This is a genomic window from Kocuria sp. 2SI, assembly GCF_005502825.1.
GTDB classification, from domain to species: Bacteria; Actinomycetota; Actinomycetes; order Actinomycetales; family Micrococcaceae; genus Kocuria; species Kocuria palustris.
Genome location: NZ_SCNB01000003.1, coordinates 57,672 through 113,830 on the forward strand (window position 1 = coordinate 57,672; position 56,159 = coordinate 113,830).

The 56,159-nt window shown below is 72.3% G+C and carries 50 protein-coding genes, 1 tRNA gene and 1 pseudogene (2 of these 52 cut by a window edge); 25 read left to right on the forward strand and 27 right to left on the reverse strand.

Annotation, left to right across the window (positions count from 1 at the left end):
- The 5 genes from topA to FFS25_RS02545 form a co-directional block, all read right to left on the reverse strand.
- On the reverse strand, positions 1–77 hold the beginning of the coding sequence (topA, locus tag FFS25_RS02525) for a type I DNA topoisomerase (RefSeq protein ID WP_137801805.1). Its footprint begins 2,731 nt before the window's first position; only the first 77 of its 2,808 coding nucleotides appear in the window; it begins with the start codon at positions 75–77; the stop codon falls past the left edge of the window.
- A 257-nt stretch (positions 78–334) separates the two neighbouring features.
- Positions 335–775, reverse strand: coding sequence for a pyridoxamine 5'-phosphate oxidase family protein (locus FFS25_RS02530; RefSeq protein WP_249933736.1), 441 nt, complete (start codon positions 773–775; stop codon positions 335–337).
- A gap of 44 nt (positions 776–819) precedes the next feature.
- Positions 820–2,541, reverse strand: a complete 1,722-nt coding sequence (locus FFS25_RS02535; protein ID WP_137801807.1) for a DUF7059 domain-containing protein — start codon at positions 2,539–2,541, stop codon at positions 820–822.
- Complete coding sequence (gene trhO, locus FFS25_RS02540; protein ID WP_137801808.1) at positions 2,538–3,554, reverse strand: oxygen-dependent tRNA uridine(34) hydroxylase TrhO; 1,017 nt, start codon at positions 3,552–3,554, stop codon at positions 2,538–2,540. Before trhO ends, FFS25_RS02535 begins: the two co-directional genes overlap by 4 nt.
- 39 nt (positions 3,555–3,593) lie before the next feature.
- Positions 3,594–4,046 carry a pyridoxamine 5'-phosphate oxidase family protein gene (locus FFS25_RS02545; protein ID WP_137801809.1) on the reverse strand — a complete coding sequence of 151 codons (453 nt, stop codon included), beginning with the start codon at positions 4,044–4,046 and terminating at the stop codon, positions 3,594–3,596.
- Between the two features lie 155 nt (positions 4,047–4,201).
- Between FFS25_RS02545 and FFS25_RS02550 the strand changes: the two genes are divergently transcribed.
- A complete protein-coding gene (locus FFS25_RS02550; RefSeq protein WP_137801810.1) occupies positions 4,202–6,583 on the forward strand; it encodes a DEAD/DEAH box helicase in 2,382 nt (793 codons plus the stop codon).
- A gap of 102 nt (positions 6,584–6,685) precedes the next feature.
- Positions 6,686–7,399: a PIG-L deacetylase family protein gene (locus tag FFS25_RS02555; RefSeq protein WP_137801811.1), complete on the forward strand. Its 714-nt coding sequence runs from the start codon at positions 6,686–6,688 to the stop codon at positions 7,397–7,399.
- Positions 7,400–7,487: 88 nt separating this feature from the next.
- On the opposite strand, the gene FFS25_RS02560 is transcribed toward FFS25_RS02555, so the two are convergent.
- The 7 genes from FFS25_RS02560 to ssd form a co-directional block, all read right to left on the reverse strand.
- A complete protein-coding gene (locus FFS25_RS02560) occupies positions 7,488–7,934 on the reverse strand; it encodes an Rv3654c family TadE-like protein (RefSeq protein ID WP_006213781.1) in 447 nt (148 codons plus the stop codon).
- A complete protein-coding gene (locus FFS25_RS02565; protein WP_006213782.1) occupies positions 7,924–8,340 on the reverse strand; it encodes a TadE family type IV pilus minor pilin in 417 nt (138 codons plus the stop codon). Before FFS25_RS02565 ends, FFS25_RS02560 begins: the two co-directional genes overlap by 11 nt.
- Positions 8,341–8,453: 113 nt before the next feature.
- Positions 8,454–8,714, reverse strand: coding sequence for a DUF4244 domain-containing protein (locus tag FFS25_RS02570; protein ID WP_006213783.1), 261 nt, complete (start codon positions 8,712–8,714; stop codon positions 8,454–8,456).
- A gap of 102 nt (positions 8,715–8,816) precedes the next feature.
- On the reverse strand, positions 8,817–9,434 hold the full coding sequence (locus FFS25_RS02575; protein ID WP_137801812.1) for a type II secretion system F family protein: 618 nt from the start codon (positions 9,432–9,434) through the stop codon (positions 8,817–8,819).
- Positions 9,431–10,255 (reverse strand): type II secretion system F family protein, encoded by an 825-nt coding sequence (locus tag FFS25_RS02580; protein ID WP_249933737.1) that lies wholly within the window; start codon positions 10,253–10,255, stop codon positions 9,431–9,433. The genes FFS25_RS02575 and FFS25_RS02580 overlap by 4 nt, the downstream gene beginning before the upstream one ends.
- A complete protein-coding gene (locus FFS25_RS02585; protein WP_137801813.1) occupies positions 10,252–11,460 on the reverse strand; it encodes a TadA family conjugal transfer-associated ATPase in 1,209 nt (402 codons plus the stop codon). Before FFS25_RS02585 ends, FFS25_RS02580 begins: the two co-directional genes overlap by 4 nt.
- Positions 11,457–12,902, reverse strand: a complete 1,446-nt coding sequence (gene ssd, locus FFS25_RS02590) for a septum site-determining protein Ssd (protein ID WP_171004073.1) — start codon at positions 12,900–12,902, stop codon at positions 11,457–11,459. The genes FFS25_RS02585 and ssd overlap by 4 nt, the downstream gene beginning before the upstream one ends.
- Before the next feature lie 163 nt (positions 12,903–13,065).
- Here ssd and FFS25_RS02595 point away from each other — a divergent pair, with 163 nt between their 5' ends.
- Entirely contained in the window at positions 13,066–14,904 is a 1,839-nt protein-coding gene (locus tag FFS25_RS02595) for a bifunctional 3'-5' exonuclease/DNA polymerase (RefSeq protein ID WP_058871869.1), read from the forward strand.
- Between the two features lie 12 nt (positions 14,905–14,916).
- On the opposite strand, the gene FFS25_RS02600 is transcribed toward FFS25_RS02595, so the two are convergent.
- Complete coding sequence (locus FFS25_RS02600; protein ID WP_058871870.1) at positions 14,917–15,696, reverse strand: NUDIX hydrolase; 780 nt, start codon at positions 15,694–15,696, stop codon at positions 14,917–14,919.
- Positions 15,693–16,655, reverse strand: a complete 963-nt coding sequence (nth, locus tag FFS25_RS02605; protein ID WP_249933738.1) for an endonuclease III — start codon at positions 16,653–16,655, stop codon at positions 15,693–15,695. The genes FFS25_RS02600 and nth overlap by 4 nt, the downstream gene beginning before the upstream one ends.
- 126 nt (positions 16,656–16,781) lie before the next feature.
- Here nth and acs point away from each other — a divergent pair, with 126 nt between their 5' ends.
- Positions 16,782–18,731 carry an acetate--CoA ligase gene (gene acs, locus FFS25_RS02610; RefSeq protein ID WP_058871871.1) on the forward strand — a complete coding sequence of 650 codons (1,950 nt, stop codon included), beginning with the start codon at positions 16,782–16,784 and terminating at the stop codon, positions 18,729–18,731.
- A 98-nt stretch (positions 18,732–18,829) separates the two neighbouring features.
- On the opposite strand, the gene FFS25_RS02615 is transcribed toward acs, so the two are convergent.
- Entirely contained in the window at positions 18,830–20,026 is a 1,197-nt protein-coding gene (locus FFS25_RS02615) for a MarP family serine protease (RefSeq protein ID WP_137801815.1), read from the reverse strand.
- Between the two features lie 191 nt (positions 20,027–20,217).
- On the opposite strand from FFS25_RS02615, the gene FFS25_RS02620 reads away from it, so the two are divergent.
- Positions 20,218–20,895 carry a Crp/Fnr family transcriptional regulator gene (locus FFS25_RS02620; protein ID WP_006213795.1) on the forward strand — a complete coding sequence of 226 codons (678 nt, stop codon included), beginning with the start codon at positions 20,218–20,220 and terminating at the stop codon, positions 20,893–20,895.
- A 178-nt stretch (positions 20,896–21,073) separates the two neighbouring features.
- Here FFS25_RS02620 and FFS25_RS02625 read toward each other — a convergent pair whose 3' ends face one another.
- From FFS25_RS02625 to FFS25_RS02635, 3 genes are read right to left on the reverse strand one after another with little or no spacing between them, the layout of a single operon-like run.
- The gene (locus FFS25_RS02625; RefSeq protein ID WP_137801816.1) at positions 21,074–22,132 is read right to left on the reverse strand and encodes an NUDIX hydrolase; all 1,059 of its coding nucleotides are present in this window, start codon (positions 22,130–22,132) and stop codon (positions 21,074–21,076) included.
- Positions 22,116–22,604, reverse strand: a complete 489-nt coding sequence (locus tag FFS25_RS02630) for a RidA family protein (protein ID WP_137801817.1) — start codon at positions 22,602–22,604, stop codon at positions 22,116–22,118. The genes FFS25_RS02625 and FFS25_RS02630 overlap by 17 nt, the downstream gene beginning before the upstream one ends.
- 2 nt (positions 22,605–22,606) lie before the next feature.
- Entirely contained in the window at positions 22,607–22,804 is a 198-nt protein-coding gene (locus FFS25_RS02635; protein WP_006213800.1) for a DUF4177 domain-containing protein, read from the reverse strand.
- A gap of 86 nt (positions 22,805–22,890) precedes the next feature.
- On the opposite strand from FFS25_RS02635, the gene FFS25_RS02640 reads away from it, so the two are divergent.
- Both FFS25_RS02640 and FFS25_RS02645 read left to right on the forward strand, forming a co-directional pair.
- The gene (locus tag FFS25_RS02640; RefSeq protein WP_137801818.1) at positions 22,891–25,212 is read left to right on the forward strand and encodes a transglycosylase domain-containing protein; all 2,322 of its coding nucleotides are present in this window, start codon (positions 22,891–22,893) and stop codon (positions 25,210–25,212) included.
- A gap of 4 nt (positions 25,213–25,216) precedes the next feature.
- Positions 25,217–26,176: a metallophosphoesterase gene (locus tag FFS25_RS02645; protein ID WP_249933739.1), complete on the forward strand. Its 960-nt coding sequence runs from the start codon at positions 25,217–25,219 to the stop codon at positions 26,174–26,176.
- Between the two features lie 104 nt (positions 26,177–26,280).
- Here FFS25_RS02645 and FFS25_RS02650 read toward each other — a convergent pair whose 3' ends face one another.
- Together FFS25_RS02650 and FFS25_RS02655 are read right to left on the reverse strand one after the other, a co-directional pair.
- Positions 26,281–28,245 carry a bifunctional sugar phosphate isomerase/epimerase/4-hydroxyphenylpyruvate dioxygenase family protein gene (locus FFS25_RS02650; protein WP_137801819.1) on the reverse strand — a complete coding sequence of 655 codons (1,965 nt, stop codon included), beginning with the start codon at positions 28,243–28,245 and terminating at the stop codon, positions 26,281–26,283.
- Positions 28,242–29,669, reverse strand: a complete 1,428-nt coding sequence (locus tag FFS25_RS02655; RefSeq protein ID WP_137801820.1) for an MFS transporter — start codon at positions 29,667–29,669, stop codon at positions 28,242–28,244. Before FFS25_RS02655 ends, FFS25_RS02650 begins: the two co-directional genes overlap by 4 nt.
- A 171-nt stretch (positions 29,670–29,840) precedes the next feature.
- On the opposite strand from FFS25_RS02655, the gene FFS25_RS02660 reads away from it, so the two are divergent.
- The 7 genes and pseudogenes from FFS25_RS02660 to FFS25_RS02685 all read left to right on the forward strand — a co-directional run bounded on the left by FFS25_RS02660 (position 29,841) and on the right by FFS25_RS02685 (position 36,052).
- A complete protein-coding gene (locus FFS25_RS02660) occupies positions 29,841–30,611 on the forward strand; it encodes an IclR family transcriptional regulator (RefSeq protein WP_249933740.1) in 771 nt (256 codons plus the stop codon).
- Positions 30,612–30,687: 76 nt separating this feature from the next.
- Complete coding sequence (gene aroQ / locus FFS25_RS02665) at positions 30,688–31,143, forward strand: type II 3-dehydroquinate dehydratase (RefSeq protein ID WP_137801822.1); 456 nt, start codon at positions 30,688–30,690, stop codon at positions 31,141–31,143.
- Positions 31,140–32,000: a shikimate dehydrogenase gene (locus tag FFS25_RS02670; RefSeq protein WP_137801823.1), complete on the forward strand. Its 861-nt coding sequence runs from the start codon at positions 31,140–31,142 to the stop codon at positions 31,998–32,000. The genes aroQ and FFS25_RS02670 overlap by 4 nt, the downstream gene beginning before the upstream one ends.
- 88 nt (positions 32,001–32,088) lie before the next feature.
- Positions 32,089–32,165 (forward strand) — tRNA-Pro (locus FFS25_RS02675).
- Positions 32,166–32,364: 199 nt separating this feature from the next.
- Positions 32,365–33,759: pseudogene (locus FFS25_RS02680) on the forward strand (cation:proton antiporter); the annotation flags it as partial.
- A 91-nt stretch (positions 33,760–33,850) separates the two neighbouring features.
- On the forward strand, positions 33,851–34,225 hold the full coding sequence (locus tag FFS25_RS13985; RefSeq protein ID WP_349654406.1) for a UBP-type zinc finger domain-containing protein: 375 nt from the start codon (positions 33,851–33,853) through the stop codon (positions 34,223–34,225).
- An 81-nt stretch (positions 34,226–34,306) separates the two neighbouring features.
- Positions 34,307–36,052 (forward strand): NAD(P)/FAD-dependent oxidoreductase, encoded by a 1,746-nt coding sequence (locus FFS25_RS02685; protein WP_137801824.1) that lies wholly within the window; start codon positions 34,307–34,309, stop codon positions 36,050–36,052.
- 392 nt (positions 36,053–36,444) lie between these two features.
- On the opposite strand, the gene purD is transcribed toward FFS25_RS02685, so the two are convergent.
- Complete coding sequence (purD, locus tag FFS25_RS02690; RefSeq protein WP_137801825.1) at positions 36,445–38,802, reverse strand: phosphoribosylamine--glycine ligase; 2,358 nt, start codon at positions 38,800–38,802, stop codon at positions 36,445–36,447.
- Between the two features lie 64 nt (positions 38,803–38,866).
- On the opposite strand from purD, the gene FFS25_RS02695 reads away from it, so the two are divergent.
- From FFS25_RS02695 to purM, 5 genes are all read left to right on the forward strand, one after another.
- Positions 38,867–39,913 carry an asparaginase gene (locus tag FFS25_RS02695; RefSeq protein WP_137801826.1) on the forward strand — a complete coding sequence of 349 codons (1,047 nt, stop codon included), beginning with the start codon at positions 38,867–38,869 and terminating at the stop codon, positions 39,911–39,913.
- Complete coding sequence (locus FFS25_RS02700) at positions 39,913–40,275, forward strand: sterol carrier family protein (protein ID WP_006213814.1); 363 nt, start codon at positions 39,913–39,915, stop codon at positions 40,273–40,275. The genes FFS25_RS02695 and FFS25_RS02700 overlap by 1 nt, the downstream gene beginning before the upstream one ends.
- Before the next feature lie 69 nt (positions 40,276–40,344).
- The gene (locus tag FFS25_RS02705) at positions 40,345–40,713 is read left to right on the forward strand and encodes a hypothetical protein (RefSeq protein WP_137801827.1); all 369 of its coding nucleotides are present in this window, start codon (positions 40,345–40,347) and stop codon (positions 40,711–40,713) included.
- 4 nt (positions 40,714–40,717) lie between these two features.
- The gene (gene purF, locus FFS25_RS02710) at positions 40,718–42,397 is read left to right on the forward strand and encodes an amidophosphoribosyltransferase (RefSeq protein ID WP_006213816.1); all 1,680 of its coding nucleotides are present in this window, start codon (positions 40,718–40,720) and stop codon (positions 42,395–42,397) included.
- A gap of 59 nt (positions 42,398–42,456) precedes the next feature.
- A complete protein-coding gene (gene purM, locus FFS25_RS02715) occupies positions 42,457–43,620 on the forward strand; it encodes a phosphoribosylformylglycinamidine cyclo-ligase (protein WP_137801828.1) in 1,164 nt (387 codons plus the stop codon).
- A gap of 210 nt (positions 43,621–43,830) precedes the next feature.
- Here purM and FFS25_RS02720 read toward each other — a convergent pair whose 3' ends face one another.
- Positions 43,831–44,046: a DUF3073 domain-containing protein gene (locus FFS25_RS02720; protein ID WP_137801829.1), complete on the reverse strand. Its 216-nt coding sequence runs from the start codon at positions 44,044–44,046 to the stop codon at positions 43,831–43,833.
- Between the two features lie 202 nt (positions 44,047–44,248).
- Positions 44,249–46,849 (reverse strand): ATP-dependent chaperone ClpB, encoded by a 2,601-nt coding sequence (clpB, locus tag FFS25_RS02725; protein ID WP_137801830.1) that lies wholly within the window; start codon positions 46,847–46,849, stop codon positions 44,249–44,251.
- Positions 46,850–47,030: 181 nt separating this feature from the next.
- On the opposite strand from clpB, the gene FFS25_RS02730 reads away from it, so the two are divergent.
- Both FFS25_RS02730 and FFS25_RS02735 read left to right on the forward strand, forming a co-directional pair.
- On the forward strand, positions 47,031–47,498 hold the full coding sequence (locus FFS25_RS02730; RefSeq protein WP_171004074.1) for a hotdog fold domain-containing protein: 468 nt from the start codon (positions 47,031–47,033) through the stop codon (positions 47,496–47,498).
- A gap of 92 nt (positions 47,499–47,590) precedes the next feature.
- Complete coding sequence (locus tag FFS25_RS02735; protein WP_137801832.1) at positions 47,591–48,208, forward strand: GNAT family N-acetyltransferase; 618 nt, start codon at positions 47,591–47,593, stop codon at positions 48,206–48,208.
- On the opposite strand, the gene FFS25_RS02740 is transcribed toward FFS25_RS02735, so the two are convergent.
- Both FFS25_RS02740 and FFS25_RS02745 read right to left on the reverse strand, forming a co-directional pair.
- On the reverse strand, positions 48,192–48,842 hold the full coding sequence (locus tag FFS25_RS02740) for a CDP-alcohol phosphatidyltransferase family protein (protein WP_137801833.1): 651 nt from the start codon (positions 48,840–48,842) through the stop codon (positions 48,192–48,194). The two genes, FFS25_RS02735 and FFS25_RS02740, sit on opposite strands and share 17 nt — an antisense overlap.
- Positions 48,843–48,882: 40 nt before the next feature.
- Positions 48,883–49,437 (reverse strand): hypothetical protein, encoded by a 555-nt coding sequence (locus FFS25_RS02745; RefSeq protein ID WP_137801834.1) that lies wholly within the window; start codon positions 49,435–49,437, stop codon positions 48,883–48,885.
- A gap of 146 nt (positions 49,438–49,583) precedes the next feature.
- Between FFS25_RS02745 and FFS25_RS02750 the strand changes: the two genes are divergently transcribed.
- The 3 genes from FFS25_RS02750 (at position 49,584) to FFS25_RS13670 (ending at position 53,083) form a co-directional block, all read left to right on the forward strand.
- On the forward strand, positions 49,584–50,636 hold the full coding sequence (locus FFS25_RS02750) for a cation diffusion facilitator family transporter (protein ID WP_137801835.1): 1,053 nt from the start codon (positions 49,584–49,586) through the stop codon (positions 50,634–50,636).
- 91 nt (positions 50,637–50,727) lie between these two features.
- Positions 50,728–51,600, forward strand: coding sequence for a VanW family protein (locus FFS25_RS02755; RefSeq protein WP_137801836.1), 873 nt, complete (start codon positions 50,728–50,730; stop codon positions 51,598–51,600).
- Between the two features lie 10 nt (positions 51,601–51,610).
- Positions 51,611–53,083, forward strand: a complete 1,473-nt coding sequence (locus FFS25_RS13670) for an HAD family hydrolase (RefSeq protein ID WP_249933741.1) — start codon at positions 51,611–51,613, stop codon at positions 53,081–53,083.
- Positions 53,084–53,255: 172 nt separating this feature from the next.
- On the opposite strand, the gene FFS25_RS02765 is transcribed toward FFS25_RS13670, so the two are convergent.
- Positions 53,256–54,986 (reverse strand): DEAD/DEAH box helicase, encoded by a 1,731-nt coding sequence (locus FFS25_RS02765; protein ID WP_058870755.1) that lies wholly within the window; start codon positions 54,984–54,986, stop codon positions 53,256–53,258.
- Positions 54,987–55,476: 490 nt separating this feature from the next.
- On the opposite strand from FFS25_RS02765, the gene FFS25_RS02770 reads away from it, so the two are divergent.
- Positions 55,477–55,878: a hypothetical protein gene (locus tag FFS25_RS02770; protein ID WP_006213830.1), complete on the forward strand. Its 402-nt coding sequence runs from the start codon at positions 55,477–55,479 to the stop codon at positions 55,876–55,878.
- A 121-nt stretch (positions 55,879–55,999) separates the two neighbouring features.
- On the opposite strand, the gene FFS25_RS02775 is transcribed toward FFS25_RS02770, so the two are convergent.
- Positions 56,000–56,159 carry the end of a D-hexose-6-phosphate mutarotase gene (locus FFS25_RS02775; protein ID WP_058870756.1) on the reverse strand. 677 nt of this gene lie beyond the right edge of the window, so the window shows 160 of its 837 coding nt (coding positions 678–837); its start codon lies off the right edge, out of view; it ends in the stop codon at positions 56,000–56,002.

Below are 56,159 nucleotides of genomic sequence, written 5' to 3' on the forward strand. Positions count from 1 at the left end.
CCCGCGATGGTCTTCACCTTCGAGGGGGACTCGACGATGAGCAGGCTCCTGCCTGATCCCGGGTTCTTCTGGGCCACGGTCGCTCCTAGGGGATGGGGACACCCCGGCCATCCTCCGCGCCGGAAGCGCGGGAGCCGGGAGGCTGCGGTGGACGAGCGCTCGCCCGTCCGATCGCCCCCACCATATAGCCGCCGCCGGACAGCCCCCGACACACGGGGTCGCGCCCGGTCCTCCGGGCCGGCGCCGTCCGCGGATCCGGCCGCTCCCTCAGCAGACGACAACGGCCCGAGGGGATCCCCTCGGGCCGTGCAGGTGGAGCAGAGGCGCTGCGGCGTCAGTCCTGGCCGTCGTCCTCGGAGTCGTCCGCGGGTCCGACAGGGAAGGAGCGGCCGTGGATCTGATCGGGCTCGATCACCACGAAGACCGGCTTGAAGCTGCGCACCCAGGTGCGCAGTCCCAGCGATTCGGCGAGCTCGCGCTCCTGCGCGTCGTCCACGCGGCGAGCCCGGCCCTGCAGCACGACCGAGGAGACGCGCAGCCTGTCCTCGTCCCGGTGATCGGCCTCGAAGGCGACCTGGTCGTTGACGGTCAGAGCGGCGAGCTTTGAGCCCGGAGCCGTGCGGAACCACAGCTTCTTGCCGTGGACCACGAAGTTGACGGGGAAGATGTCGACGAAGCCGCCGGCCTGCACGGCCAGGCGTCCGAAGGGCTCGTCGTCGAGCAGCTGCCACATCTCATCACGGGTCAGGTCGCGGTACGGGTTCTCTGCAGTCATGCCTGCCATCCTCCCACCTCGGAAGCCGAGGCGGTAGGCGCAGATCAGGCCCGGACGGCCCCGGCGCGGTCCTCGGCGGCGGCATCCTCGGCAGCCGGCTCCAGGAAGCCGTCGACCAGCAGGCTGCGGGTCTGCGCCAGCAGATCCAGCGCCTCCTGCGAACGCTGCCCGGCGGGAGCCTCCCACCCCAGCAGCATGCCCAGGGCCTCGACGATCTGCCCGACGCTGAGCTCGCCGTCGCAGGCGCCCATCAGTCCGGCAGCTGCCGAGGTCAGGACCGCCGTGCGCTGCAGGCCGGCGCCCTGCCGGACGAGGATGACGGCCGGGTCCTCGGCTCCCGGGCGCCCGTGGCGCTCCTCGGTGACGTGCTCGGGCACCTCCAGGTGCAGCTCCTCCCAGGCCGAGCCCAGGCGCTCCAGCTCGAGCTCCCTCCGCACGGCCTCTGCAAGCACGCCGCCGACCGGCTGCTGAACCGGGTGGCCGATGTGCTCGAGCCTGCGGCGGACGGGGCTCGTGCGCCCGGCTGCGGGGCGATCCAAGCGCACCCACCCGAAGCCGACGCCGGCGACCCCGCGGGCCTCGAAGTCGTCCAGGTACGCCGCGTAGGCCTTCTCCCACCGCTGCTGCTCGAGGTGCTCGGAGGCATCGCGCAGCCAGGTCTCGGCGTAGGCCTGCGGGGACTCGATCTCGCGCTGGATGACCCAGGCGTCCAGCTGCGCAGGGATCCAGCCCTCCACACGCCGCGACCAGGCGCGCTCCAAGCTGCCTCCGCCGCGCTCGACGTCCTCGGCCCGGATCTCCCAGTTGCCCAGCAGGTGCGCGCTGCCACCCGGGGCGAGCACGGATCCCAGATCGCCGAGCAGCTCGGCCACGAGGGCGTCGCCCTCCCTGCCGCCGTCGCGGTAGGTGTAGCGGGAGGAGGCGTCCTCGCCGGGCGTGCGCGGGGTGATGACGAACGGCGGGTTGGACACGACCAGGTCGAAGGACTCGCCCGCGACCGGCTCGAGCAGCGAGCCCTGCCGCAGCTCGATGCGCCGTTCGAGGTCCCAGGGGTCCAGGCGCAGGGCCTGGGCGTTGAGCACCAGGTTGAACCGGGCGAAGGCCAGGGCGCGCTCGGAAAGGTCGGTAGCGACCACGCGATCGACCCAGCGCAGCAGGTGGAAGCTCTGCACGCCGCAGCCGGTGCCCAGATCGAGCGCGACGGCCGCCGGGCGCGGGTCCGTGATCTGCACGAGGGTCTGCGAGGCGCCTCCGACGCCCAGCACATGGTCACGGCGCAGCGGCGCGCCCGGGCGCTGGAACGCGCTGTGGTCGGAGGCGATCCACAGGTGGAAGCCGTCGTCCGCCTGGTGGACGTCCAGGTCCACCAGGCTGCGGACCTGCCCGTGCGCGGCCTCCACCAGCCGGAGGTGCTCGAGGTCCTGAACGCGGATGCCCGGCAGGGCCGCCTCGAGATCACCGGAGCCTACGGGGCGTGCCAGCAGCAGCAGCTCGACGAGCACGGCCAGACGACGATCGGCCGACGGCGCCGTCTCCGCCGCGGCCTCGAGGCGGCGGAGGACTCGAAGCGCGGGGACCGCCTGATCGCGGGCCAGGGCCTCTGCGGCCTCCGTCCCCAGCAGCTCGGCGATCCGCTCGGCGCGGAAGCCAGCGTCCTCGAGAGCCAGCCCCAGGCGGGCCAGCAGCGCGGGGTCATCCGAGCGGGGTGCCTCTGGGACATCCGCGAAGTCGGGGGTGCGGGCGGTCTCGTGCGCTCCCGTGCTCATGCGCCCTCCTGGGTGCTGGTCGACGGATCGGTCGGGCGGGCGTCCCCGGTCTCGGGGGCCGCAGCCGGTGTGGAGGAGCTCTGCCCGGAGTCGGCCTCGGGCGGCAGAGGGGCGCCGGTGCGGGCATCCCGGCAGCCATCGGGGCAGCGCAGGCCCGGGCCGTCGCGGTGAGCGGCCCGGTGGTCCTCGCACATCAGCAGGCGACGGTGGCAGCGGGATCGGGCGCAGTTCTCGAAGCGCCGGGCGTCGGCGCCGCAGAGGTCGCACTGCCCGATCACGGCGGCGTCCTCGGAGAACTCGAGGGCCCCGCGGTCGTCGAACACGGCCAGGGAGCCCTGCCACAGCCCGGCATCGCCGCGGGCCTCGCCGTAGCGCACGATGCCGCCGTCGAGCTGGTAGACCTCGCGGAAGCCGCGGCGGCGCATCATGGCCGAGAGGAACTCGCAGCGGATCCCGCCGGTGCAGTAGGTGACCACGGGACGGTCCTTCAGGTGGTCGTAGGCCCCGGAGTCGAGCTCGGCGGCGAAGTCGCGACTGGTCTCCACGTCCGGGACCACGGCTCCCTGGAAGCGCCCGATCCGGGCCTCCCATGCGTTCCGGCCGTCGAAGAGCACCAGGTCCTCGCGCTGAGCGACCATGTCATCGAGCTGCTGCGGGCTCACGCGCATGCCGCCGTCGACCACGCCCTGCTCGTCCACGGCGACCTCGTCGGGGGCGCCGAAGCCCACGAGCTCTCGGCGCACCTTCACCGACAGCCGCGGGAAGTCCGCGGCCGAGCCGTCCGACCACTTGAGCTCGAGGTCGCGGAAGCCGGGATGGCGCCGGGTGGCCTTGGCGTACTGCTTGAGAGCGCCGACCTCCCCGCCGACCGTGCCGTTGAGACCCTGCGGGGAGACGATGATGCGCCCGCGCAGGCCCCATCGCTCGCACAGGGCCTCCTGCCACAGCGCGATCGCCTGCGGATCCGGCAGGGCGACGATCCGGTAGTGGAGCAGGATGCGTTCGACAGTCACCGCACCAGGCTAGCCGTGCAGCAGCCGGCCGTGGACGGCTCAGCCCTGCAGCGAGAAGCGCCTGCCCGTGACCTTGTACGGGTCGATCTCCACGACCTCGAGCTTCACGGTGTCCAGCCACGGGCGCAGGTCCAGGCGCTCGAAGCGCTCGAGGTCCTTCGGGTCCGTGAGCGTGCGGGCATGGCCGCGCACGATGACGGACCAGGCCTGGCCTCCAGCCACGTGATCGACCTCGAAGGCGACCTGCGAGTTCAGGGTCAGGCGCAGCAGCTTGGAGCCGCGGGCCGAGCGGAAGTAGAGCTTGCCGTCATCCGCGATGAAGTTGACCGGGGTGATCTCGATCTCGTCGCCATCGCGAGTGCCCAGGCGTCCGAAGCGGCTCTCGCCCAGCAGCTCCCAGCACTGCTCGTCGCTCAGCGGCTCGGCCGGGGCCTGATCCTGTGGGTCGTCGTGCTCCGGCATGGGGTCGGGGTGGAGGATGTCCTTGTCCATGGCCTCATGATGGCCCGCTACTGCCGACTGCGGCGAGGACTTGCCCGGGGTTTCTGCCGCGGGTCCCGCTGAGCTCGTCGTCCCCACGAGCGCGCGGCGTGCGCGCACCGGACCGGTGCGCTGACGCCGGCCTGCCGCGGTGGGACAATGCGCGGATGCACGAGCCCCATCCCCTGCTCCCGCTGCTCGGTCGCGGCGCGGACCCCGAGCAGGTGCGCCATGTCCGCGAGCTGCCGGGACGCGAGGCCGAGACCGCTGCGTGGCCGGAGACGATCCACCCCGATGTGGTGGCGGCCTACGGCGCCATGGGCATCGACAAGCCCTACGCCCATCAGGCCCGTGCCATCCGCGCGGCCGGCGAGAGCCACGTCATCGTGGCCACCGGAACGGCCTCCGGCAAATCGCTGGCCTATCAGGCGCCCGTGCTCTCCAATCTGCACCGCGGGCGGCTGGCCGCGCGCAGGGCACCGGGCAGGCTCCAGCACCCCGACGAGGCCACCGCGCTCTACCTCTCCCCCACCAAGGCCCTGGCCGCCGATCAGCTCAGCGCTCTCGAGGGGCTCATCCGCCGCGGCGGCGGGCCCGACGGCGTCGGCCTGGACGTGCGCGCGAGAACCTACGACGGCGACACACCCGTCTCCGAGCGGCGCTGGATCCGCGATCACGCCGATGCCGTGCTGTGCAATCCGGACATGCTCCATGCGGGCGTGCTGCCCAACCACCAGCAGTGGTCGCGATTCCTGCGCCGGCTGCGCTGGGTGATCGTCGACGAGGCCCACGTCTACCGCGGCGTGTTCGGCTCCCACGTGGCCGTGGTGCTGCGCCGGCTTCAGCGGGTCGCCGCGCTCTACGGCGCCGCTCCCGTGTTCATCGGCGCCTCGGCCACCTCGGCGCGGCCGCAGGACTCGTTCGCCCGGCTGATCGGGGCTCCGAGCGAGGAGGTCACCGCGATCCGCGAGGACACTTCACCCCATGGACCGGTCACGGTCGTGCTGTGGGAGCCCGAGCAGTCCGGGGCCGAGGGCGAGAACGGCGCACCCGTGCGGCGCAGCGCCGTGGTCGAGGCCGCCGAGATGCTCACCGACCTGGTGCTGCGCCAAGTCCGCACCCTGGCATTCGTGGGCTCGCGCCGCGGCTCGGAGACGATCGCGCAGATCGCCCACCGCCAGCTCGAGGAGGTCGAGCCCGGCCTGGCCCACCGCGTGGCCGCCTACCGCTCCGGCTACCTCCCCGAGGAGCGCCGCGAGATCGAGCAGCAGCTGCGCGACGGACGGCTGCTCGGGCTGTCCTCGACGTCCGCGCTCGAGCTCGGCATCGACATCGCCGGGCTCGACGCCGTGCTGGTGGCCGGCTGGCCCGGCACGCGCAGCTCGTTCTTCCAGCAGATCGGCCGCGCCGGCCGCGCCGGGCAGGACGCGCTGGCGGCGTTCATCGCCCGCGAGGACCCTCTGGACACCTATCTGGTCAACCATCACGAGGCGCTGTTCGACGATCCCCTCGAGGCCACGGTCTTCGACCCCGGCAACCCCTACGTGCTGGCTCCGCACCTGTGCGCCGCCGCCGCCGAGACGCCGCTGCGGCCCCAGGAGCTCGAGCTCTTCGGCCCCGGCGCCCCCGCGATCGTGGCGGCTCTCGAGCAGGCCGGGCGCCTGCGTCGTCGTCCCACGGGCTGGTTCTGGACCCATGCAGAGGACCCAGCGGGCATGGTCTCGATCCGCGGCGACGGCGGCGGGCCCCTGCAGATCATCGAGACGGACACCGGCCAGCTGCTCGGCTCGATCGGCACGTCCCAGGCCCATCAGCAGACCCATCCCGGGGCCGTGTACGTCCACCAGGGCAGGTCGTACCTGGTCGATGACCTGGATCTGGAGCATCACCTGGTCTCGGTGACCCGCGCCCAGCCCGACTTCTGGACCTCGGCTCGCGAGGTCACCACCGTGTCCGTGATCGAGGAGGAGCGCAGCCAGCAGTGGGGCCCGGTGACCGTGCGCTTCGGGCAGGTGCAGGTGACCTCGCAGGTCGTGTCCTTCCAGCGCAAGGCCGTGCCCGGCAACGAGGTGCTCGGCGAGGAGCCGCTCGACCTGCCTCCCACCGACCTGCGCACACGCGGGGTCTGGTTCACCGCGCCGGGATCGGAGCTGGCGGCCGCCGGCATCGAGGAGCCGGATCTGCCGGGGGCCCTGCACGCCGCCGAACACGCGATGATCGGGCTCCTGCCGCTGCTGGCCACCTGCGACCGGTGGGACGTCGGCGGGCTGTCCACCGCGCTGCACGCCGACACCGAGCTGCCCACGATCTTCGTGCACGACGGCCACCCCGGCGGCGCGGGATTCGCCGAGCGCGGCTACGACGTCGCCCGGCGGTGGCTGCAGGCCACCCGGGACGCCATCACGGCTTGCGGGTGCGAGGCCGGGTGCCCGTCGTGCGTCCAGTCGCCCAAGTGCGGCAACCGGAATCAGCCGCTGGACAAGCAGGCGGCGGTGCGGCTGCTCGACGCCCTGCTCAAGGCCGCGCCGGTGGCCGAACCGCAGGAGTGAACCGGCGCTGCGCCCCGCGATCCCTGCGAGCGCGAGACCTGGCCCCGCTGCCGGTGCCAGACTGGGAGCCCGAATCGATTCTGGAAGAGGAGCGGATGTGCCATGGAGCTGCTGCCAGATGAGGACTTCCGCCGCGTGCTGTGCGTGGTGGCCCATCCCGATGACCTCGAGTACGGGGTCTCTGCCGCCGTGGCCAGCTGGGTCGCACGCGGTGTGGAGGTCTCCTACCTGCTGCTGACCAGCGGCGAGGCCGGGATGCAGCGCGATCCCGCCGAGACCGGCCCGCTGCGCGCCCAGGAGCAGGCCCGCGCCTGCGCGGAGGTGGGCGTCACGGACCTGACGATCCTCGATCACCCCGACGGCCACCTGGAGCCCTCGCTCGAGCTGCGCCGGGACATCGCCCGGCACACCCGCCGCGTGCGCCCGGATGCGGTGGTGACCATGACCTGGGCTGACGTGGTGCCGTGGGGACTGTCCATGGCAGATCACCGCGTGGCCGGACTCGCCGCCGCTGATGCCGTGCGCGATGCCGACAACCGGTGGGTCTTCCGCGAGCTCGCCGAGCAGGAGGGCCTCGAGCCGTGGGGCGCCACGTGGCTGCTGGTCTCCGGCTCCGACGAGCCCACCCACGCCGTGGACGTCAGCGGCGAGCCCCTGGAGCGCGGGATCGCCTCGCTCGAGCAGCACCGCGAGTACCTGGCGGATCTGCCGGGCCACCCGGCCCCGCGCGAGCTGATCGCCGGAGTCACCGCGGAGGCCGGCCGCGAGCTCGGCGTGGAGGCCGCCGAGGCCTTCCGAGCCTTCCGGCTGCGCTGAGGGCCCTGACGGCGACGACCGCCGGCAGCTGCAGGCGGAGCTGTCAGGGCACCCGGCGGCTGCCCCGGGCAGGGACGCCCCGCTCGCCTCATGAGAAGGGGCTGTCCTCCGGCGCCCCTGCGCGGCTTCGGCCATGGGCCTGACCGAAGACCGACAGCGACGGCGGCAGGTCGATGCCCACCTCCACGTCGACCGTGGTGGCCTCGGGACCCACGACCGCGCAGTCGAGAACCTCCGCGCCGTTGAGCTCCGCCAGCTCGGCGGCGACCTCGCAGGGCTGCCCGATCCGCAGACCGCGGGCGGTGTCGGCGGCGGCCAGCGCCGAGAGGTCGGCGGCGTTGCCGGCGCGATGGGTCAGGATCGCGGCCTGCCCCACTCCCAGCGCCGCGATGATCAGGAAGACGGCGACCAGGGCGAGGATCAGTCCGAAGACCGTCCCCGCACCGAGGTCGGGATGATGCCGCCGATCCCACGCGGATCCGTCGGGATCGTCGCCCAGGATCCCGGGGTCGAGCCCGCCGCCCTCAGCCCACATCGACGATCACCTCCTCGCTGAACGTCGTGGCCTCGGCCGATACCTCGAGCGACTCCCAGCGCCCCAGGACCCCGGGAGCGGGAAGCCGCACGGCTGCGGTGGCCCGGTCGTCGTCGCGCTGCACGGAGACCACGGCGTCGTCGCCGGCGATGGCCTCGGCCTCCCGCTGGGCGACGGCGGCGGATTCCCCGCGGGCCATCACGCGGGCGGCGGCTCCCGCCGCCTCCTCGGCGCGCACCTGCAGCATGGCCGCGCCGCCGCAGGCAAGGAGCACGGCCAGCAGCAGGACGATCGAGGGCAGGACGATGGCGGTCTCGACGGTCACGGCGCCCTCGTCCCGGGCGCTGCTGCTGTGGCGGTGCCGTGGCCGTGTGCGGCGGGCGAGCGCTGCGCGGATGCTGTTCATGGCGATGTCCTCTCGTTCCGGTCGTCGTCGGTCGGCCCGGTGCGCGCGGCACCGGGCCGACCGGGCCAGGGCCGGGAGGATCCGCGCGCGGAGAGCGCGGATCCTCCCGGCGATCAGATGGCGAGCGCCTTCTCGACGATCTTGAGCAGCAGGTCGGAGACGGCATCGGAGGCGAGGACCGCCGCCATGACGCCTCCGAAGGCGGCGGCGGCCAAGAGGATGATGGCGTACTCCACCGTGGAGGCGCCGAGGTCCGGATCCTGTGCGCTGAGCTCTCGACCGGGCTCGACGGTCCCGGACGGCTCCAGGGCGGTGACGACCTCCTCCGACGGCTCGAGCGAGGCGGGGGCGGTGGTGCGGGTGATGACGGACATGATGTCCCTCTCTCTCATTCGGGCCCCGGGAAGGGGCTCCTGGACCGGGCGGACGGTCGTCCGACCGGGGCTTATGGGCCGCCGCGGCTGCGACGGCGTCGCTCATCCGAGCAGGTCGGGCACGAGCCCGATGAGCACCGGGACGATGCCCCAGCACACGAAGGCCGGCAGGGAGCACAGCCCCAGCGGGACCATGAGGTGCACGGACAGCCGCTCGGCCGCCGCCTCCGCCCGGCGGTGCTCCGAGCGCCGGACCTGAGCGGAGGCCGCCCGCAGGGCCGAGGCCGACGGCGCCCCGGAGACGGCCGCGAAGGTCAGCGCCGAGCGCAGGTCCTGGACCTGGGGCGGAACCTCCCCGGCTGCCGACCAGGCCTGCTGCCACGACAGCCCCAGCCCGAGCGCGGTGGCCACGCAGCGAAGCGCCCGCCCGACGGCTCCGGAGTCCGTGCCGGCCAGCACCTCCAGAGCCCTGGAGACCGGGACGCCCGACTCGAGCATCGAGGCGACGAGCTCGATGAGGACCCCGGCGGAGACGCCTGCGGCAGCCTCGGTCCCGACGGGCGCCTCCGCCTCGGCCGCCGCAGCGGCCCTCGATGCTCCGGGCAACCCGCTCGAGGGACGGCTCCTGCCGGGCAGCGGCGCGATCCCCGAGACAATCAGCGCTCCCAGGACCAGGAACGCGATCAGCGCCGCGCCGCGCAGGGTCTGCGGATCCGTCATGGCTGCCGCCTCCCCTGTGCCGCAGCAGGCGCCGCCCGGTGCCCGGAGGCGGCCTCTGCCTGGTGGACCATCCGGCGGGTCCACACCCGCCCGACGATCGTCAGGACCGCACCGAGCACGCCGGCGGTGATGCCCCAGGGTGTGGTCAGCAGCGTGCGCACCGGATCGGCGCCGATCAGCATCCCGAGCCCCAGGGCGAGCACCGGCAGCCAGGACAGGATCCGCACGGTGGCCTTGGCCCCCGCCAGGGCGGTCTCGCGGGCGGCATCGGCATCCAGGTCGGCCTCCGCGGCCTCGGCCACGCCCTCCAGCAGCGAGGCCAGAGGCGCTCCGGTGCGCTCGGAGACCTCCCAGCACCGGGCCAGATCCCGCAGCACGGAGACCCGTGTGCGCTCGAGCCGGCTGCGGCCTCGGCCCGCAGCGGCAGCCTGGGCCCGCAGCGTCTCGCCCGGACCGCGTCCGAGGGAGGCGGCTGCGGCGACGCTGCGGCTGATCCGCTCCTGAGCACGGATCGACCCGCTGGGCGCTACCGCCTGGGCGGCGGTCTGCGCGCTGACGGAGAAGACCGCCGACGGGGTCTTCCCCGCCCTGACCAGAGCGGCCAGCTGCCGGATCCAATCGACCCACTCGCCGGCCTCAGCGGCGGCATCGCGTCGGCGCAGCCGCCGAAGCAGGGACTCGATCCCGGTGGCCTCCGCCGGCACCGGTTCAGCAGCTGCGGCGCTGCCGAGGACACCGAGGTGCGCCGGCAGCTGCCGCGGGAGCCACAGCAGCACCGCGGCCCCGAGGAGCAGGGCGCAGATGGCCGCGAACGCGCTCATGAGCCGGCCTGCCCGGGACTGCGCGCGGCCAGCGCCGCGAACTCCGACCAGCCTGGGCCGAAGGATGGGCCCTGCGGCGTCTGCTCGAAGGCCGGGACCATGCGCAGCGCCCCCTGGTGCTCCTGCAGAAGCGAGACGGTGCGCAGGATCCGCCGACCGCCCTCGCGGTCCAGGTGGATCACCAGGTCCAGGGCCGAGCCGGCCTGCAGAGCCACCGCCTCCGGGGACATCCCTCCGAGGGCTCCGAGCGCTGCCAGGCGAGCCGGCACGGCATCGGCGGAGTTCGCGTGGACGGTCCCCGCCCCGCTGTGCCCCGTGTTCAGCGCGGTGAGCAGCTCCCGGACCTCGGCCCCGCGGCACTCCCCGATCACGATCCGGTCCGGGCGCATGCGCAGCGACTGCCGCACCAGCTCGACCAGATCCACCGCACCGGCGCCCTCGACGTTCGCATGCCGGGACTGCATGCCGATCACGTGCGGGTGCTCGGGGCGCAGCTCGGCGGCATCCTCGATCAGCACGATCCGCTCGCCGACGGGGCAGGCCGACAGCAGCGCGTTGAGCACCGTGGTCTTGCCGGATCCGGTCGAGCCGGTGACCAGCAGGTTCGCCCCGCCGGCTGTGGCGGCCAGCAGAAGCTCCAGGATCTCGGGGCGCAGGGTCCCGGAGGCCACCAAGTCGTTCACGCTGAGCACGGCGCGGTGCCGGAAGCGCACAGACAGCAGCGTGCCTCCCGTGGAGATCGGCGGCAGCACCGCATGGACGCGGATGCCGTCGTCGGTCTGGACGTCGGCGCAGGGGTGGGCGTCGTCCAGACGCCGCCCGGCCGAGGCGATCAGGCGCACGGCCAGTGCGCGCACCTCCTCCTCGCTGCGGAAGGGGGACTCGACCCGCACGGGCCCGGCACCGGCCTCCCACCAGACCTCGCGGTGGCCGTTGATCCACACGTCGGTGAGCCCCTCGGCGGGCAGCATGGCCTGCAGGGCGCCCAGCCCGGTCAGCTCGGCGCGGATCCTGCGCACGGCGTGCAGGGTCCCTGCGGCGCTGAGGGCATGGCCGGACTCGCGCACGGCACGGGCGATCCGCTCGTCGTCCACGCTGCCGCCGTCGCTGAGCAGCGCCTCGCGGACCTCGTGCAGCAGCTGCGGGTCCAGGTCTGCGCCGCTCGTGCCGCGGAGGCTCGACGGCGTCGTCGTCTGGGCGCTCATGCCCGCCGCCCCCATCCAGTGCCGGCCGCGGAGGCGACGTCCTCGGCCAGCAGGCCGTGCAGCTCATCGAGCTGCTCCCACAGGGCAGCCGCCGTCTCGGCGTGGCGTCGCCTGCGCCCGCGGGGCAGCAGATCGCGGACCTCGCAGGCCTCCGCGACCCGCGCATCGAAGGGCAGCGCCCCCAGTGGACGGACGCCCAGGTGCTCGGCGGCGCCGTCGGCGGAGACATCGGAGATGGCCGGTCCGGCCAGGACGTACTCGACGGGGATCCCGCCGAGGCCCTGTCCGACGCGGAGGGCGCAGATCATCCCCCGGAGGGTGCGCGGCACGACCACCAGCACGGCATCGCACTGACCGGCCATCCGGAACGATCGTTCGGTGCCTCGGCCGAGGTCGAGCACGACCACGTCGCACGCACGGCGCAGCGTGCGCAGCACCTCGGGCACAGGCGCCTGCACGGGCTCGCGACGATCCCAGGACAGCCACCGGAGCGACTCCAGGCCCTCGATGTCCGGCAGCACCTCCCACAGCCGCTGCGAGCTCAGCGCCCCGTGGGATCCCACCAGATCCGGCCAGCGCAGCCCGCCGAGCAGCTCGGTGCCCAGCAGCAGATCGATGCCGCAGCTGTCGGGGTCGCCGTCCACCAGCACGACGTCGTGCTCCTGAGCCGCCGAGGCCGCCAGCCAGCAGGACAGGGTCGAGGCGCCCGCTCCTCCCGCAGCGCCCATGACGCCCAGCACCCCTGCGCTCATGCGTCCCGAGTCCGCGTGCACATCCGCCAGCCGGTCGGCCAGCCACGGCTCGGCCGCCGGCAGCACGGCCACGGTGCACTCGCCCACGCGGGAGGCCAGCTCCCACAGGTCCTCGTCCTCGGCCGTCCCCAGCAGCACCGCCGGAGCCGGCAGCGTCCCTGAGCGCACCTCGGCGGCGCGGAGGCTGCGGGCATCCAGCAGGATCAGCTCGGCCGATTCCGCCGCCGCCTCCTCCAGCTGTCCGGGCTCGAGCCCGCGAGCGCGGCTCAGGCGCGCCTCGGCGGCAGCGCAGACCGCGGTCATCTCCTGGACCAGGCCGGCGTCCGCGCTGATCAGCACCACGCGCCGACCGGGCCCCTCGAGCACGAGGCCCGAAGGAGCCCTCTCCGCCCCGGGCGCAGCGACCGCGCGGGGGTCCGCAGCCGTCGGCTCGGCCGTCGCACGCAGCGCGGATGCCGGAGGCGGCACCGCAGCGCTCGCACTGATCACCGGATCACCCGCGGCCTGAGGCAGCCCGGGCAGCGAGCCCGCTCGCTCGAGCTCCCGGTCCGCGACGACCGCGTCGAGATCCGTCTGCCGCTCGGCCTCGCGGTCCGCTCGCGCCGCCAGGTCGAGGGCGGCGGCGCGCCGCCCGGAGGGGCGTCGCCGCCGCTCGATCCGCGGCTCCTGGGGCAGGTGCTGTGCTGTCATGCCCCGAACGATGCGCCGCCGGCGGCCCCCTCGGGACGGCAGTCGCGGATCCGAGCACGCCCTGGCGGGGCGCTGCCGCCGATGCATGGCCTGTGGAGGCTCTCGCGCACGGGCGGGGGTCAGGGGCCCCTGTGCTGTCGGTGCCGACGGCGAGAATGCCGAAGTGCTGATCGTCGTGACCGCCCCGGATCCGCGCGCCGCGACCACAGGGCTCGCAGGCGCGAGAACCTCGGCCGTCCACTGGGCGCAGGTCCTCGACGACCTCACCCGGCCCCTCAGCGCCCCGCAGCAGCTGGACTCCACGGGGCTCGCCGCCTTCGTCCACGACCAGGACGCCCGGTGCCGGACGGAGACCGGCCGCAGCCCGCGCTGGGTCCTCGAGCGCTCGCCGCTGATCCTGCCCGGGCTGCTGGCCGCGGATCCGGCCGTGCCGCTGCCGCACCTGCACGACCTCCGACTGGTCTCGGCGATCCTCTCCAACGCGGCGAGCGCACCGGCGGCACGGGTGGACTACTCGCCGGTGCTCGAGCCGCTGCCGGCCCACGAGCACCCGGGGATCGCCCCCGAGCCCCCGCCGCGCTCCGTGTGGAACGGTCCCGGCGAGGGCCAGATGGGCCTCTTCGACGATGCCCCGGAAGGCATGGCTGCCCCGGACTCGGACGCGGGGGGCGCCGAGCGGCTCTCTGCAGCCATCGAGGAGCTGCGCGCCCAGCTGGCCGCGATCGAGGGCTCCCGCTCCCCCGGGAAGCTGCGTCTGCTCTGCGGGCTCGAATCCGCCGGGGCGCTGCTGGCCGCGGACATGCACCGGATCGGGATCCCCTGGGACGCAGAGGTCCATCGCCGCCTGCTCGTCGAGGCGCTGGGCCCGCAGCCCGCGCTCGGACATCGTCCGGCCCGCATGGAGGAGGCCGTCCAGCGGGTCCGCCGGGTGCTGGGCGCCGCCGAGCTGAACCCGGATTCCCCCCAGTCCCTGCTGCGGGCGCTGCGCGGTGCGGGGCTCAACGTCAGCTCCACGAGCCAGTGGGAGCTCACCGGCTGGGTCCAGGCCGCACCGGTCTCCTCACCCGGGGAGCGCGAGCGCCGCGAGCAGCTGGTCGCCCCCGTGCTGGAGTACAAGAAGCTCTCCCGGCTGCTCACGGCCAGCGGCTGGCAGTGGCTCGAGTCCTGGGTGCGCGATGACCGCTTCCGCGCCGAGTACGTGGTGGGCGGCGTGGTCACCGGGCGCTGGGCCGCACGCGGCGGCGGGGCCCTGCAGATCCCCAAGGTGATCCGCTCGGCCGTGCGGCCGGGCCCGGATCGTCGACTGGTGGTCGCCGACGCCGCCCAGCTCGAGCCCCGCGTCCTGGCCGTGCTCGCCCGCGACGACGCCCTGGCCGATGCCTCTCGCGGTCGCGACCTCTACCTCTCGATCGCCGAGCGCGGCCGGGACTCCGGGACGGGACTCACCCAGCGCGATCACGCCAAGGTCGCTCTGCTCGGCGCCATGTACGGAGCCACGACCGGCGAGTCCGGCAGGCTCATGCCCCAGCTTGCCCGGCTGTTCCCGCAGGCCGTGGCCTTCGTGGAGCACGCCGCCCGCGTGGGCGAGGACGGCTCCCAGGTCTGCACCTGGCTCGGGCGCTGGTCGCCGCAGCCCGATCAGCGCTGGCAGGAGGCCGTGGCCCGCACGGCCAGTGCCGAGGACGAGCGCCGCGCAGCCCAGCTGCGCAGGTCGCAGGGGCGGTTCACGCGAAACTTCGTGGTCCAGGGCTCAGCGGCCGAATGGGCCATGGCCTGGATGGGCTGCGTGCGCGCGCAGCTGCATCGCCGCGGCCTGGACGCCGCCCTGGTCTTCTTCCTGCACGACGAGATCATGGTGGACTCCTCCGCCGAGCACGCCGAGGAGGTGGCCGATCTGGTGCGCGAGTGCGCCGAGCAGGCCACCGGGATCGTCTTCGGCCGGGTGCCGGTCGAGTTCCCGGTGACCGTGGCGGTCGTGGAGAGCTACGACCAGGCCAAGTGACGACGGTCCCGCTCAGCCCAGCGGCGCGGGACGGACGTCATCCTTCGGCCAGGGGCGAGCCCAGCCGGCTGCCTCGAGCACCCGGTCCAGCAGGATCCCGGTGAAGCCCCACACGACCACCTCGTCCGCGCCGCCCACCGGGTCAGTGATCTGCCGGGGCACGCGGAAGGCCGGCGAGCGGTGGCGCAGCGTGGGCCGGTTCGCCCCCTCGCGCGTGACCTCGGCGGTGTGGCGGCGGTCAGGATCCACCAGATCCAGCACCGGAACCCGGAAGACGAGCGATGACTCCGCATGATCCACCACGTCCACGGCCGAGGGCCGCGTCCACCAGCCGATGACCGGGGTCACGTCGTGCCCGGAGACCGGCACCGGCGCCTTGGGCAGTGCGCCCAGGATCTCGATCCCGGACGGATCCAGCCCCGTCTCCTCCTGCGCCTCGCGCAGCGCCGCGCGCACGTAGGCGGCTGCGACCGGCCCGCCGGGCAGCTGCAGGACGTCGTCCGGGTCCTCGGGGTCGCCGTCCTCGGGATCCAGCCGCCCTCCGGGGAAGGCCACCTGGCCGGGATGCGCGCGCAGGGTGGCGGCGCGCTGGATCAGCAGCAGGTCCAGATCGGCCGCGGGGCCGTCGGGGGCGAGCCCGTCCGACTCGGCGGCCACGTCGTCGAGCACCCCCACGAGGATCAGCACCGCAGATTCCCGCGGCGTGGTCCGGTGCTTGAGGACGTCGATGCGCAGCGGACCCTGCTCCCGCAGGGAGGCCACGGCGCCCAGCAGCTGCTCGCGGGCGCTCATGCGCTCAGCCCGTGCCCGGCCGCGCGCAGCTCGCGGCGCGTCCGACCCTCCATGTACCCGGCGAGCAGGTCCTCGCGCCCGGGCTTGAACTCGTAGGCCAGCAGCTGCGCGGCGGCCTCCTGCTCGACCGGGCCCAACCCGTAGGAGGGGCACAGATCCGCCACCGGGCAGACTCCGCAGGCAGGGCGCTTGGCATGGCAGATCCGGCGGCCGTGGTAGACGAGCCGGTGCGAGAGATCCGTCCAGTCCTCGGGCTCGAACAGCGCCCCCACCTCGCGCTCGACCTTGACCGGATCCTCCTGACCGGTCCAGCCGAAGCGGCGGGCCAGTCGGCCGAAGTGCGTGTCCACCGTGATGCCGGGGACGTCGAACGCGTTGCCGAGCACCACGTTGGCGGTCTTGCGCCCGACCCCCGGCAGCTTCACGAGATCCTCGAGCCGGCCCGGCACCTGTCCGTCGTGCTCGTCCTCGATCGCCTGGGCCAGCCCCTGCGCGGAGCGGGCCTTGGAGCGGTAGAAGCCCAGGGGCCGCAGCATCTCCTCGACCTCCGTGCGCTCGGCCTCTGCCAGCCCGCGCGGATCCGGCCAGCGCTCGAACAGCGCCGGGGTGGTCGCGTTGACGCGGACGTCGGTGGTCTGCGCGGAGAGCACAGTGGCCACGAGCAGCTGCCAGGGGCTGTCGAAGTCCAGCTCGGCCACCGCATACGGATAGGCCCGTCCGAGCTCCTGGTTGATCCGGCGAGCGCGGCGCTTGAGCGCCAGCGGGGTCTCCGCCCTGCCCGTGCGCGCACGGCGGGCCGCACCGGCGCGGGCCTTGGCCGGATCGACGATCCGCACATGATCCGGCACCGGCCCGCCCTGACGGCGGTGCAGCGGGTGCTGCCCGTGCTCGGCGCTGAGGTCGCTGACCGGCCCCGCGCTGGGCTGGGCTGGGTCCGCAGTGGGCTCGGGCTGGGTCATGGCCCCGATGCTACGCGGGGCCCACGACGCCCTCCGCCGCGTGCGACCCGCCCGCATTGGAGGTGGCTCGGAGGGTGAACTACTCTCGAGGCAGATGACAGTGACACACCGCACACCGGACTGGAGATGCAGCAGATGACCGATCAGCAGCAGAAGCCGACCTTCGCCCCGTCAGAGGAGTTCGCGGCTCAGGCGAATTTCGGCGCAGAGGTCTACGACCGTGCAGCCGCAGAGGGGCCGGAGTTCTGGGCTCAGCAGGCCCGCGAGCTGCTGAGCTGGTCCCAGGACTTCACCGAGACCCTGGACTGGTCGAACCCGCCGTTCGCCAAGTGGTTCGCCGACGGCACCCTCAACGCCGCCTACAACGCCGTCGACCGGCACGTGGAAGCCGGCAACGGCGACCGCACGGCCCTGCTCTTCGAGGGCGAGCCCGGCGACGAGCGCACCTACACCTACGCCGAGCTCAAGGACGAGGTCTCCAAGGCCGCCAACGCGCTGCTCTCGCTGGGCATCGCCAAGGGAGATCGCGTGGGCATCTACATGCCCATGGTCCCGGAGGCCGTGATCTCCATGCTGGCCTGCGCCCGGATCGGCGCGATCCACTCGGTGGTCTTCGGCGGCTTCTCCGCCGACGCCGTGCGCTCGCGCATGGAGGACGGCGAGGCCAAGCTCGTGATCACCGTGGACGGCTCCTACCGCCGCGGCAAGCCCTCGAAGATCAAGCCGGTCGTCGACGAGGCCCTGTCCAAGGGCGCCCCCACCGTCGAGAACGTGCTGGTGGTCAAGCGCAACGGCGAGGACGTCGAGTGGACCGAGGGCCGCGACCACTGGTGGCACGACCTGGTCGACGACCAGTCCGCCGAGCACGAGCCGGAGGCCATGAGCGCGGAGGACCCGCTGTTCATCCTCTACACCTCGGGCACCACCGGAAAGCCCAAGGGCGTGCTGCACACGACCGGGGGCTATCTGACCCAGGGCGCGTTCTCCATGAAGGCGACCTTCGACCTCAAGCCGGAGACCGACGTCTTCTGGTGCACCGCCGACGTCGGCTGGGTCACGGGGCACTCCTACGTGGCCTACGGTCCGCTGGTCATGGGCGCCACCCAGGTCATCTACGAGGGCACCCCGGACTCGCCGCACCGCGGCCGCTTCTGGGAGATCGTGCAGAAGTACGGCGTGACCACGCTGTACACCTCGCCGACCGCGATCCGCACCATGATGAAGTGGGGCGAGGACATCCCGGCCGAGTACGACCTCTCCTCGCTGCGCCTGCTGGGCACCGTGGGCGAGGCCATCAATCCGGAGGCCTGGGCCTGGTTCCACGAGCACATCGGCGGCGGACGCTGCCCGATCGTGGACACCTGGTGGCAGACCGAGACCGGCGCGCACATGATGACGCCGCTGCCGGGCGTCACCGTGGCCAAGCCGGGCTCGGCGCAGACCCCGCTGCCGGGCATCAGCCTGGACGTGGTCGATGAGTCGGGCGCGAGCGTCGGCAAGGGCGAGCAGGGCTTCCTCGTGGTGCGCGAGCCGTGGCCGTCCATGATGCGCACCATCTGGGGCGATGACCAGCGCTTCATCGACACCTACTGGTCACGCTTCGAGGGCATGTACTTCGCCGGCGACGGTGCCCGCTTCGACGAGGACGGCGACATCTGGGTCCTGGGCCGCGTGGACGACGTCATGAACGTCTCCGGGCACCGCCTGTCGACCTCGGAGATCGAGTCCGCGCTGGTGTCGCACCCGTCGGTCGCCGAGGCCGCCGTGGTGGGCGCCGCGGATGAGACGACCGGGCAGGCCGTGGTCGCCTTCGCGATCCTCACCGACGACGCCGTGGACGAGAACCGGCCCAAGGACGAGCTGTCCGAGGAGCTGCGGGCGCACGTGGGCAAGGAGATCTCCCCGATCGCCAAGCCCAAGCGCGTGCTGATCGTCCCCGAGCTGCCCAAGACGCGCTCCGGCAAGATCATGCGCCGTCTGCTCAAGGACGTCGCCGAGGATCGCCCGGTCGGCGACGTCTCGACCCTGGCCGATCAGACGGTCATGGACCAGATCGTGGACTCGCTGGGCAAGTGAGCCCAGCGCAGGCCTGAGCCCGTCGGAAGGAGGGGCCGGGAGGAGCCGTGCGGCTCCTCCCGGCCCCTCCTTCCGCATCCACGGCGCGACGGGCGATCTCAGCCGGCCGCGGCGGGCTCGCAGTCCTGCGTGGAGACGGCCTGCTCGGCCCCGTCCGCCGCGGACAGCGCGGCGTCGAGCTGCTCGGTGCTCACCGCGAAGCCGGCGGGTCCGGACGACGAGCGGGCGAACACCACGCCGATCACCGCCCCGTCCTCATCCACCAGGGGCCCGCCCGAATTGCCCTGCTGGACGTCGCCGGCGAACTGCAGGACCTCGACGGGTGCGGCGGAGACCCCGTCGTCGATCGAGCTCATGGAGGTCAGCGCCGTGCCCTGGACCTCGGCCGGGCCGATCGTCAGCGGCCCGCCGCCGGGGTGGCCGATGAAGGCCCCCAGGGTGCCCTGCGCCGGGGCGCCGCCGATCGGCAGCGCCGGGACCGCGAGGCTCGCGACGTCCAGCACGGCCAGATCCTCCTCGGGACGGAAGAGGACCACCCGGGCCTCGTGCCGCCGCCCCTGGGCGTCGTGGACGAACACGGTGTCGGTGCCCGCCACCACGTGGGCGTTGGTGACCACCTGGCCCTCTGCGGCAGCGAAGCCCGAGCCGCTCTGGCGCGTCGAGCACTGCGGGGCGAAGCCGACCACCTGGACGACCGAATCGGCCGCCGCGAGGATCTCCGGGTCCTCGACCTCTCCCTCCGGCGGGGAGGCCGGGGCGAAGAGCAGCGTGTCGAGCTCACGCGCGGCGGCGCTTCCGGCCACTCTGTGCTGGGTCTGCTCGAGCAGACTCGTGAGGCTCCGGGGCACGGAGCCGTCGATCGCGCGCATCATGGGCGAGCGCTCGGCGTGGGCGCCCAGGGCCGGGGCCGGCCCGCTGGCCAGGGTGGAGACCGCCGCGAGCACGACGAGCGCTGCCGCCGCCGTGCTGAGCAGCGCGCCGCCGAGGGCGTCGAGCACCGCCGCGGCCCGCGAGTCCCTCTGGGACGGCATCCCGGCGATCCGCCCGAGCAGGGCCTCGCCGAGGGCGTGCCCTCCGAGCATCCCGAGCACGACCAGCCCGCCCAGCACCAGCAGCCGCACCGAGGACCCGCCGGTCTCCAGCGGGATCAGGGGGATCAGCCACAGGGCCAGGGCACCTCCGAGCAGCAGCCCGGCGATGCCGCCGAGTGTGCGCCCGATCCCGCGCACCAGGCCGTGGAGCATCCCCAGCACGAGGAGAAGCACGATGATCAGGTCCATCAGGCTCCAGGTCATCGCCGCCTCCTCCGCGCTCGTGCCGACCCGTCGACGGGGCCGCTCGCCCCGGCGCCTCGACGCGCTGAGGCGGTCTGATCATGTCCGGTCCGTTGGGAATCGGAGTATCTCGCATTACAGTGGGGACAGGAGTGTCGAATGCGTCACAGCAAGTCGGCACCGAGATCAGCTACCACCTTTCGAGGAGCACCATGGATACCGAGGTCCTGCGCCGGGCCCCCCTCTTCGCGTCTCTTGACGACGAGGCCTTCGCCGCGCTCACCGACGAGATCACCGAGGTCGATCTCCCGCGCGGGGCCACCCTGTTCCACGAGGGCGATCAGGGCGATCGCCTGTACTTCATCATCTCCGGCAAGGTGAAGCTGGGCCGCACGGCCAGCGACGGCCGCGAGAACCTGGTCGCGGTCATGGGCCCCGGCGAGGTCTTCGGCGAGATGGCCCTGTTCGACCCCTCCCCCCGCTCGACCGCCGCCACCGCGGTCTCCGAGACCCAGCTGGCCGGGCTCAACCACGAGAACCTCATGAAGGTCCTCGAGCGCAACCCCGCGGTCTCGCAGCAGCTGCTGCAGGCCCTGGCCCGTCGCCTGCGCCGCACGAACGAGAACCTGGCCGACCTGGTCTTCTCCGACGTCCCCGGCCGAGTGGCCAAGGCCCTGCTGGACCTCGCCGAGCGCTTCGGCCGCCAGACCCCCGACGGCGTGCTCGTGGCCCACGAGCTGACCCAGGAGGAGCTGGCCCAGCTGGTCGGCGCCTCGCGCGAAACCGTGAACAAGGCCCTGGCCGAGTTCGTCCAGCGCGGCTGGATCCGCCTGGAGGCCCGCGCCGTCGTCATCCTGGACACGCCGCGCCTGCAGCAGCGCTCCCGCTGACGCGCCGCCGGCTCTGCCCCGGACCGCTTCGGCGAGCAGACCGGCAGGAGCGATGAAGAGGAGGCCGCGACCCATCGGGTCGCGGCCTCCATTCGTCTGCGCGGAAGGGCCCGCCGTGGGATCCGTGATCGCGGCGCTGAGGCGCAGCTGAGCGCAGCGAGCAGGCGGCTTCCGCGGGTCAGCGGCGGCGGCGCCCTCCGCTGCGGCGGTCGACGGCGAAGCACAGCCTGCCGTCGTCGTCGCGGTCGAGCCGGGCCATGCGGGGAGCCAGGTGGGGCCGGTGGGCAGCGGCGGCGATCGCGCAGCCGGCTCCGGCCAGGTCCTCGAGCAGCAGCAGGGTGAACGGGGTCAGCAGCCGGTGCAGGTCGGCATGCGGCTCGGCCCCCGCCAGCGCCTCCCGGGCCGTGAGCCCCGGATCGCCGGAGCGCGCGGCCTCCGCGAACCCGGTGTCGGTCTCCCGGGCCCGCAGGATCTGCTCCGGGGAGACCCAGGCGCCGGGACGATCGCGGGAGCGCAGCGGCGAGGGCTCCTGCCGCTCCGGCAGGATCACCAGGAAGCAGCGCAGGTCGAAGCGGCGGTGCACGAACTCGGCGGTCACCCACCGGGCCATGGGCCGCAGCAGCTCGGTGCGCAGCACCAGCCGGCGCTCGTGGAGCAGCTCGGCCATGCTGGACTCCCCGGCAGCGACGTCCTCCCGCACGGACATCCAGTCGTGCCCGCCGGTCATGGTGATCGTGGAATCGCTGCGTCGACCCGCCAGCAGCACACCGGTGCTCACGAACAGGGTGCGTGCGGCGGCCATCACGGCGCGGCGGGCATCGCCGACGTCCTCCTGCAGCAGGCCGGCCCACTGCTTGCTCGTGGGCCCGGACCAGGGCACGGGGTCGTCGTCGGCGCCGGTCACCCTGCCGCCGGGAAAGGCCACCGATCCGAACGGCGAGCGCAGCTCGTGGGCGCAGAGGTAGGTCTGCACGCCCTGGGGGCTGTCGCGCAGCAGCACGGTGCAGGCCGCGTCCAGCGGCGTGACCGGAGCAGTGTCCTGCTCTGGATCCAGCCAGAGCTCGGCCGCCGCCCGGTACTCCGGCAGCAGCGGGAAGCGGCGCACCGGGGCGATCGAGTCCGGACGCCGCTGCTCGAGCTTCGGCGGGTACGACGAGGGCCGCCCGGCCGGCTCCTCCTGAGGAGCGCGGCCGGACGGCCCGGTGGGAGCCTCGAGGGGCTCAGGCGAATTCGACAACGAGCTCGAGCTCGACCGGGGAGTCCTTGGGCAGGACCGCCACGCCGACGGCCGAGCGGGCGTGCACTCCGGCCTGGCCGAGCAGCTCGCCCAGCAGATCCGAGGCTCCGTTGATCACGCCGGGCTGCTCGGTGAAGGACGGGTCGGAGGACACGAAGCCCACGAGCTTCACCACGCGGGTGATGCGATCGAGGTCGCCGATCTGTCCCTTGATCGCCGCAAGCGCGTTGAGCACGCAGGCGGCGGCCAGCTGCTGGGCCAGCTCCGGGGCGACCAGGCCCTCGCCGAGCCCGACCTTGCCGGTGCTCGGCAGGGCGCCGTCGACGAACGGCAGCTGCCCGGAGGTCCAGACGTGGGTGCCGTCGATCAGGGCCGGGACGTAGGTGCCGGCCGGGGCGGGGACCTCGGGCAGGGCCAGGCCGAGTTCGGCCATGCGGGCCTCGACGCGTCCTGCGGATGCCGCTGCGGACATGATCAGGCCTCCTTGGGGCGCTTGAAGTAGGCGATCGGGTTGGTCTGCTGCGGAGCGTTCACGGCAGCGTCCGGCGTGGAGGCCTGCTGCTGGCCGGGCAGGATCGCCACCAGCTCCCAGCCCTCCGAGCCGAAATTGTCGAGGATCTGCTTGGTCGCGTGGATCATGATGGGCGCGGTCATGTATTCCCAGGTGGTCATGACCCCGATCCTAGTGCCTGGGCCCGTGGCGCAGGCCTCATCGCGCGCCGCCCGCCGCTGCCAGGCTTCGCTTGTACCATGACCGAATGGCTTCATCTCCGAGCTCCCCCGGTGCCCCGCAGGGGACTTCTGCAGTCGGTCGCGTCATCGCGTTCCTCCTCGCCAGCATCCTGGCCGGAGGCGTCGTCGCGGCCCTCGTCCTGCCCTCGGCCGCTGCGGCGGGCCTCGCCGCCAACGGCTCGGTCGCGTGGATGAAGGACCTCCCCGAGGACCTCTCCGACGGCCCCATCTCCCGCTCCTCGACCGCGTACGCGCGTGACGGCGAGACCGAGCTGGCCACGTTCTACGCGGAGAACCGCACACCGGTCGAGCTCGACGACATCTCCCCGTACATGCAGGATGCGATCGTCTCGGTCGAGGACCGCGACTTCTACACGCACGGCGGCGTCTCGGTCACGGGCATCTTCCGCGCGGTCGCGAACAACCTGACCAACTCCGAGGGCCGTCAGGGCGCCTCCACTCTGACCCAGCAGTACGTCAACAACCTCATCATCGACCGCGACGTCCGCGCCGGCGACGAAGCCTCCACGCTGGGCGCCAACAAGGGCTATGCGGACAAGATCCAGGAGATGAAGCTCGCGGTCTCCATGGAGAACGAGGTGCCCAAGGAGGAGATCCTCGAGGGCTACCTGAACATGGTGCTCTTCGGCCCGCGCAACTACGGCGTGGAGACCGCTGCCAACTACTACTGGGGCATCAGCGCCTCGGAGCTGAACCTCCAGCAGTCGGCCACCCTGGCGGGGCTCGTGCAGTCCCCGGAGTACTACAACCCCGAGACCAACCCGGAGCAGTCCATCGACCGCCGCAACACGGTGCTGTGGACCATGCTCGACGAGGGAAAGATTACCCAGGAGCAGTACGACAACGCCACGGCGGCCCCGCTGGACCTTGACCTGCACCCGGAGAACCAGGGCTGCACCGCCGCCGAGGACGCCCCCTACTTCTGCACGTACGTGGAGAACGAGATCCTCACCTCGCCCGAGTTCGGCGAGACCCCGGACGACCGCCTGAACAACCTCCAGCGCGGCGGGCTCAAGATCGTGACCACCCTGGACCCGGAGGCCCAGTCCGTGGCCCAGGAGCAGGTCGAGGCCACGCAGCCGGCCGACGACAACCCGGACTCCGTGGGCTCCTCGATCGTGTCGGTCGAGCCGGACTCCGGGAACATCGTGGCCATGGCGCAGAACTCGAACTACTCCTCAGCGGAGGAGGAGGACCACCAGAACACGGTCTACAACTTCAACACGGACACCCTGGACGCCGGCACCGGCGGCTACCAGGTGGGCTCGACCTTCAAGCCCATGGTGCTGCTGGCCTGGATCGATGCCGGCAAGTCGGTGGGCGAGCAGATCGACGCCTCCCGCACCAGCTATCCGGCGGACCACGCCTGGGAGGCCTCCTGCGTGGAGGGCGGGTCGATCTTCGAGCCCGGCAATGACGGAGAGGGCTTCTCGTTCCAGAACGCCACCGAGGGCTACGAGCGGAAGATGTCCGTGGAGTTCGGGCTCTACAACTCGATCAATACGGCGCTCTATGCCATGGCCGATGAGCTGGATCTGTGCCGCATCGGAGAGCTCACCGCCGGCATGGGCCTGCACAACGGCCAGACCGGGCTGCCGATCGACACCACGAAGCTGTCGGCGCTGCTGGGCGGCTCCGCGGACAACGTCTCCCCGCTGACCATGGCCACCACCTACGCGACCTTCGCCAACGACGGCGTGCGCTGCGAGCCCCGGGCGCTGAACAGCGTCACCGGTGCCGACGGCACGGAATACGCGGTCCCGGAGAGCACCTGTCAGCGCCAGATCAGCGAGGACGAGGCGCGGACGGTGAACCACGTGCTCGAGCAGGTCCTCGTGCGCGGGTCCGGCTACGAGCTCGGCATCGGGCTGCCGGACGCCTCGGCGGCCAAGACCGGCACCACGGACAACTCCACGCAGACGTGGCTGCTGGGCTATACGCAGGGCCTGTCCACGGCCTCGTGGGTCGGCAGCTACGCCGAGGGCAGCCGTTCCCTCAACGACGTCTCGATCGGCGGCGAGACACCCGCCTCCGAGACCTCGGATCCCGACGACTGGGTCGACGGCGCCTCCTACGCCGGTGAGCAGTGGCAGAAGTACATGGAGGAGATCGCGCCCAACTACAGCACGGAGGAGTTCCCCTCGGCCCCGTCGGACCTGACCAGAGGCAGCGGCTCCGACTCGAACAGCGACTCCGACTCGAGCAGCGACTCCGACTCGAGCAGCGACTCCGGCTCGAGCAGCGGCGGCACGGCGACGGGCGACAGCGGAGGGACTGCCAGCGGGACCGCAGGCGGCGGCACCGCCACCACCGCCCCGGCTGCGTGATCCCTTGAGCGCTTCCTGGGTGAGGACCTTCGGCCGGACCGGTGCCGCTGTCGCGGCCTCCGGCCTGGCCGTCGGCGCATGGGCCGTGCTCGGCGAGCGCCGCCGCTTCCGCGTCCGCCACGAGACCCTGCCAGTGCTGGCACCCGGCTCGCGGGATCTGCGCCTGCTGCACATCTCGGACCTGCACACGGTTCCGGGCCAGGAGGCCAAGAAGCGCTTCGTGCACGGTCTGGCCGAGCTCGAGCCGGATCTCGTGATCGACACCGGCGACAACCTCTCGCACATGCAGGCGCTGCCGTACCTGCTCGAGATCCTCGAGCCCCTGCTGCACCTGCCCGGCCTCTTCGTCCCGGGCTCCAACTGCTACTTCGCCCCGGCCTTCAAGAATCCCGCGCGCTACCTCTGGAAGCGCACCTCGCAGGACGACGACCGCACCCAGCTGCAGCTGCTGCCCTGGCAGCAGATGCACAGGGCCTTCGAGGACGCCGGCTGGCTCGGGATGGTCAACCGCTCCCGCACGGTGCGCATCGGCGGGCAGCTGCTCGACGTCTCGGGCGTCGACGACCCCCACCTGCACTTCGACCGCCACCCGGGCTTCAGCCTGCCGGCCGGCGCCGCACATGCCTCCGGATCGGCTCGGACCGCAGACGCGGTTCCGGCCGAGGAGCCCGTGCTGCGCCTGGGCCTGGCCCACGCCCCCTACATCCGCACCCTCGAGCGCTTCGCCGACGACGGCGCGGACCTGATCCTGGCCGGGCACACCCACGGCGGGCAGGTCTGCCTGCCCGGCGGCCGGGCACTGGTCTCCAACTGCGATATCGAGCCCGAGCGCTGCAAGGGCATGACGGAGCAGAAGGGCGTGCCCGTGGGGATCTCGGCCGGACTCGGCGAATCTCGCTTCGCTCCGGTGAGGCTGTTCTGCCGCCCCGAGGCCGTCCTCATGACCCTGACGGCGCGCGCCTGAGCGAACGTCGTCCCGCAACGCCCGACGGCCCCGGGTCGCGATCCTTCGGGAATCGCGGCCCGGGGCCGTCGTCTCGGGGTGGCCGCCTCGAAAGGTGCCGTGCCTCAGCGCGGGATGCCGCGTGCTGCATCGCGCAGGCGCCGGTACTGGGCGGCCAGGCGCACGGGAGCATCCGCCGCTCCGTAGCCGCGGTAGCCCCCGAGGCGCTCGAGCACCTCGAAGAAGACCCCGCCGAGGGTCCCGGTGTAGAAGTGCAGCAGCTCCCCGCTGTCGTCGCGGTCGTAGAGCAGCCCGAGCTCGCGCAGCTCGGCCACGCGGTCGTCGTCCAGCCCGAAGCGCGCCTGCAGGTCGGCGTAGTAGTTCGCCGGCACGGGGAGCCTGTCCAGCCCTCGCTGCGCGGCCCTGCGGGCCACGCCCTCGATGTCCCGGCAGGCGAAGGCCACGTGCTCGGGATACACGGCGCCCATGGAGGCGGACTGCTCGGCGTCCTCCGGAGCCACGTTCAGCGGCATCCGGATCGCGTCGTCGCTCGAGCGCATGACCTGGCTGCGCACGAGACCCGCCGGCCCCGGGACGTCCTGGGGATCCTGGGCCTGCAGGCCGAGCAGCGCGGTGAAGAACAGCACGGCCTCGTCGCGGTGCTGCCAGGGCTGGGCGGTGTTCACGTGGTCGATCTTCGTGATGCCCGGTCCCTGCTGCGCCGGACCCTGCGAGGCCTCCAGCCCGAACTCGAGCGCCCAGCTCGGCACCTGCCCCTCCTCCTGCGGGCAGAAGAAGATCTCCGTGCCGTCGGGGGCGAACACGCCGCGCAGGTCCTGCTCATCCGATCGCCGGCTGCGCTCGACCCTGCGCGCCCCCAGGAGGTGAGCACGGGCGTCTGCGGCCTCGATGTCCGGGACCTCGAAGGCCAGCCCCGCCAGTCCCGCGCCCTGTCCGGTGGGGCCCAGGTCGGCGACGACCACGCGGGCCTCGCCCTGGGTCCACAGCTGCACGCCCTCCTTGCTGCGGTGATGGCCGCCCAGCGCGAAGCCGAGCTGATGCAGCACGCGAGAGGTCTCCCCCAGCCTGCCCGTGCGCAGCTCCACGAAACCCCAGTCCTCTGGCTGGACCGCCGGGGGAAGTGCGCGCAGCTCCAGGGGGCCCGCACCAGTCGGGCCCGACTCGTCACCGCGGCCCGCGCCGTCGGCGGTGCCGATGGCCTCCTCCCGGCCCTGGACGAGGACGTCGCCGGGATCGGCCTCCCCCAGCTCGACGAGGCGGGCCAAGGTGCGGTCCTCGAGCCAGCGCAGCGACCGCAGCCCGTCCACGGCGGTGCGCGCCACGTCGGCCTGGCGGAAGGAGTCGTTGAAGATCTCCAGGGACACCGGGCCGTCGTAGCCGCAGCGGTGCAGGTGCACCATGAAATCGACCAGGTCGAAGCCGCCCTGCCCCGGGAACACCCGATGGTGCCGCGACCAGGACAGCACGTCCATGCTCAGCAGCGGAGCGTCCGCGAGCTGGACGAACAGCACGGTCTGCGCATCCAGGTCCTCGATCGGCGCCGGATCCCAGCCGCGGGAGAGGATGTGGAAGCTGTCCAGGCAGGTGCCCACGTTCCGGTGATCGGCCATCCGCACGATCCGAGCAGCATGCTCGAAGTCGTTGACGAACCGGCCCCACGCCAGGGCCTCGTAGGCCAGCCTGATGCCGTACTCCGCAGCCAGATCGCCGGCCCTCCTGAGCTGCTCGGCGCACACGTCGTCGTCGTCGACCGTGGCCGTGCCCACATTGGTGCACAGCAGCATGGTGTCGATGCCCAGCTCCTGGGCCACGCCCAGCTTGGCCTCCAGGCGCTGCAGACCGTCCCGGAAGACGTCCTCCTCGACCCCGTCCAGATCCCGGAAGGGCTGGTAGAGATCGAGGCTCAGCCCCAGCTCGGCGGCGCGCCTCCTGATCTGGGCCGGCGTGTGCGGGGAGACGACGAGATCCTGCTCGAAGATCTCGATCCCGTCGAAGCCCGCATCCGCGGCGGCGCGCATCTTCTCGGCGAGCGTTCCGGACAGGCACACGGTGGCGATCGACGTCCTCATCGGCCGGCTGCCTCCTTCTGCGCCTTGCGCTCCTGCGCGGCCTCGATGGTCTTGAGATCGATGGCCTCGGTGCGGGTGGTGTGCAGGTCGTCCAGGCTGTCGAGCGTGCGGTGGCCCGTCTCGGTGGCGGTCAGCGCGGCACCTGCCGAGATGAGGCACATGAGGGTCACGAACATGGCCACGCCCATCCAGTTGTCGCCGGTCTCACCGGCCAGGTAGGCCGACAGCGCCGGAGCCACGCCGCCCGAGACCGCGAAGCCGATCTGGGTGCCCAGGGACAGGCCGGAGACGCGCACCGCGGTGGGGAACATCTCGGCGTAGAACGACGGCCACACGCCGTTGGCCAGCGAGTAGAAGCAGCCGGACATCAGGATGCCGAGCAGGAAGATCAGCGGCCAGCTGCCGCTGTGGACGGCACCGAGGTAGCCGTACATGCATGCCGCCGCGCCGATCGCCCCGGCGATGAACACCGGCTTGCGCCCGATCCGGTCCGCGAGCAGGGCCGCCAACGGGATCGCCAGCAGCGCGACGGCGTTGACCACCACGGGCACCAGCAGCATCGTGGAGCGGTTCAGTCCCACCACGGAGGTCGCGAAGGAGACCGACCAGACCGTGAAGACCATGTTGACGGTGTTGACCATGGCAGCCAGGGCCACACGAGCCACGGCCGCCTTGTGGTAGCGGAACAGGATGCCCAGCGGGTTCGGCGCCTTGGTGGGGCCGCTCTCGAGCTGCTCGGAGACCTCGTGGAACTTGGGCGGCTCCTCCAGGGTGCGGCGGATGACCCAGGCGGTCACGACGACCAGGGCCGAGACGAAGAACGGGACGCGCCAGCCCCAGCTCATCAGCTGCTCCTCGGTGAGGATCAGCGTGAAGGGGATGAACACGGCGGTGGCCAGCAGCGTGCCGGCCTGGGTGCCCTGCAGCGTCCAGCTGGAGGTGAAGGCGCGGTGGTCGTCATCGGCGTGCTCGAGCGAGACCGAGATCGCGCTGGCCTGCTCGCCGGCGGCGGAGAGGCCCTGGATGACGCGGCACAGGGTCAGCAGGATCGGGGCCAGCAGGCCGGCCTGCTCATAGGTCGGCAGCAGGCCGACGGCGAAGGTGGCCCCGCCCATCAGGAACAGGGTGAGCATCAGCACGAACTGACGACCCATGCGATCCCCCAGCGGGCCCATGATCAGGGCGCCCAGCGGACGGACCACGTAGGCGACGCCCACGGTGGCCATGGAGAACAGGATCGCAGCCCCCGGGCTGGTGTCCGCGGGGAAGAACAGGTGGTTGAGCACGAGTGCGGCGGCGGTGCCGTAGACGGCGAAGTCGTAGTACTCCAGGGCGGAGCCCACCCAGCTGGACAGCGCGGCCTTGCGCGGAGTCTTGCCGGAGGGCGAGGCGGCGGGCTGCTCAGCAGCCGAGGCAGTGGTCATGGCAGTTCCTCACGATGGCGGGCATGGGCGGCGAGCTGATCGACGCGCGCCGGGTCCTGCGGGACAGATGCCCCGCGCGGTTGATTTCCATATATTGGAAATGACTTCCGAATAGTGATAGATTCACTGTGATCCACACAACAGCGCCTGTCAAGCAGAACCCAGAGGGAGATGCGCGTGAGCACCCAGAGCACCGGCACGGTGGGCAAGGCCCTGGACATGCTGAGCCTGCTCGGCGAGCATCCGGACGGCGCGACCGCCCGCGAGCTCGCCGAGGCCTCGGGGCACCACTTCTCCACCGCCTACCGTCTGCTGCGCACCCTGGTGGACACGGGCTTCGCGGAGCACTCCCCCCAGGACAAGCGCTACCGCCTGGGGCTGCCCGTGTTCCAGCTCGGGCAGAAGGTCGCTCACGCCCGCGGCTTCGACGCCTCGGCGGCACCCGTGCTGCAGGGACTGGTCGAGACCACCGGGGAGAGCTGCCTGCTCGCCGTGCTGCACGGGCAGTGCTTCCTCACCACCGCCAAGATCGACGGCCCGGATTTCCGGGTCACCACGGACCCGGGCGATCAGGGCACTCTGCACTCCTCGGCGATCGGCCGGGTCCTGCTCGCCTACACTCCCGCCGCCGAGCGCGAACGCCTGCTCGAGTCGATCCCCCTGCCGGCTCGGACCGAGAGCACCCTGACCGAGCGCGATCGGCTGCGGGAGCTCGTGGCGCAGACGCAGCGGCAGGGCTTCGCTTCGCAGTCGGAGGAGCACGACGACGGCATGGCCGCCGTCGCCGTGCCGGTCCTGGACCCCGCCGGGGGGCTGATCGCCGCCCTGTGCCTGGCCGCCCCCATCTTCCGCAGCACCCGGGAGGAGCTTCAGGACCAGGTGCCCCTGCTGCGCGAGGCCGCCGATCAGCTCGCAGCCGTGCTGCCGCCGCGGCCCCGCTGAGCTCGCCCGCCCTTCTACGCTCCCATCCCCGATCCCAGATCCCGGCCGCCGCGGCGGCCCCGAGAGGAGACGCACCATGACCCGTCCGCGCATCCTGGTCCTCAACGGCCCCAACCTGAACATGCTCGGCACGCGCGAGCCCGAGATCTACGGCAGCCAGACCCTGGCTGATATCGAGGCCCTGGTCGCTCAGCGCGCCCAAGAGCTGGGCGCCGAGGTCGACTTCCGCCAGTCCAACCTCGAGGGCGAGCTGATCGACGCCCTCCAGCAGGCCCGCGGGAGCCGTGTGGGCTGCGTTCTCAACGCCGCCGGGCTGACCCACACCTCGGTCAGCCTCCACGACGCCGTCAAGGCCTCCGAGCTGCCCACGGTCGAGGTCCACCTGTCCAACCCGCACGCCCGCGAGGACTTCCGCCACGTGTCCTTCCTCTCGCCGATCGCGGACGCCGTGATCGCCGGCGCCGGGGCGCAGGGCTATCTCTACGCCGTGGACCTGCTGATGACCCGCTACGGACGGGGCGCAGACGCATGAGCGAGCGCACGCTGCTGCTGGGGCTGATCGGCGACGACATCGCCCTGTCCCGCACTCCCCCCATGCACGAGGCCGAGGGCCTGGCACAGGGCCGCCCCACCATCTATCGGCGCCTGGACACCCTGCGCTCGGGGCTGAAGGGCCGGCCGCTCGCGGAGATCCTGCACGCGGCCAGGGACCTGGGCTTCGACGGGCTGAACATCACGCACCCGCACAAGCGCGCCGTCGTCGAGCTGCTCGACGAGATCGACGACGACGTGCGCCGCCTGGGCGCGGCCAACACCGTCGTGATCCGGGAGGACGGGACGCTCGTCGGGCACAACACCGACGTCTCCGGGTTCCGCAGCGGGTTCCTGGAGGGTCTCCCGGATGCCGAGACCGGGACGGTCGTGCAGATCGGCACCGGCGGGGCGGGCACCTCGGTGGCCTCGGCCCTGGTCGGGATGGGCGTGCAGCGCCTTCTGGTCAGCGACCTGGACCCCGTGCGGGCCCAGGAGCTCGTGGCTTCGCTCAACCGCGGGGCCGGCCGCCAGGCGGCAGAGGCGCTGCCCCAGGATCAGCTCGAGCCCGCGCTGCAGGCATGCGACGGCGTCGTCAACGCGACCCCCATGGGCATGCCCGCCCACCCCGGGACTTCCTTCGATACCGGCCTGCTCAGCCCGCGGCAGTGGGTCGCGGAGATCGTCTACATGCCGCTGCGCACGCAGCTGCTCGAGGAGGCCGCCCAGCGCGGCTGCCGCACCCTCGACGGCGGCCGCATGGCGGTCTTCCAGGCCGTCGACGCCTTCCGGCACTTCACCGGGCTGGAGCCCGACGTCCAGCGGATGCGCGAGGCCTTCCTGCTGGCCAGCTCCTGAGCCGCGCGGGCCGCAGGGAGCGGATTTCCCTTCCCCCCGCGGATGCCCTTACACTGGTCGGGTTGCGCGCGACGCGAGTCGGCGCAATCGGGATGTGGCGCAGCTTGGTAGCGCGCCTCGTTCGGGACGAGGAGGTCGCAGGTTCAAATCCTGTCATCCCGACCATGTGATGTCTCAGGACATCGCAACGGCCGGATCCGCCGCAGCGCGGATCCGGCCGTTCGTCATTCCGGTGTCGGACTCGCGGGTCTGAGCTTCATCCTCGTCGGAGCGGCTGCCGTCATGAACATCATCGAGTTCTAGGCCCGCTCCGCCGATCGCTCGACCGGGGCCGCCGACGCCCCCGGCTGACTAGCATGTCGCCATGCACACCGCTCTGCTGCTCGTCGGCATCGTCGTCACGGTCCTCGCCGGCACTTCCCTGAGCGAGCGGCTGCGGCTCCCCGCACCCATGGTCCTCATCGTCCTGGGCGTGATCGGCTCGTTCCTGCCCTTCGTCCCGGTGATCGAGCTCGGCCCGGAGCTCGTGCTCGTGGGGCTGCTCCCGCCCCTGCTGTACTCCTCCGCGCTGCAGACCTCGATCATCGACATCAAGGCGAACCTGACCTCGGTGATCCTGCTGTCCGTGACGGCCGTGGTCGTCACCACGTTCACCGTCGGATGGACGCTGCACGCCCTCGTGCCGGACATCCCCTGGCCGGTCGCGCTCGCCCTGGGTGCGGCAGTGGCCCCTCCGGACGCCGTCTCCGCCAGCGCCGTGGCTCGCCGCATCGGGCTGCCCCTCCAGATCGTCACGGTGCTCGAGGGCGAGTCCCTGCTCAACGACGCCACCGCCCTGGTCAGCCTGCGCACGGCGATCGCCGCCATCACGGGTGCCGTCGCCGTCGGCTCGATCTCCCTGGACTTCCTCATCGCCGCCGGCGGGGGCATCCTGCTCGGGCTGGCCGTGGCCGTCGTCGTGAACCTGCTGCGCCGGCGCATCCACGACCCCCTGATCGACACGGGGCTCTCGTTCGTCGTCCCGTTCCTGGCCTACCTGGCGGCCGAGGAGATCCACGCCTCCGGAGTGATCTCGGTGGTCGTCGCCGGCCTGCTCATCGGGCACAAGGCGCCCGTGGTCCAGACCTCCGGATCCCGGATCACCGAGCGCGTCACCTGGTCCACCGTGGCGTTCCTGCTGGAGCACGCGGTCTTCCTGCTGATCGGCATGCAGGTGGTCTCCATCATCACGGGCCTGGACGGCACCGTCCCCTGGTCGCGCGTGGTGCTCGCATGCGCAGGCGTGCTCGCCGCGGTGATCCTGACGCGCATGGCCTGGGTGCTGCTGACCCAGTGGCTACGCGGCCTGTGCCAGGCCCCGCAGGAGCGGGAGCCGTGGTCGCACGCGATCATCACGGGCTGGGCGGGGATGCGCGGCGTCGTCACGATCGCCGCCGTGTTCATCATCCCGGCCGATGTCCCCCACCACGACCTGCTGGTGCTATGCGCGCTCGTGGTGGTGCTGGGAACCCTCTACCTGCAGGGCCTGTCCCTGCCCTGGCTGACCCGCGCGCTGGGGGTCAGGCCCAACAACCCCGCCGTGGACGCGCTGGCCCGGGCCACCCTGCTGCAGCAGGCGAGCGAGGCAGGTCTGCACGAGCTCGATCGGTGCGACCACCACGAGGACCACGGTGTGGCCGAGTCCATCCGCGCCCGCCTGGACCAGCGCACCTTCGCGGCCTGGGAGCGGCTGTCCACCCGCACCGGGGAGGAGTCCCCGTCGGAGGCCTACACCCGGCTGCGGCTGAGCATGATCGCCGCCGAGCGCCAGCGCGTGCTGGAGACCGGGGGGGGGGGGGTGGGGAGGCCAGGTGCCCTCCCACGTGGTCCGCGAGGTCCTGGGCATGCTCGATCTCGAGGAGTCCATGCTGGACTCCGGCGCCGAGGCGCGCGAGGAGATCGTGGCCACCGGCGACGGCCAGGGCGGCACCTGCGACGAGCTCGCCGCCCAGCCCTCGGTGAGCCCGCATGCCGACGACGACGCCGTGTGCCGCGCCTGTCTGGAGCAGGGCACCCATCCGGTGGCCCTGCGCCGCTGCCTGACCTGCGGCGAGATCGGCTGCTGCGACTCCTCGGTCGGCCAGCACGCGAACGCGCACTTCCGCGCCACCGGCCACCCCGTGATGCAGTCGGCCGAGCCCGGCGAGACCTGGCGCTGGTGCTACGTGCACAGCACCACCGCCTGAACCGATCCCGACGCATCCGGCGCTCGTCGGAGCCTCCTCCGTCGTCCTGGAACCCCGTCCTGCCCGAGCACTGGAGCCGCCATGTCCACCCCGCCCCCGTCCCAGCCCACGACCTCCGAGCCGGACCGGCCCGTCGAGCCGCAGCCGGCGATCCTGCTCGTCTCGGCCCTTCACGGCGAGGTGCTGGCCCGGCAGTTCCGCCGCTACGCCCACGAGTACGACGTCCGCGCGGTGGACTCCCAGCCTGCGCTGAGCGCGGACCTGGAGGAGCTCGAGGCCCAGGGCTCGCCCGTGGCGCTTCTTGTCCTGGACACCTCCCCCGAGACCGAGGACCAGGACTGGTCGCAGACCTTCGCGTCGCTGAAGTCCGTGCGCACGGCCGTGCCCACGGCGCGGCGGATCGCGGTCACCGCCTGGTCCAGCTTCATGCCCCACGTGCAGCTGCTGCGGCACAAGGTGGCCATGGGCGTCGTCGATGCCCACCTGCTGCTGCCGCGCGGGCAGCGCGACGAGGAGTTCCACTCGGCGATCGTCGACCTGCTCAACGACTGGGTCGCCACGACCGGCAGGCCGCAGGTGGAGACCTTCTCGATCGTGGCCCCGCCGGGGCACCCGATCGCCCGGCAGCTGCAGGACCACCTGTATCGGATGGGCACTCCGCACGGGATGCACTCCCCGGATTCCGAGACCGGACGGCGGATCCTGGCCGAGACGGAGGAGGAGATCCGCTGGCCCATGATCAGCGCCTCGGGCCTGCCAGCCGAGCACTGCCCTTCGGCCCGCCACCTCGCCCGGAGGCTCTCGGCGAATCACGCCCTCACGGTCGAGCAGCTGCCCGATGAGCTCGATGTCATCATCGTGGGCGCGGGACCCGCCGGGCTCGCAGCGGCCGTCTATGCGGCCAGCGAGGGACTGAGCACGCTCGTGCTCGAATCCGACGCCGTCGGCGGCCAGGCCGGCACGAGCTCGATGATCCGCAACTACCTGGGCTTCCCGCGCGGCATCTCGGGCATGCGCCTGACGTCGCGGGCGCGCACCCAGGCGCTGCGCTTCGGCGCAGTGATCCGCACCGGCTGGCCGGTCGAGCGCCTGGAGCCCGGGATCGACGGAGACCTGCACACCGTGCACACCGAATCCGAGGCCCTGCGCGCACGCACCGTCCTGATCGCCAGCGGGGTCAGCTACCGCCGGCTCGGCGTCGACTCCCTCGAGCAGCTGGTCGGCCACGGCGTCCACTACGGCGCCGCGATGGCCTCGGCCCCGGAGATGGAGGGCCAGGACGTCGTGGTGGTCGGCGGAGGGAACAGCGCCGGGCAGGCCGCAGTGCACCTGGCACGATTCGCCCGCTCCGTCACGATCGTCGTGCGCAGGCCCGGGCTCGGAGAGACCATGTCGCAGTATCTGATCACCGAGATCGAGGCGAACCCCCGGATCGAGGTCCAGGGCGGGACCCGAGTGGTCGACGGCGGCGCCGAGGAGGGAGAGCTGTCCTGGGTCGAGCTCGAGGAGATCGCCACCGGGCAGCGCCGGCACCAGGAGGTCGGCGGGCTCGTCCTCCTGCTGGGGGCGGCCCCGCACTGCGACTGGCTTCCCGCGGCCGTGTGCCGGGACGAGCGGGGCTTCGTGCTCACCGGCAGGGACGTCCCGGCCGACCACTGGCTGCAGGACGTCCCGCCTGCGCAGCTGTCCACCGCGGTGCCGGGCGTGCTGTGCGCCGGCGACGTGCGTGCGGGATCCATGAAGCGCGTCGCCTCGGCCACCGGCGAGGGAGCTGCGGCGGTGTCGCTGATCCACGAGCACCTCTCGGCCCCGCCCGAGCGGCGCTGAGAAGACCCAGGGAAACGTTGAGCGGCCCCTCCATGGGCAGAAGGGGCCGCTCGTCGTTCCACCTCAGGGACCTGCTCCGCGCCGTCCTGCGAGGGGATCCAGTCCTCGCGCGGCTGTCCGGAGTCGAGGCGGTGGGGAGAGCACCGGTCCTCGACAAGTCCTTCAGGAGCGACACCGACACGGACTCCGCGCTGCGCCCTGGATCCGGAAGGTGGAACTTCCCGGGAGCGCGGCGAGGAGTTCCTCACCGAGTCGTCAGCCGCGTCTGGTCGTCACGGCTTTCGCTCACCACTAGTATCCGACGAGTCCATGCCTTCGCACTATGGACTTTGGTCCAGGTTCTCGGGATTTTCTGGCGGACCCCGGGATCCGAGCCGCCGGAGGGGACCCGATCAGTCGACGGCGTCGACCTCCAGGAAGGGCCCCTGGGGGCTGAAGCTGCGCCCCGTGAGCCGCTCGAACGCCTCGATGTAGCGGGCCCGCGTGGGCTCCACGACATCGGCCGGCAGCGCGGGCGCCAGCCCCTCGCCGTTCCAGCCGGAGGCCTCGCTGTGCAGCCAGTCGCGCACGTACTGCTTGTCGAACGACGGCTGCGAGCGCCCCGGCTGCCAGGTCTCGGCATCCCAGAACCGGGAGGAGTCCGGTGTCAGGACCTCATCCCCCAGAGTGATGGCCCCGCGGTAGGAGTCCAGGCCGAACTCGAGCTTGGTGTCGGCCAGGATGATCCCCCGCTCGCGCGCGATCGCCTCGGCGCGGGCGTAGATCTGCAGGCTCAGCTCGCGCAGCCGCTCCGAGACGGCCGTGCCCATGCCCTCGGACATCTCCTCGAAGGTGATGGGGAGGTCGTGCTCGCCGACCTCCGCCTTGCCCGTGGGCGTGAAGATGGGCTCCTCGAGCCGCGAGCCGTCCTCCAGCCCCTCGGGAAGGGCCACGCCGCAGATCTCGCCGTCGCGGCGGTAGTCCTTGAGCCCGGAGCCGGTCAGATAACCGCGCACGATGCACTCGACCGGGAACATCGAGAGGTTCTTGCAGATCACCGCCCGTCCGCGGACCTCCTCCGGGACATCGGTGCTCCACAGGTGGTTGGGGACCTCGCTGAGCTGCTCGAACCACCACAGCGACAGCTGGGTCAGCACGACTCCCTTGTCCGGGATCTCGGTGGGCAGGACCTGGTCGAAGGCCGAGATGCGGTCGGTGGCCAGCACCAGCACGCTGCCCGCCCGGTACTCGGCGTCATCGCCGACGGACGCGCCCGTGGCCGCCATGTGCTCGTCCTCGGGGACGTAGAGCTCGCGGACCTTGCCGGAGTAGATGTGCCTCCAGCCCGGCAGCTCGGGCGGGGCGGGGTGGCCGGGGAACTCGGGATGCTCCGGTCGACGCTCGCCCTGGGCGGCGGCAGCTGCCGTCGGAACTGCAGGGGCCGGTGCCGCAGCCTCGTCCTCGGCCTGCGCGCGCGCCTGCGCTCGCAGGGCGCCCTCGGCGATGTCGGTGCGGTGCTGCGAGCCCTCCAGCCGGATCAGCTCCACGCCCTGATAGGCACGGGCCCGGGCCTGAGCCAGGTCATCGCCCAGGGCCACGACCGAGAGCACGCGGCCTCCCGAGCTGAGCACGGCCCCGTCCTGGGCGCCGGTGCCGTGCGCCGTGCCCGCATGGATGACCTCGACGCCCTCGAGCGCCTCCGCGTCCTCGATGCCGGTGATCGGATCGCCGGTGCGCACGGTGCCCGGGTAGCCGGCCGAGGCCACGACCACATTGACGGAGCTGCGCGGGCTCCAGCGCAGCGGCAGGGGGCCGTCGTCGGGCGAGGCCTGTTCCTGGGCCAGCCGCCCCTGGGCCGCAGCCTTCAGCAGCTGGCCCAGCGGCGAGACGAGCCGCGCCAGCACGGATTGGGTCTCGGGGTCGCCGAAGCGCACGTTGAACTCGATGACCTTCAGGCCCTCGGAGGTCACGGCCAGGCCGCAGAACAGCACGCCGTTGAACGGGGTTCCGCGGCGGGCCATCTCCTCGAGCACCGGACGGGCCACGGTCGCCACGACCTCGTCGGCGAAGCCTGCCGGAAGCCACGGCAGCGGCGTGTAGGCGCCCATGCCTCCGGTGTTGGGGCCCTCGTCGCCGTCGAAGATGCGCTTGAAGTCCTGGGCGGGCGTCAGGGCCACGGCCTCGGTGCCGTCGCAGATCACGAACAGCGAGACCTCGGGGCCGTCCAGGAACTGCTCGATCACCACGGTCGAGCCCGCCTCGAGGCAGGCCAGCGCGTGGGCCGCGGCCGCCTGGCGGTCCTCCGTCACCACGACGCCCTTGCCCGCGGCCAGGCCGTCGTCCTTGACCACGTGCGGAGCGCCGAACGCGTCGAGGGCGTCCTGGACCTGCTGCTCGGTCGTGCAGGTCCGGGCCTGGGCCGTGGGCACCCCGGCCTTGTCCATGACCTCCTTGGCGAAGGCCTTGGAGCCCTCGAGCCGTGCGGCCTCGGCCGACGGCCCGAACACGTCGATGCCCTCGGCGCGCAGGGCGTCGGCCACTCCCGCCACGAGCGGGGCCTCAGGGCCGACGACTACCAGGTCCGCGCCGATCGTCCGCGTCAGGGCGAGGACCGAAGCCGGATCCTGGGGGTCGACCGGATGGACCGGCACCTCCCGGGAGATCCCGGCGTTGCCGGGGGCTGCGTGCACCTCCCTCACGGCCGGATCTCGCAGGATGGTGCGGACGATGGCGTGCTCTCGACCGCCTGAGCCGATGACCAGAATCTTCACGGGGCCAGCCTAGTGCCCACCCGGGGCCGGGTGCGCGGGCCCGCCCATGCCCGATACTGGGGCCATGACGATGCAGAATCCGAGTCCCGACGAGACCTTCGCCGCCTCCTCCGCCGTGGAGATCGCCCGCCTGCGGCGCAGCGGCTTCGTGGAGACCCGCCACATCGGCTCCGCAGTGGTGACCGGCCCGGACGGCTCCCGGCTGATCAGCCTGGGCGATGTCGACACGCCGATCTTCCCCCGCTCCACTCTCAAGCCGTTCCAGACGATCGCCGCCATGAACTCCGGGGCGATTCTCAGCCTGGGCCAGATCGCGATCGCCTCCGGCTCCCACCGCGCCGACGACGACCAGGTTGCCGCCGTGCGCTCCATCCTCGAGGAGGCCGGCGTGGCGGAGACGGCCCTGCAGTGCCCGGCCGTGGGGCGCCACCGCCCGGAGGAGCAGGACTCGCGCCTGTTCTACAACTGCTCGGGCAAGCACGCGGCCTTCCTGGCGGCATGCGCGGTCAACGACTGGGATCCGCAGACCTATCTGGATCCGCAGCACCCGCTGCAGCAGGAGGTGCTGCGCGTGATCGCCGAGGTCACCGGCGAGCAGCCCTCCCTCGTGGGGGTCGACGGCTGCGGGGCTCCCCTGGCCGCGATCTCGCTGAGCGGACTCGGCAGGGCGTACGCCTCCCTGGGCGCCGCCGCGCGCAACATCCGCGCAGAGGCCCGCATGGCCACAGTCGCCACCGCCATGCTCGACTACCCCGAGTTCGTCGAGGGCCCCGGCCGGTCGAACACCGTGATCATGGAGCAGCTCGACGTCATCGCCAAGCTCGGCGCCGAGGGCGTGCTGGGGCTGGGCACCACCGACGGCTACTCGGTGGCCGTCAAGACCCTCGACGGCTCCGGGCGCATCAACGCGCTCGTGGGCCTGAACCTGCTGATCGCCGTCGGGGCGCTCGACCCCGAGCGGGCCCGGCCCGTGATCGAGGACGCCACCCCGTCCATCACGGGCGCCGAGGCGGTCGTGGGCGGATTCGAGCTGGCCCCCGCCGTCGTCGACGTCCTGCGCGAGCACGGGCAGGAGCCGGTCGAGCCGGCCGGAGACCGGAGGCGCGGCTGATGGCCCGGCGACGAATCGATCCCGCCGACGGCACCCTGGCCGTGGCCGCCTGGCGACGCGACGACGAGCCCCCGCGCAGCACGATCGCCACGGCCGTGCGCTTCACCCTCGAGGAGCTCGCCGAGCGCGCGCCGGGCAACTCGGTGGAGGTGCGCGTTCCGCCCCTGGGCGTGACCCAGTGCATCGAGGGCCCGCGCCACACCCGCGGCACCCCGCCGAACGTGGTCGAGACCGACGCCCGGACGTGGCTCGAGCTAGCCACCGGGCGCCTGAGCTGGGCCGATGCCGTGGCCGATCGCCGAGTGGCGGCCTCCGGGACCCGCACCGATCTCTCGGGCGTCCTGCCGCTGCTCGGGGCCTGAGACGCACGCCTCCCAGCGAGAGGCCTCCGGCGGGATCGCTCGGCCTCCGCGGCCGTTATCCTGAGACCCATGCCCTCCGAAGACTCCCCGACCACCCCGCTCCGCGGCTCCACGGCTCCCGTCGAGGACCAGGAGCAGCTCACGACCCTCAGCCTCCGCCGGGCGCCCAGGGTCTCCGTGTTCCTGGGCACCGGCGCAGCGATCGGCCTGATCGCGGGCATCGTCATCGGCGTGCTGGGATCGGGCAACGTGGAGTTCACGACCACCCAGGTCATCGGCTACATGGCGGTGATCTTCGCACTCCTCGGCATGGCCCTGGGAGCGGTGGCCTACGTGGTCGCCGACCGCATCTCGGTGCGACGAGCCCGGGAGGTGCAGGCTCGCCTGGAGTCCCCCACCGCCGCCCCGAACGACCGATCCGCCGACGTGGGAGACTGAACCCGTGCTGCGACCTGATGGACGACTGACCCACGAGACCTTCGACGACGACAGGGCTCCGCAGGACGAATGCGGGGTCTTCGGCGTCTGGGCCCCCGGCGAGGACGTCGCCAAGCTGACGTACTTCGGCCTGTACGCGATCCAGCACCGCGGCCAGGAGTCCGCGGGGATCGCGACCTCCAACGGCGAGCGCATCAGCGTCTACAAGGACATGGGGCTCGTCTCCCAGGTCTTCGACGAGACGACGCTGAACACCCTGATCGGGCACATGGCCGTCGGGCACTGCCGCTACTCGACCACCGGCGGCTCGACCTGGACCAACGCCCAGCCCACCCTGGGCGCCACGCCCCACGGCACGGTCGCCCTGGCCCACAACGGCAACCTCACGAACTCCGCGGAGCTCTACGACAAGCTCATCGACAAGTCGGGCTTCCCCTCGCGAGGCGAGATGGCCCGGGGCAACACCACGGACACCGCCCTGGTGACCTCGCTGCTGGCCGAGCACCCGCACGACTCCCTCGAGGAGGCCGCGCTGGCGCTGCTGCCGCAGCTCGTGGGCTCCTTCTGCCTGAGCTTCATGGACGAGCACACCCTCTACGCCGCGCGCGACCCGCAGGGCATCCGCCCGCTGGTGCTGGGCCGCCTGGAGCGCGGCTGGGTCGTGGCCTCGGAGACCTCCGCCCTGGACATCGTGGGCGCCTCGTTCGTGCGGGAGGTCGAGCCCGGCGAGTTCATCGCGATCGACGAGGACGGCCTGCGCTCGCACCGCTTCGCCGAGGCCCGCCGGGCCGCCTGCGTCTTCGAGTACGTGTACCTGGCCCGCCCGGACACCGCGATCCACGGCCGCTCGGTCTACGAGTCCCGCGTGGACATGGGCCGAGCCCTGGCCCGCGAGCACCCCGTCGAGGCCGATCTGGTCATGCCCACCCCCGAGTCCGGGACGCCAGCGGCGATCGGCTACGCCGAGGCCTCCGGGATCCCGTTCGGCAACGGCCTGGTCAAGAACTCGTACGTCGGCCGCACGTTCATCCAGCCCTCGGACACGATCCGCCAGCTCGGCATCCGCCTCAAGCTCAACCCGCTGAAGTCCGTGGTCGCGGGCAAGCGGCTGATCGTGGTCGACGACTCCATCGTGCGCGGCAACACCCAGCGCGCGCTGGTGCGCATGCTGCGCGAGGCCGGCGCGGCCGAGATCCACGTGCGCATCTCCTCGCCGCCCATCAAGTGGCCCTGCTTCTACGGCATCGACTTCGCCAATCGCGCGGAGCTGATCGCCAACGGGCTGGCCGTCGATGACATCCGCGCCTCCCTGGGCGCCGACTCCCTGGGCTACATCTCCGAGGACGGCATGATCGAGGCCACCCGGCAGGAGCCCTCCGAGCTGTGCACGGCGTGCTTCTCCGGGCGCTATCCCACCGAGCTGCCCGCAGCCGATGCTCTCGGCAAGTCCGTCGTGGAGGCTCGTCGCGCCCCCTCGGCGCCCCACGGCCGGACTGAGTCCGCAGCCGCCGCGAGCGAGGAGAAGACCGTCGAGGCCTCGGGCGAGCGCATCCGGCTGGCCGACGACGCCGAGCCCTCCTCCGAGGTCGGCTCGTGCGATCCAGGACCCGACTCCGAGCTCGAGGACCTGGTCCTGGAGCAGGACACCCGCACCTCCCACGAGCACAGCTCGTCCCAGCGCTGAGCGCGGCCGTCGGCCCCGCATCGCACACCTCACGACCACCACGCCACCCCAGGAGCATCGTGACCGATCAGAAGAGCACAGACGCGGCCCAGAGCATCACCTACTCCTCGGCCGGCGTCGACGTCGAGGCCGGTGACCGCGCGGTCGAGCTGATGCGCGCCGCCGTCAAGGACACCCACTCGCCCCAGGTCGTCGGCGGGTTCGGCGGCTTCGCCGGGCTGTGGGACGCCTCGGCGCTGACCGGCTACCGCAAGCCGTACCTGGCCTCGTCGACCGACGGCGTGGGCACCAAGGTCGCGATCGCCCAGGCCCTGGACATCCACGACACCATCGGCTGGGACCTGGTGGGCATGGTCGTCGACGACATCGTGGTGGTCGGCGCCGAGCCGCTGTTCATGACCGACTACATCGCCACGGGCAAGGTGGTGCCGGAGCGCATCGCCGATATCGTGCGCGGCATCGCCGCCGCCTGCTCCGCGGCCGGTGCCGCCCTGGTGGGCGGCGAGACCGCCGAGCACCCGGGCCTGCTGCGCCCGGACGAGTACGACGTCGCCGGCGCCACGACCGGCGTGGTCGAGGCCGACGAGCTGCTCGGACCGCACCGCGTGCGCTCGGGCGACGTCCTGATCGCCATGGGCTCCTCGGGCATCCACTCGAACGGCTACTCCCTGGTCCGCCGCGTCCTGGACGTGGCCGGCTGGTCGCTCGAGCGCGAGGTCGAGGAGTTCGGGCGCACCCTGGGCGAGGAGCTGCTCGAGCCCACCCGCGTCTACGCGGCCGACGTCCTGGATCTGGCCCGTTCCTTCCCCGTCAACGGCCCTGACGGCACGACCGGCTCGGGTGTGCGCGGGTTCACCCACGTGACCGGCGGAGGACTGGCCGCCAACCTGGCCCGCGTGCTGCCGCAGGGCACCGTGGCCGTGGTCGATCGCGGGACCTGGTCGGTTCCGCCGGTCTTCCAGCTGATCGGCACCCTGGGCAGCGTCCCGCAGCCCGATCTGGAGCGCACGCTGAACCTGGGCGTGGGCATGATCGCGGTCGTCGATCCGTCCGCGGCCGACTCCGCCCTGGCCCGCCTGCACTCCCGCGGCATGGACGCCTGGATCATGGGCCAGGTCGAGGACCTGCCGGCCGACGGCCTGGGCGGAGGACCGGACTGGGTGCAGGGAGCCAAGGGCGTCGACGGCGGCGCAGTGCACCTGGTCGGCGACTACGCCGGCTGAGCGATCGAGCCCCGCGAGGAGTCGCTCGTGCAGGCCTTCGCGTGCTGAAGCCCTGCACTTGCGACTCCCCGCGGTTGCGCCGGGCCCCTCACGGCCCGCAGTCTCCTGGCCCCGTGATCAGCAGGGATGCGAAGAGCCCCCCCACCGTTCGGTGGGGGGGGCTCTTCGAGTGCCGGTCGCACCGGCTGACCCCTTCGGGAGAGGGGAGGCTCAGCGGCGACGATCGTCGTACTCGTAGCTGTCCTGATCCTCGGAGTGCGAGTCGACCGCGCTGTGCTGGTCGTCCTCGAACGCCGGGTGCCGACTCTCGGTCGGCCCCGACTGCCGCAGCTCGCGCTGCAGTGCGGTGAGGTCGGTGTCGGGGGTGAAGTACTTCATCTCCCGAGCCTGTCGCGTTGCCTTCGCCTTTTGACGGCCGCGCCCCATGAGCGTGACCCCCTCTGTCTCTCGGTTCCGGTCGGCAGCCAGTCGACACACAGTGCTGCCCCGGTGATGTGCGTATGAATCGTGGCCCCAGGGTACACGTTCGAACGCTCCTGGATCGACCCGACCCCACCTGGCAGAGACCTGGCAGTCGCCCCTCCGCGGGAGGAAGGGGCGACCGCCGGGCGGCTGCGGCGTCTGACGATCAGTCGCGCTCGGCGGTGACGACCAGTCCGTCGCTGTCTATGCCCGGATCGACATCCACGCGGACGGTGTCGCCGTCGACGATGTCGCCGGCGAGCAGACCGCGGGCCAGCCGATCGCCGATCTGCTGCTGCACCAGGCGGCGCAGCGGCCGGGCACCGAATGCCGGGTCGAACCCGGCCAGCCCCAGCCACTCGCTGGCCGCCGGGGTCACCTCCAGGCGCAAGCGGCGCGGCTCGAGGCGACGCGCCAGCTCGCGCACCTGGATCTCGACGATGCGCGAGAGGTCCTCGGTGCTCAGCGGATCGAACATGATCGTCTCGTCGAGCCGGTTCAGGAACTCCGGCTTGAACGAGGCATTGACCACGCTCATCACGGCCTCCCGCTTGGCGGTCTCGTCGAGCTCGGGATCCACCAGGAACTGGCTGCCCAGGTTCGAGGTCAGGATCAGGATCGTGTTGCGGAAGTCCACGGTCCGGCCCTGTCCGTCGGTCAGGCGGCCGTCGTCGAGCACCTGCAGGAGGATGTCGAAGACCTCGGGGTGGGCCTTCTCGACCTCGTCGAGCAGCACGACCGAATAGGGCCGGCGCCGCACCGACTCGGTGAGCTGACCGCCCTCCTCGTAGCCCACGTATCCCGGAGGGGCCCCGACGAGACGGGCGACGGAGTGCTTCTCCGAGTACTCCGACATGTCGATGCGCACCAGGGCGCGCTCGTCGTCGAACTGGAACTCGGCCAGCGCCTTGGCCAGCTCGGTCTTGCCCACGCCCGTGGGGCCGAGGAACAGGAAGGAGCCGATCGGGCGGTCGGGGTCGGAGACGCCGGCGCGCGAGCGCCGCACGGCGTCGGCGACCGCCTTCACGGCCTTCTTCTGGCCGATCAGGCGCCGACCCAGGATGGACTCCATCTCGAGCAGCTTCTCCGCCTCGCCCTGCAGCATCTTCCCGGCGGGGATGCCCGTCCAGGCGGAGACCACCTCGGCGATGTCATCGGCGGTGACCTCCTCCGAGACCATGAGCTCGCGATCGGCAGCGGCGTCCTCCTGCTCCTGTGCGCGCTCCAGCTCTTTCTGCAGAGCCGGGATCTCGCCGTAGAGCAGGCGCGAGGCCTCCCCCAGATCGCCGCCGCGCTGGGCGCGCTCGGCCTGCGAGCGCAGCTCATCGATCTGCGCCTTGAGATCGCCCACGCGGTTCAGCCCGGCCTTCTCCTGCTCCCACCGGGAGTTCAGGACATCCAGCTCGGCCTGCTTGTCCGCCTTGTCCTTGCGCAGTGCGGCCAGCCGCTCGACCGAAGCGGGGTCGGTCTCCCCTTCCAGGGCCAGCTCCTCCATGGTCAGGCGGTCCACCTGGCGGCGCAGCTGGTCGATCTCCTCCGGAGCGGAGTCGATCTCCATGCGCAGCCGGGAGGCAGCCTCATCGATCAGGTCGATGGCCTTGTCCGGAAGCTGGCGCTGCGGGATGTACCGGTTGGACAGGCTCGCAGCCGCCACCAGGGCGCTGTCGGCGATCTGGACCTTGTGATGCGCCTCGTAGCGCTCCTTGAGCCCGCGCAGGATCGCGACGGTGTCCTCCACCGACGGCTCCCCCACGAAGACCTGCTGGAAGCGGCGCTCCAGCGCGGCGTCCTTCTCGATGTTCTCGCGGTACTCGTCCAGCGTGGTGGCACCGATCAGGCGCAGCTCGCCGCGGGCGAGCATGGGCTTGAGCATGTTGCCCGCATCCATGGCGCCCTCGGAGCCGCCGCCGGCGCCCACGATGGTGTGGATCTCATCGATGAAGGTGACGATCTGCCCCTCGGAGGCCTTGATCTCATCCAGGACGGCCTTGAAGCGCTCTTCGAACTCGCCGCGGTACTTGGCGCCGGCGATCATGGCACCGATGTCAAGGGCGATCAGGGTCTTGCCGCGCAGCGACTCGGGGACGTCCCCGGCCACCATGCGCTGAGCCAGACCCTCGACGACCGAGGTCTTGCCCACGCCGGGCTCGCCGATCAGCACGGGGTTGTTCTTGGTGCGCCGCGACAGCACCTGGATGACGCGGCGGATCTCGCCGTCGCGCCCGATCACCGGATCGAGCTTGCCCTCGCGGGCGATCGCGGTCAGGTCGGTGCCGTACTTCTCGAGCGCCTGGAAGGTCTGCTCGGGATCCGGCGAGGTCACGCGACGGTCACCGCGCACCTTGGGGATCGTCTCCCGGATGACCGCGGGCGAGGCGCCGGCCGAGGCCAGCAGCTCGGCCGCAGCGCCCTCGCCCTCGGCGATGCCGTAGAGCAGGTGCTCGGTCGAGACGTACTCGTCCCCGAGCTCGCGGGCGAAGGCCTCGGCCGCCTTGACCGCCTGCAGGGCGGCGCGGTTGAACTGGGCCTGGTTGGCAGTGTCGCCAGAGACCGAAGGCAGCGCGCCGAGCTTGGCGGTGACCGCCGCGGCCAGTGCGGCGACGTCCGTGCCTGCGGCCTCCAGGATGGCGACGGCGACGCCGTCGCGCTGCTGGAGCAGCGCGTCCAGCAGGTGCAGAGGCTCGATCTGCGGGTGGCCTCCGGTCGAGGCCGCAGCGGCCGCAGCCGAGACGGCCTCCTGCGAGCGAGTGGTCAGCTGAGTGTCCACAGGTTCCTCCTTGTTCCGGCGCTGCCGCCCGCTGCACTCCTGCGGACCTCGACGCCTCTTGTCTTGTCTTGTCTTGAGTCTACTCCACTCAAGTTTATTGCGCCATAGACCATGGGCACGGGTTTGCGTCGCCGGAGTGATGCTCGACACCTCTCCCCGCTATCTTCTCTACCATCGGGGCATGACCTCCACCTACCGGATGTACCAGCAGTTCGCCGCCCGCCCCCTGGGGAAGCGGGCGTTCTCCCTGGCATACATGCTCAAGGCCCCCTACTTCGCCTCCGTGCGCCCGCAGGTCCTCGAGATGGCCCCGCACCGCGCCGTGGTGCAGATCCGCAAGCGGCGGGCAGTGCAGAACCACATCGGCACCGTCCACGCCCTGGCCGTCGGCAACGGCCTCGAGGCGGCCATGGGCCTGCTGGCCGAGGCCTCGCTGCCGGAGGGCACGCGCTGGATCCCCAAGGGCATCCGGCTCGACTACGTGGCCAAGGTCCCCGGCGACGTCCGATGCCTGGCCGAGACCGACCCGGCGGACTGGGAGCAGTCCCTCCCCTGCGAGGTGCCCGTGCGCGTGACGGCCCACCTGCGCGACGGCACCGAGGTGGTGCGCGGCGTCATCCCCCTGTGGCTCTCGGAGGCCAGGCGCTGAATGCCCGCAGGGCCGCCGCCGGACTGGATAGTGTGGCCCCGCTGCCCCGACGCGCTCCGCAGCGGCGCAGTCCCGACCCGAAAGGCTCCGCGATGACCACCTCCGAGACCGCGCTCCGCGTCCGCCCGGCAGGCGCCGAGGACCTCGAGACGATCGCCGGAGTGATGGCACTGGCCTTCACCGACGATCCGTGGGCCCGCGCCCATGCGGCGCCGGGCGAGGACCTCACCAAGCGGCTCGAGGCCCGCTACCGCCTGCTGCTCGAGCAGGTATGGCTGCCCCATGCCGCGGTGGACGTCGCGGAGCTGCACGGCGTTCAGGGTCCCCAGATCCTGGGTGCGGCCATCTGGGACCGCCCCGAGTCGAAGGCCCACGAGGACCCAGCGGCCCGGGAGGCCGAGCGCCGCGCCGGCGAGATCCTGGGGACGGACCCGCAGAAGCAGCAGCAGGACAGCCGCACCTACGACCGCCTGCACCCCCAGGAGCCGCACTGGCGCCTGTCCTACCTCACGGTGGCTCCGGCCGCGCAGGGCCGTCGCGTGGGCTCGACCCTGCTGGAGCACGGCCTGACCCGCGCCGAGGGCCTGCCCGTGGGCCTCGAGTCGACCACCCCGGGCAGCCGTCGGCTCTACGAGCGCAGCGGCTTCGAGCTCGTGGAGCTGATCACCGACTCCGCCGGGGTGGAGCAGGCGGTCATGCGCCGCGGCTGATCCGCAGGGCGGTGCGTGCGTAGCCGATCCCGTTGAGCACGTGCAGCACGGCGCCGACCTGCACGCACACCGAGCCCAGGGCGGTGAGCCAGGACCAGTCGAAGGCCGGCCCTGCCAGCACCGCGACCACGCCCAGCATGGTCAGGGCCGTGCGCAGCTTGCCCGCCCAGGTGACCGCCATGCCCTCGCTCAGGCGCAGCCGGACCAGCATGACCAGAAGCGCCACATCGACCGCGGCGATCACCAGGATCGCCCACAGCGGCAGCATGCCCTCGACCGTCAGCGCGATGATCACCAGCCCCAGGCCGATCCGGTCGGCGAGCGGATCCAGCTTGGCGCCGAACTCGCTGAACTGGTCCAGCAGTCGCGCCAGGAAGCCGTCGACCCAGTCGGTCAGCGAGAAGATCGCCACCAGCACCAGCGGCATCCAGGGCCGCTCCTGGATCTGCAGGATCGCGATGACCGCCGGGATGATCAGCAGGAAGCGCAGCGCGGTGAAGGCATTGGGGACCGTGACCACGCCGCTGTCCGCGTGCGACGACGACTGCGCGGCACGCCCCTGTCCCGCGGGCTCATCGCCTCGCAGGGACGGCGGCAGGAGTCCGTCGCGCAGAGCGGTCAGGGCCTTGTTCATGGTGCGGATCCGTTGTTCGGCGGGAGGGGTGCAGGCGCGGTCACCGGAAGGAGTCGAGCCACTGCTCGCGCAGGCGGTCCTCGTCCTCGGGCTCAGGGATGAGGGGCACGCCGCGGCTCAGCAGGCGGGTGCGGCGGACGTCGAGGGCCGCGGCCAGCAGGCTCGCGGCGGCCGCCGCGAACATCAGCACGCCCACGGTGTTGGCGAAGCCCGAGCTCAGCCCGGCGGTGGCGCCGGGGAAGACCGCCAGGAAGATCGAGGCGGGCTCGCCGTGGACCAGGTCCGGCAGCAGCGCCCCCAGCACCACGGCCAGGGCCCAGGCGACGATCATGAGCCAGCAGGTCAGGGGCCGGGCTCGGCGCTGGACGTAGCGGCGGGCATCGGCGAGCACCATGCCCGCGGCGATCCACAGCAGGAGCGCCAACGGGGCGCCCAGGGCCCCGAGCCAGATCGGCCAGCGCTGCCCGGGCCCGCCGACGGGCACGGAGGACAGCGCGAGCCAGGCGGCCAGCAGCAGCGGCATCACCGGAGCCAGCAGGGGCACCGTCCGGGCGACGGCTCCGCGGCGTCGGGGGTCATCCAGCGGGGCGCTCATGGCTCCATCCTAGAAGCGCTCTCCGACGCTCCCGCCCACCGCCCCCGGGGTCGGGCAGCGCACCCGACGGCGGAGGAGCTGCTGGCCGCGTGATAATCTCCGAAAGGGTCGGCGTCGACGAGGACCCGTGCTGCAGGAGGTGCGCCATGGCTGATCGCCCCGCGATCCCCCACCCTCACGACCATGCCTGCGCGCAGACCCGCAGCGCCCATGCCGCCCCCGACGGCGCCGCCGCAGAGGCCTCCGGCCACAGCCACGGCCATGCGCACGGAGGCGGGCACTCCCACGACCATGCAGCGGGTGCGGGCCGTCGCCGCCTGGCCATCGCCTTCGCCATCACGTCGAGCATCCTGATCGCCGAGGTCATCGGGGCGGTGATCACCGGCTCCCTGGCCCTGCTCGTGGATGCCGCCCACATGCTCGTCGACGCCGGCGGTCTGCTGCTGGCCCTGCTCGCCGCCTCGCTGGCGGCCAGGCCGAGCTCGTCGCACCGGACGTGGGGATGGCTGCGCACCGAGATCCTGGCCGCGGGCATGCAGGCCGCCGTCCTGCTCGTGGTCGGCCTCTACGCGATCGTCGAGGGCGTCCGGCGGCTGCTGGATCCCCCGCCGGCCGCGGACACGGATGTGGTGCTGCTCGCCGTGATCGGCGCCGTGGGCCTGGCTGCCAATATCGCCTCGCTGCTGGTGCTGGCGGGCGGGCGCGGGGATTCGATGAACATGCGCGCGGCCTTCCTGGAGGTGCTCAACGACGCCCTGGGCTCCGTCGCCGTGATCGCGGCGGCCGCCGTCATCCACTTCACCGGCTGGACCGGCGCCGATGCCCTGGCCGGCCTGCTGATCTCGCTGCTGATCCTGCCCCGGGCGCTCATGCTGCTGCGCGAGTCCGGCTCCGTGCTGCTCGAATCCGCCCCCCGCGGTCTGGATGTGACCGAGGTCCGCGAGCACCTGGAGACCGTCCCGCATGTGGCGGCGATCCACGATCTGCACGCCTCCGTGGTGGCCACCGGGGTGCCCGTGCTCACCGCGCACGTGGTGGTGGACGACGACTGCTTCCACGACGGCTCCCTGCCCGCCGTCCTGGACGCGCTGCAGCTGTGCGCGGTGGAGCACTTCCCCGTGGCCGTGGAGCACACCACCTTCCAGCTCGAGCCCGCATCGCACCGCCGCCACGAGGCTCTGGGCCCCGCCCACGACTGAGGCTGCGCCGCCCCTCGGCGTCACCTGTTCCCTTCTGCAAACCGGAGGGCTACCCTGGATGGCGTGCCCCCGAGGCCGAAGGAGGCAGATCATGGCACGCCGTCTCTTCTCCGAGCTCTCGCCGACGACCTATCAGATCGCCCTCGCCCGCCGCCGGATGCAGCGCAGGATCGCCGACGGCCTCCGGCGCAGCAGCTTCGCGCGGCAGGCGTCGCAGGAGTCGCTGCCGGTCAAGGTCTACACCCACAACTCGCTGATCCGCCGCCGCCTGGGCAATGCGCAGCCCGAGCTGCAGGAGGGCAAGGCCGTCTCGCTCGGTCTGGCCGCACCGCACGTGGACGGGATCCTGATCCGCCCCGGGGAGACCTTCTCCTTCTGGCGGCTGGTGGGAGAGCCCAGCGCCCGACGCGGCTTCCAGCCCGGGGTGGTGATCTTCGACGACCACGCGGAGACCGGTGTGGGAGGCGGGCTGTGCCAGTTCACCAACCTCCTGCACTGGATGGCGCTGCATTCGCCGCTGAGCATCGTGGAGCACCACCACCACTCCGGCCTGGATCTCTTCCCCGACTTCAAGCGGCAGATACCGTTCGGCACCGGCACCTCCATCGTGTGGAACTTCCTGGACTACCGCCTGCGCAACGACACCGGCATCACCTTCCAGTTCCGGGTCCGCACGGATGACGAGCACCTGCGCGGCGAGCTGCGCGCCGATGCTCCCCTGGACCAGAAGTTCCATGTCCGCGAGGAGGACGGGTGGTTCTACGAGGCGCTGGACCCGCAGACCGGGAAGCTGCAGGTGCGCCGGCACAACATCGTCAGCCGGAGCACCAGGGACAAGCGCACGGGCAACATCGTGGCGAGCGAGACCCTGCTCGAGAACGACGCCCTGGTGGTCTACGACCGCGACCGGATCACCGAGCCCATCCGCCCGCTGTCGGAATCCGAGTCCGCCCAGCGCCGATAGGCTGGTGCGCATGTCCTCTCGCACCTTCCCCCAGGCCGTCCTGTTCGACCACGACGGCACCTTGATGGACACCGAGCCCCTCTGGGACCTGGCCAAGCGGCGGCTGGCCGCTGAGCACGGCGGCACGTGGACCGCCCAGGACACCGACGACGTCATGGGCCGGTCGATCGGGCTGACGCTGCAGCGGCTGCGCGAGCGCGGCGTGGAGCTCGAGGACCGGGCCATGGGCGAGCGCCTGGTGCTGCTGTCCCGCGAGCTGCTGCGCGAGCAGGACCCGGAGCTCATCCCGGGTGTCGAGGCGCTGCTCGAGGAGGTGGCCGCTGCCGGCATCCCGGCCGGGATCGTCACGAACGCCACCACCGAGATCGCCGAGCACACGGCCACCAAGGGGCCCGAGAACATGTTCGACGTCATCATCGGCGACCGCGAGCTCGCCCAGGGCATCGCCGCCAAGCCGTCCCCGGAGGGCTACCTGGAGGCCGCTCGCCGCCTGCGGGTGGACCCGGCGCAGTGCATCGCGATCGAGGACTCCCCCTCCGGTGTGGAGGCCGCCCAGGCCGCGGGCATGACCGTGGTCGTCGTCCCCGGGGCCCTGCCCGTGGACCCACAGCGGGGAACCGTCCATCTGACCGATCACCGCCAGCTCTCCCTGGCCCTGCTCGAGTGGCTGGATCCCCAGCACCGCTCGTGGCCCAAGGCCGTCCTGCTCGATCACGACGGCACCCTGGTGGACACGGAGCCCGAGTGGGCCATCGCCAAGCGCACCGTGGCCCGCTCGTTCGGCCAGGAGTGGACCGAGGAGGACGACATGGCCACCCTGGGCCGCACCGTCCAGGAGTCGGCGCAGCTGATGCTCGATCGCGGAGCGCAAGGAGAGCTGCAGGAGGTCACCGACCGCATCGGCGCCGAGGTGGCGGCGGCGACCGCCGAGCACGTCCCCTTCCTGCCCGCACGCCCGCAGCTGCTCGACGAGCTCGCCGAGGCCGCGATCCCCGCAGCGATCGTGACCAATGCGCTGGCCGCGGTCATCGCGGGCACCGCGGCCGCAGCCCCGCACGCGATCCGCGCGGCGGTCTCGCGCGAGGACGTGGAGCACGCCAAGCCGCACCCGGAGCCCTATCTGACGGCCGCCGAGCGGCTCATGACGGCCCCCGAGGACTGCATCGCCGTGGAGGACTCGATCGCCGGCGCCCAGTCGGCCACTGCCGCCGGCATGCCGGTGGTGATCGTCCCCGGTGAGCGAGAGGTCCCCACCGAGCCGGGCTTCGTGCCCGTGGCCCGGCACGAGGACGTGACCCTCGAGCTGCTTCGCTCGATCGGCCCGCTGGTGCCCGAACTGCCCCGCTGTGACATGACGGCAGATCTGCAGGGGGATCCGTCCGAGGCCTCCGCTCGGGCAGATGCCGCCGATCGCTCCCGCGCCGAGCTCGAGCGGGCCACCCGACGCCCCGCCAGCCAGGTGCTGCGCCTGAACCGCGGCTGATCCCCCGAGCCTGCGGGCACAGAAGAAGCCCGGGACCTCCTCACGGAGATCCCGGGCTTTCGGCCTATCCGGGTCCGGTCGTCCTGGGAGGACGGGGCCCGGAGTCGGGAGGCGGGACCGCGCAGGCTCGGCCGCATCGGCCGAGCCTGCCCGGCGCCTCACGGCGAGGGACTCAGCCGCGCAGCGAGCCGCCGGCGCGGCGGTCACGACGACGAGCCGCTGCCTGCGTGGCGCGATCGGCCACCGCGTCCGCGGTGCCGTGCAGCGCCACAGCGCTTGCCGGGGCGTCCGTGCGAGCAGCGGTGCTGCGAGCGCCGCCGCTGCGTCCGCGGCCCGAACCGGCGGCCCGACCGCCGCCGGAGCGGCCGCCGCCCTGGCCCGGACGGCCTCCGCGGCCTCCGTCGCGCCGGCCCTGGGCCTGGCCCTGGCCCTGCTCGCCGCCGCGTCCACCGCGACCGCCCGAGCGGGACTGGCCGCGCTCACCGGCGCGGCCCTCGGAGCGCCCGCCCCGCTGGCCGCGCTGGGCCTCGGGCTGTGCGCCGCGGCCGCCGCGCGAGCGGCCGCCCTCGGCGCGGGACTCGCCGCGGGCGTCGTCCCCGCCGCGTCCGCCGCGGCCCGAACCCTGACGACCGCCCTGGCGCTGGGCGGGACGACCCTCGCCGCCGCGGCCGCCGGAGCGCCGCGCACCCCGGCCGCCGGAGGGCTGCTGCTGGGCCGGAGCCACGCGCTCTGCGCGCTCGCCCACGAGATCGGCGACGACCGGCGAGCCGATCGAGACCTCGGAGAACTCGGCGGTCACGCCGGCCTGCTTCAAGAGCTTCTCGACGTCGCGACGCTCCTCGCGCGTGGCGATCGTGATGACCTGGCCCTGGGCGCCGGCGCGGGCCGTGCGACCGGAGCGGTGCAGGTAGGACTTGTGCTCGGCCGGCGGATCGATGTGCACGACCAGCTCGACGTCATCCACGTGCACACCGCGGGCGGCCACGTCGGTGGCCACGAGCACGCGGACATCGCCCTGGGAGAAGCTCGCCAGGTTCCGGTCGCGCGCGTTCTGCGAGAGGTTGCCCTGCAGATCGACGGCCGGGATGCCCTTCTGCGAGAGCTTCTTGCCCAGCTTCTTGGCGCGGTGCTTGGTGCGCGTGAACATCACGCGCCGACCCGTGCCGGAGGCCAGGGTCTCGATCAGCGCCTGCTTCTCATCGGCATCGACCACGAGCACGTGGTGCTCCATGGTCGAGACCGCGGCCTTGGGCGCATCCACCGAGTGGGTGACGGGGTCGTGCAGGAACTTCTTGACCAGCACGTCCACGCCGCCGTCGAGCGTGGCCGAGAACAGCAGGCGCTGGCCGTCGTCCGGGGTCTGCTTGAGGATGCGGGTGACCACGGGCAGGAAGCCCATGTCGGCCATGTGATCGGCCTCGTCGATCACGGTCACGCGGATGTCGTCGAGGGTCAGGACCCCCTGCTTGAGCAGGTCCTCGAGGCGGCCCGGGCAGGCCACGACGATATCGGCGCCGCGGGAGAGCGCGCGCTCCTGGTGGACCTGCGAGACGCCGCCGAAGATCACGGTGGTCGACAGCCCGGCCTCCTCGGCCAGTGGAGCGATCGCCCGATCGATCTGGGTGGCGAGCTCGCGAGTGGGGGCCAGCACCAGGCCGGTGGGCCGGTTGGCCCTGCGCGGCGCGCGGCTGGTTCCCTGGGCCAGGCCTGCCAGGCGGGTCACCAGGGGAAGGGCGAAGGCGATGGTCTTGCCGGAGCCGGTGCGGCCTCGGCCGAGTACATCGCGCCCGGACAGCGAGTCCGGGAGGGTCTTGGTCTGGATGGGGAAGGGCTGGTCGATCCCGTGCTGGGAGAGGACGCGAGCCAGTGCCTCGGGCACGCCGAGGTCGATGAAGGACGTCAAGGGAAGAGCACTTTCGATCGGATGTCCCGGCGCCGGTATCGGCCGGCCGGGGTGCGCCGATCTCACGATCCGCATGGAGGCGACGTACCGGACTCGCGCAGTGACGTCCGGGGCTTCCGAGCTCCCGGTCCGCAGCAGGCGTAGACCCGAGGTCTGCCCTCGAGGGTCCGTCTGCGTCCTGCGCCGTCCGCGTGCCCGCGGGGTGTTCGACGCGCTGCCTGCCCATCTCGCTTCAGATCTCACGTCCCTGGCCGATGAACGGCCGTCGGGTCCGGTGCGCGGCGGGCAGTGCCATGTGCAACTCATCGACCCTACATGAATAGGCCCCTGACCGCCGTGAGGCGCAGCACGAGCCCGGCCCTCGCTCAGCGGGGCCGGCGCCCCGACGCGCACCGGCCCACCCCGGGAGGCCCTGCTAACATCGTGACGGATCACCCATCGGCTCCCCGCGGCACGCGGGAGCCGACACCCCCGACCTGAAGGAGCACGAATGCGCCTCTCCAATGCCATCCTCCGCGGCGTCTCCGGCGCCTACCTCATCCAGTCCGGGCTGGGGAAGAAGGACCTCCCCGCGGAGGCCTACGGCCACCTCAAGGGCATGGCCGCCAGCGGCATCCCGCAGTTCGGCGAGTGGGACGACAAGACCTTCGGGCAGTTCCTGTGGCTGTCCGAGGTCGGCATCGGCGCAGCGCTGGTCACCCCGTTCGTGAACAAGCGCCTGGCCGGCGCCGCTCTGCTCGCGTTCTCCGCCGGCATGCTGAGCATGTACTTCCGCAACGACGAGCTCACCCAGGCGGACGGCATCCGCCCCTCCCAGGAGGGCACGCCGCTGTCCAAGGACGTCTGGCTCGCCGCGATCGGCGCCAGCCTGATCGCTCAGGGCAAGAAGTGAGCTGAGCGCTCCGCTTCCGCCCGGGCGCAGCCGCTGACAGCTGCCGCCCCGAGAGCAGGCGAACGCCCCCACCGTCACGGTGGGGGCGTTCGCATGTCCGGGCAGCAGGCTCTCGATGGATTCAGTCGGTCTCGACGTCGATCCGATAGCCGAGCTCGTGGACCTCGCCGGGTGCGACCCGCACGGCGTGCTCGAGCGCATTGGCGCCCTCGAGACACAGCATGGCCGGCCACTCCTCGTCGCCGAAGTCGGACATGGCCGCGGCCTTCTCGCTCCACGGA

What these genes read in the sequence shown, in the direction of transcription:
- FFS25_RS02530 (WP_249933736.1), bottom strand. Translation starts at nt 775, where the DNA reads ATGACTGCAGAGAACCCGTACCGCGACCTGACCCGTGATGAGATGTGG.
- FFS25_RS02535 (WP_137801807.1), bottom strand. Translation starts at nt 2,541, where the DNA reads ATGAGCACGGGAGCGCACGAGACCGCCCGCACCCCCGACTTCGCGGAT.
- FFS25_RS02545 (WP_137801809.1), bottom strand. Translation starts at nt 4,046, where the DNA reads ATGGACAAGGACATCCTCCACCCCGACCCCATGCCGGAGCACGACGAC.
- FFS25_RS02550 (WP_137801810.1), top strand. Translation starts at nt 4,202, where the DNA reads ATGCACGAGCCCCATCCCCTGCTCCCGCTGCTCGGTCGCGGCGCGGAC.
- FFS25_RS02555 (WP_137801811.1), top strand. Translation starts at nt 6,686, where the DNA reads ATGGAGCTGCTGCCAGATGAGGACTTCCGCCGCGTGCTGTGCGTGGTG.
- FFS25_RS02560 (WP_006213781.1), bottom strand. Translation starts at nt 7,934, where the DNA reads ATGTGGGCTGAGGGCGGCGGGCTCGACCCCGGGATCCTGGGCGACGAT.
- FFS25_RS02565 (WP_006213782.1), bottom strand. Translation starts at nt 8,340, where the DNA reads ATGAACAGCATCCGCGCAGCGCTCGCCCGCCGCACACGGCCACGGCAC.
- FFS25_RS02570 (WP_006213783.1), bottom strand. Translation starts at nt 8,714, where the DNA reads ATGTCCGTCATCACCCGCACCACCGCCCCCGCCTCGCTCGAGCCGTCG.
- FFS25_RS02575 (WP_137801812.1), bottom strand. Translation starts at nt 9,434, where the DNA reads ATGACGGATCCGCAGACCCTGCGCGGCGCGGCGCTGATCGCGTTCCTG.
- FFS25_RS02580 (WP_249933737.1), bottom strand. Translation starts at nt 10,255, where the DNA reads ATGAGCGCGTTCGCGGCCATCTGCGCCCTGCTCCTCGGGGCCGCGGTG.
- FFS25_RS02585 (WP_137801813.1), bottom strand. Translation starts at nt 11,460, where the DNA reads ATGAGCGCCCAGACGACGACGCCGTCGAGCCTCCGCGGCACGAGCGGC.
- ssd (WP_171004073.1), bottom strand. Translation starts at nt 12,902, where the DNA reads ATGACAGCACAGCACCTGCCCCAGGAGCCGCGGATCGAGCGGCGGCGA.
- FFS25_RS02600 (WP_058871870.1), bottom strand. Translation starts at nt 15,696, where the DNA reads ATGAGCGCCCGCGAGCAGCTGCTGGGCGCCGTGGCCTCCCTGCGGGAG.
- nth (WP_249933738.1), bottom strand. Translation starts at nt 16,655, where the DNA reads ATGACCCAGCCCGAGCCCACTGCGGACCCAGCCCAGCCCAGCGCGGGG.
- acs (WP_058871871.1), top strand. Translation starts at nt 16,782, where the DNA reads ATGCAGCAGATGACCGATCAGCAGCAGAAGCCGACCTTCGCCCCGTCA.
- FFS25_RS02615 (WP_137801815.1), bottom strand. Translation starts at nt 20,026, where the DNA reads ATGACCTGGAGCCTGATGGACCTGATCATCGTGCTTCTCCTCGTGCTG.
- FFS25_RS02620 (WP_006213795.1), top strand. Translation starts at nt 20,218, where the DNA reads ATGGATACCGAGGTCCTGCGCCGGGCCCCCCTCTTCGCGTCTCTTGAC.
- FFS25_RS02630 (WP_137801817.1), bottom strand. Translation starts at nt 22,604, where the DNA reads ATGTCCGCAGCGGCATCCGCAGGACGCGTCGAGGCCCGCATGGCCGAA.
- FFS25_RS02635 (WP_006213800.1), bottom strand. Translation starts at nt 22,804, where the DNA reads ATGACCACCTGGGAATACATGACCGCGCCCATCATGATCCACGCGACC.
- FFS25_RS02640 (WP_137801818.1), top strand. Translation starts at nt 22,891, where the DNA reads ATGGCTTCATCTCCGAGCTCCCCCGGTGCCCCGCAGGGGACTTCTGCA.
- FFS25_RS02650 (WP_137801819.1), bottom strand. Translation starts at nt 28,245, where the DNA reads ATGAGGACGTCGATCGCCACCGTGTGCCTGTCCGGAACGCTCGCCGAG.
- FFS25_RS02655 (WP_137801820.1), bottom strand. Translation starts at nt 29,669, where the DNA reads ATGACCACTGCCTCGGCTGCTGAGCAGCCCGCCGCCTCGCCCTCCGGC.
- FFS25_RS02660 (WP_249933740.1), top strand. Translation starts at nt 29,841, where the DNA reads ATGCGCGTGAGCACCCAGAGCACCGGCACGGTGGGCAAGGCCCTGGAC.
- aroQ (WP_137801822.1), top strand. Translation starts at nt 30,688, where the DNA reads ATGACCCGTCCGCGCATCCTGGTCCTCAACGGCCCCAACCTGAACATG.
- FFS25_RS02670 (WP_137801823.1), top strand. Translation starts at nt 31,140, where the DNA reads ATGAGCGAGCGCACGCTGCTGCTGGGGCTGATCGGCGACGACATCGCC.
- FFS25_RS02685 (WP_137801824.1), top strand. Translation starts at nt 34,307, where the DNA reads ATGTCCACCCCGCCCCCGTCCCAGCCCACGACCTCCGAGCCGGACCGG.
- FFS25_RS02695 (WP_137801826.1), top strand. Translation starts at nt 38,867, where the DNA reads ATGACGATGCAGAATCCGAGTCCCGACGAGACCTTCGCCGCCTCCTCC.
- FFS25_RS02700 (WP_006213814.1), top strand. Translation starts at nt 39,913, where the DNA reads ATGGCCCGGCGACGAATCGATCCCGCCGACGGCACCCTGGCCGTGGCC.
- FFS25_RS02705 (WP_137801827.1), top strand. Translation starts at nt 40,345, where the DNA reads ATGCCCTCCGAAGACTCCCCGACCACCCCGCTCCGCGGCTCCACGGCT.
- FFS25_RS02720 (WP_137801829.1), bottom strand. Translation starts at nt 44,046, where the DNA reads ATGGGGCGCGGCCGTCAAAAGGCGAAGGCAACGCGACAGGCTCGGGAG.
- FFS25_RS02730 (WP_171004074.1), top strand. Translation starts at nt 47,031, where the DNA reads ATGACCTCCACCTACCGGATGTACCAGCAGTTCGCCGCCCGCCCCCTG.
- FFS25_RS02735 (WP_137801832.1), top strand. Translation starts at nt 47,591, where the DNA reads ATGACCACCTCCGAGACCGCGCTCCGCGTCCGCCCGGCAGGCGCCGAG.
- FFS25_RS02740 (WP_137801833.1), bottom strand. Translation starts at nt 48,842, where the DNA reads ATGAACAAGGCCCTGACCGCTCTGCGCGACGGACTCCTGCCGCCGTCC.
- FFS25_RS02745 (WP_137801834.1), bottom strand. Translation starts at nt 49,437, where the DNA reads ATGAGCGCCCCGCTGGATGACCCCCGACGCCGCGGAGCCGTCGCCCGG.
- FFS25_RS02750 (WP_137801835.1), top strand. Translation starts at nt 49,584, where the DNA reads ATGGCTGATCGCCCCGCGATCCCCCACCCTCACGACCATGCCTGCGCG.
- FFS25_RS02755 (WP_137801836.1), top strand. Translation starts at nt 50,728, where the DNA reads ATGGCACGCCGTCTCTTCTCCGAGCTCTCGCCGACGACCTATCAGATC.
- FFS25_RS13670 (WP_249933741.1), top strand. Translation starts at nt 51,611, where the DNA reads ATGTCCTCTCGCACCTTCCCCCAGGCCGTCCTGTTCGACCACGACGGC.
- FFS25_RS02770 (WP_006213830.1), top strand. Translation starts at nt 55,477, where the DNA reads ATGCGCCTCTCCAATGCCATCCTCCGCGGCGTCTCCGGCGCCTACCTC.